The 57671-nt window shown below is 69.4% G+C and carries 50 protein-coding genes, 1 other RNA gene and 1 pseudogene (1 of these 52 running past the window's edge); 32 read left to right on the plus strand and 20 right to left on the minus strand.

Annotated elements, in window-relative coordinates:
• On the plus strand, positions 1-258 hold a 258-nt coding region (locus tag CM1CMNOD_RS13800), incomplete at its 5' end, for a nuclear transport factor 2 family protein (RefSeq protein ID WP_165490476.1).
• A 506-nt stretch (positions 259-764) separates the two neighbouring features.
• Complete coding sequence (locus CM1CMNOD_RS13805) at positions 765-1397, plus strand: TetR/AcrR family transcriptional regulator (protein WP_013874216.1); 633 nt, start codon at positions 765-767, stop codon at positions 1395-1397.
• Positions 1398-1409: 12 nt separating this feature from the next.
• On the opposite strand, the gene CM1CMNOD_RS13810 is transcribed toward CM1CMNOD_RS13805, so the two are convergent.
• Positions 1410-2972, minus strand: coding sequence for a class I adenylate-forming enzyme family protein (locus CM1CMNOD_RS13810; RefSeq protein WP_050803546.1), 1563 nt, complete (start codon positions 2970-2972; stop codon positions 1410-1412).
• 100 nt (positions 2973-3072) lie between these two features.
• On the opposite strand from CM1CMNOD_RS13810, the gene CM1CMNOD_RS13815 reads away from it, so the two are divergent.
• From CM1CMNOD_RS13815 to CM1CMNOD_RS13850, 8 genes are all read left to right on the plus strand, one after another.
• Complete coding sequence (locus CM1CMNOD_RS13815; RefSeq protein WP_013874218.1) at positions 3073-4233, plus strand: PucR family transcriptional regulator; 1161 nt, start codon at positions 3073-3075, stop codon at positions 4231-4233.
• Positions 4234-4318: 85 nt separating this feature from the next.
• A complete protein-coding gene (locus CM1CMNOD_RS13820; RefSeq protein WP_131774017.1) occupies positions 4319-5887 on the plus strand; it encodes an amidohydrolase family protein in 1569 nt (522 codons plus the stop codon).
• A gap of 190 nt (positions 5888-6077) precedes the next feature.
• Positions 6078-6812, plus strand: coding sequence for an enoyl-CoA hydratase/isomerase family protein (locus tag CM1CMNOD_RS13825; protein WP_013874220.1), 735 nt, complete (start codon positions 6078-6080; stop codon positions 6810-6812).
• Positions 6809-7306, plus strand: coding sequence for a MaoC/PaaZ C-terminal domain-containing protein (locus CM1CMNOD_RS13830; RefSeq protein WP_013874221.1), 498 nt, complete (start codon positions 6809-6811; stop codon positions 7304-7306). Before CM1CMNOD_RS13825 ends, CM1CMNOD_RS13830 begins: the two co-directional genes overlap by 4 nt.
• Positions 7299-8540, plus strand: coding sequence for a thiolase family protein (locus CM1CMNOD_RS13835; protein WP_013874222.1), 1242 nt, complete (start codon positions 7299-7301; stop codon positions 8538-8540). Before CM1CMNOD_RS13830 ends, CM1CMNOD_RS13835 begins: the two co-directional genes overlap by 8 nt.
• On the plus strand, positions 8537-8947 hold the full coding sequence (locus CM1CMNOD_RS13840; RefSeq protein WP_013874223.1) for a Zn-ribbon domain-containing OB-fold protein: 411 nt from the start codon (positions 8537-8539) through the stop codon (positions 8945-8947). The genes CM1CMNOD_RS13835 and CM1CMNOD_RS13840 overlap by 4 nt, the downstream gene beginning before the upstream one ends.
• A gap of 151 nt (positions 8948-9098) precedes the next feature.
• Positions 9099-10271: a thiolase family protein gene (locus tag CM1CMNOD_RS13845; RefSeq protein WP_013874224.1), complete on the plus strand. Its 1173-nt coding sequence runs from the start codon at positions 9099-9101 to the stop codon at positions 10269-10271.
• 2 nt (positions 10272-10273) lie between these two features.
• Positions 10274-11092: an enoyl-CoA hydratase/isomerase family protein gene (locus CM1CMNOD_RS13850; RefSeq protein ID WP_013874225.1), complete on the plus strand. Its 819-nt coding sequence runs from the start codon at positions 10274-10276 to the stop codon at positions 11090-11092.
• Between the two features lie 67 nt (positions 11093-11159).
• Here CM1CMNOD_RS13850 and CM1CMNOD_RS13855 read toward each other — a convergent pair whose 3' ends face one another.
• Positions 11160-13829: a sensor histidine kinase gene (locus tag CM1CMNOD_RS13855; protein WP_013874226.1), complete on the minus strand. Its 2670-nt coding sequence runs from the start codon at positions 13827-13829 to the stop codon at positions 11160-11162.
• Between the two features lie 332 nt (positions 13830-14161).
• Between CM1CMNOD_RS13855 and CM1CMNOD_RS13860 the strand changes: the two genes are divergently transcribed.
• From CM1CMNOD_RS13860 to CM1CMNOD_RS13865, 3 genes are all read left to right on the plus strand, one after another.
• Positions 14162-14800, plus strand: a complete 639-nt coding sequence (locus tag CM1CMNOD_RS13860) for a hypothetical protein (protein ID WP_013874227.1) — start codon at positions 14162-14164, stop codon at positions 14798-14800.
• Positions 14801-15351: 551 nt separating this feature from the next.
• Complete coding sequence (locus tag CM1CMNOD_RS23690; RefSeq protein ID WP_258165200.1) at positions 15352-15483, plus strand: hypothetical protein; 132 nt, start codon at positions 15352-15354, stop codon at positions 15481-15483.
• Between the two features lie 149 nt (positions 15484-15632).
• Positions 15633-19406, plus strand: a complete 3774-nt coding sequence (locus CM1CMNOD_RS13865) for a DUF2232 domain-containing protein (RefSeq protein ID WP_165162723.1) — start codon at positions 15633-15635, stop codon at positions 19404-19406.
• A gap of 96 nt (positions 19407-19502) precedes the next feature.
• Here the strand turns inward: CM1CMNOD_RS13865 and CM1CMNOD_RS13870 are convergent, their stop codons facing one another.
• The 3 genes from CM1CMNOD_RS13870 to CM1CMNOD_RS13880 form a co-directional block, all read right to left on the minus strand.
• On the minus strand, positions 19503-21632 hold the full coding sequence (locus tag CM1CMNOD_RS13870) for a putative bifunctional diguanylate cyclase/phosphodiesterase (RefSeq protein WP_165001716.1): 2130 nt from the start codon (positions 21630-21632) through the stop codon (positions 19503-19505).
• Positions 21633-22010: 378 nt separating this feature from the next.
• Positions 22011-22481 carry a bacterioferritin gene (bfr, locus tag CM1CMNOD_RS13875; protein WP_013874230.1) on the minus strand — a complete coding sequence of 157 codons (471 nt, stop codon included), beginning with the start codon at positions 22479-22481 and terminating at the stop codon, positions 22011-22013.
• Between the two features lie 18 nt (positions 22482-22499).
• Complete coding sequence (locus CM1CMNOD_RS13880; RefSeq protein WP_013874231.1) at positions 22500-22688, minus strand: (2Fe-2S)-binding protein; 189 nt, start codon at positions 22686-22688, stop codon at positions 22500-22502.
• A gap of 530 nt (positions 22689-23218) precedes the next feature.
• Between CM1CMNOD_RS13880 and CM1CMNOD_RS13885 the strand changes: the two genes are divergently transcribed.
• Positions 23219-24079 (plus strand): phosphatase PAP2 family protein, encoded by an 861-nt coding sequence (locus tag CM1CMNOD_RS13885; RefSeq protein WP_013874232.1) that lies wholly within the window; start codon positions 23219-23221, stop codon positions 24077-24079.
• Positions 24080-24314: 235 nt separating this feature from the next.
• Here the strand turns inward: CM1CMNOD_RS13885 and CM1CMNOD_RS13890 are convergent, their stop codons facing one another.
• Both CM1CMNOD_RS13890 and CM1CMNOD_RS13895 read right to left on the minus strand, forming a co-directional pair.
• Entirely contained in the window at positions 24315-25499 is a 1185-nt protein-coding gene (locus CM1CMNOD_RS13890) for an OmpA family protein (RefSeq protein ID WP_013874233.1), read from the minus strand.
• Positions 25500-25831: 332 nt separating this feature from the next.
• The gene (locus CM1CMNOD_RS13895; RefSeq protein WP_013874234.1) at positions 25832-26833 is read right to left on the minus strand and encodes a phosphatase PAP2 family protein; all 1002 of its coding nucleotides are present in this window, start codon (positions 26831-26833) and stop codon (positions 25832-25834) included.
• A 525-nt stretch (positions 26834-27358) separates the two neighbouring features.
• Between CM1CMNOD_RS13895 and CM1CMNOD_RS13900 the strand changes: the two genes are divergently transcribed.
• The 9 genes from CM1CMNOD_RS13900 to CM1CMNOD_RS13935 all read left to right on the plus strand — a co-directional run bounded on the left by CM1CMNOD_RS13900 (position 27359) and on the right by CM1CMNOD_RS13935 (position 35194).
• Entirely contained in the window at positions 27359-27679 is a 321-nt protein-coding gene (locus CM1CMNOD_RS13900) for an AlbA family DNA-binding domain-containing protein (RefSeq protein ID WP_085948561.1), read from the plus strand.
• Positions 27680-27787: 108 nt separating this feature from the next.
• Positions 27788-27949, plus strand: a complete 162-nt coding sequence (locus CM1CMNOD_RS21840; protein ID WP_165001433.1) for a hypothetical protein — start codon at positions 27788-27790, stop codon at positions 27947-27949.
• A 290-nt stretch (positions 27950-28239) separates the two neighbouring features.
• A complete protein-coding gene (locus tag CM1CMNOD_RS13905; RefSeq protein WP_013874235.1) occupies positions 28240-29244 on the plus strand; it encodes an acyl-CoA desaturase in 1005 nt (334 codons plus the stop codon).
• 12 nt (positions 29245-29256) lie between these two features.
• Complete coding sequence (locus CM1CMNOD_RS13910) at positions 29257-29514, plus strand: acyl carrier protein (protein WP_013874236.1); 258 nt, start codon at positions 29257-29259, stop codon at positions 29512-29514.
• 2 nt (positions 29515-29516) lie between these two features.
• Positions 29517-30428, plus strand: a complete 912-nt coding sequence (locus CM1CMNOD_RS13915) for an SAM-dependent methyltransferase (protein WP_013874237.1) — start codon at positions 29517-29519, stop codon at positions 30426-30428.
• Positions 30425-31699, plus strand: coding sequence for a cytochrome P450 (locus CM1CMNOD_RS13920; RefSeq protein WP_013874238.1), 1275 nt, complete (start codon positions 30425-30427; stop codon positions 31697-31699). Before CM1CMNOD_RS13915 ends, CM1CMNOD_RS13920 begins: the two co-directional genes overlap by 4 nt.
• 58 nt (positions 31700-31757) lie before the next feature.
• Positions 31758-33479, plus strand: a complete 1722-nt coding sequence (locus tag CM1CMNOD_RS13925) for a fatty acyl-AMP ligase (protein WP_013874239.1) — start codon at positions 31758-31760, stop codon at positions 33477-33479.
• 45 nt (positions 33480-33524) lie between these two features.
• Positions 33525-33971 (plus strand): PaaI family thioesterase, encoded by a 447-nt coding sequence (locus CM1CMNOD_RS13930; RefSeq protein WP_013874240.1) that lies wholly within the window; start codon positions 33525-33527, stop codon positions 33969-33971.
• Entirely contained in the window at positions 33968-35194 is a 1227-nt protein-coding gene (locus CM1CMNOD_RS13935) for a cytochrome P450 (RefSeq protein ID WP_013874241.1), read from the plus strand. The genes CM1CMNOD_RS13930 and CM1CMNOD_RS13935 overlap by 4 nt, the downstream gene beginning before the upstream one ends.
• 21 nt (positions 35195-35215) lie before the next feature.
• Here the strand turns inward: CM1CMNOD_RS13935 and CM1CMNOD_RS13940 are convergent, their stop codons facing one another.
• Positions 35216-36040, minus strand: a complete 825-nt coding sequence (locus CM1CMNOD_RS13940) for an alpha/beta fold hydrolase (RefSeq protein ID WP_013874242.1) — start codon at positions 36038-36040, stop codon at positions 35216-35218.
• 404 nt (positions 36041-36444) lie between these two features.
• On the opposite strand from CM1CMNOD_RS13940, the pseudogene CM1CMNOD_RS13945 reads away from it, so the two are divergent.
• The 3 genes and pseudogenes from CM1CMNOD_RS13945 to CM1CMNOD_RS13955 all read left to right on the plus strand — a co-directional run.
• Positions 36445-36636, plus strand: a pseudogene (locus CM1CMNOD_RS13945) (hypothetical protein); the annotation flags it as partial.
• Positions 36636-36881, plus strand: a complete 246-nt coding sequence (locus CM1CMNOD_RS13950) for a tetratricopeptide repeat protein (protein WP_013874243.1) — start codon at positions 36636-36638, stop codon at positions 36879-36881. The pseudogene CM1CMNOD_RS13945 and the gene CM1CMNOD_RS13950, both read left to right, overlap by 1 nt.
• A gap of 187 nt (positions 36882-37068) precedes the next feature.
• Entirely contained in the window at positions 37069-37512 is a 444-nt protein-coding gene (locus CM1CMNOD_RS13955) for a PadR family transcriptional regulator (protein WP_013874244.1), read from the plus strand.
• 232 nt (positions 37513-37744) lie between these two features.
• Here CM1CMNOD_RS13955 and rnpB read toward each other — a convergent pair.
• An RNA gene (gene rnpB, locus CM1CMNOD_RS13960) (RNase P RNA component class A) lies at positions 37745-38156 on the minus strand.
• A 244-nt stretch (positions 38157-38400) separates the two neighbouring features.
• On the opposite strand from rnpB, the gene CM1CMNOD_RS13965 reads away from it, so the two are divergent.
• The 4 genes from CM1CMNOD_RS13965 to CM1CMNOD_RS13980 all read left to right on the plus strand — a co-directional run bounded on the left by CM1CMNOD_RS13965 (position 38401) and on the right by CM1CMNOD_RS13980 (position 42870).
• Complete coding sequence (locus tag CM1CMNOD_RS13965; RefSeq protein ID WP_013874245.1) at positions 38401-38868, plus strand: lipopolysaccharide assembly protein LapA domain-containing protein; 468 nt, start codon at positions 38401-38403, stop codon at positions 38866-38868.
• Between the two features lie 309 nt (positions 38869-39177).
• On the plus strand, positions 39178-39840 hold the full coding sequence (locus CM1CMNOD_RS13970; protein WP_050803548.1) for a hypothetical protein: 663 nt from the start codon (positions 39178-39180) through the stop codon (positions 39838-39840).
• A 4-nt stretch (positions 39841-39844) separates the two neighbouring features.
• Positions 39845-42658, plus strand: coding sequence for a DEAD/DEAH box helicase (locus CM1CMNOD_RS13975; protein ID WP_131774019.1), 2814 nt, complete (start codon positions 39845-39847; stop codon positions 42656-42658).
• Positions 42659-42678: 20 nt separating this feature from the next.
• Positions 42679-42870: a hypothetical protein gene (locus tag CM1CMNOD_RS13980; RefSeq protein WP_131772648.1), complete on the plus strand. Its 192-nt coding sequence runs from the start codon at positions 42679-42681 to the stop codon at positions 42868-42870.
• A gap of 144 nt (positions 42871-43014) precedes the next feature.
• On the opposite strand, the gene CM1CMNOD_RS13985 is transcribed toward CM1CMNOD_RS13980, so the two are convergent.
• The 3 genes from CM1CMNOD_RS13985 to CM1CMNOD_RS13995 form a co-directional block, all read right to left on the minus strand.
• Positions 43015-44157, minus strand: a complete 1143-nt coding sequence (locus CM1CMNOD_RS13985; RefSeq protein ID WP_013874247.1) for a bifunctional RNase H/acid phosphatase — start codon at positions 44155-44157, stop codon at positions 43015-43017.
• A 115-nt stretch (positions 44158-44272) separates the two neighbouring features.
• Positions 44273-45016 (minus strand): zinc ribbon domain-containing protein, encoded by a 744-nt coding sequence (locus CM1CMNOD_RS13990; protein WP_013874248.1) that lies wholly within the window; start codon positions 45014-45016, stop codon positions 44273-44275.
• A gap of 70 nt (positions 45017-45086) precedes the next feature.
• Complete coding sequence (locus tag CM1CMNOD_RS13995; RefSeq protein ID WP_050803800.1) at positions 45087-46118, minus strand: Nif3-like dinuclear metal center hexameric protein; 1032 nt, start codon at positions 46116-46118, stop codon at positions 45087-45089.
• A gap of 404 nt (positions 46119-46522) precedes the next feature.
• Here CM1CMNOD_RS13995 and CM1CMNOD_RS14000 point away from each other — a divergent pair, with 404 nt between their 5' ends.
• Positions 46523-46783, plus strand: coding sequence for a hypothetical protein (locus CM1CMNOD_RS14000; RefSeq protein WP_338052688.1), 261 nt, complete (start codon positions 46523-46525; stop codon positions 46781-46783).
• A gap of 342 nt (positions 46784-47125) precedes the next feature.
• Entirely contained in the window at positions 47126-49252 is a 2127-nt protein-coding gene (locus CM1CMNOD_RS14005; RefSeq protein WP_013874252.1) for a hypothetical protein, read from the plus strand.
• 214 nt (positions 49253-49466) lie between these two features.
• Here CM1CMNOD_RS14005 and CM1CMNOD_RS14010 read toward each other — a convergent pair whose 3' ends face one another.
• The 8 genes from CM1CMNOD_RS14010 to CM1CMNOD_RS14045 form a co-directional block, all read right to left on the minus strand.
• Entirely contained in the window at positions 49467-49808 is a 342-nt protein-coding gene (locus CM1CMNOD_RS14010) for a hypothetical protein (RefSeq protein WP_131772650.1), read from the minus strand.
• Between the two features lie 381 nt (positions 49809-50189).
• The gene (locus CM1CMNOD_RS14015; protein WP_013874254.1) at positions 50190-50732 is read right to left on the minus strand and encodes a hypothetical protein; all 543 of its coding nucleotides are present in this window, start codon (positions 50730-50732) and stop codon (positions 50190-50192) included.
• A gap of 247 nt (positions 50733-50979) precedes the next feature.
• Entirely contained in the window at positions 50980-51909 is a 930-nt protein-coding gene (locus tag CM1CMNOD_RS14020) for an ABC transporter permease (protein WP_347176495.1), read from the minus strand.
• A gap of 13 nt (positions 51910-51922) precedes the next feature.
• Positions 51923-52885, minus strand: coding sequence for an ABC transporter ATP-binding protein (locus CM1CMNOD_RS14025; protein ID WP_013874256.1), 963 nt, complete (start codon positions 52883-52885; stop codon positions 51923-51925).
• Between the two features lie 346 nt (positions 52886-53231).
• On the minus strand, positions 53232-53942 hold the full coding sequence (locus CM1CMNOD_RS14030) for a glycosyltransferase family 2 protein (RefSeq protein WP_013874257.1): 711 nt from the start codon (positions 53940-53942) through the stop codon (positions 53232-53234).
• Positions 53942-55537, minus strand: coding sequence for an amidohydrolase family protein (locus tag CM1CMNOD_RS14035; RefSeq protein ID WP_013874258.1), 1596 nt, complete (start codon positions 55535-55537; stop codon positions 53942-53944). Before CM1CMNOD_RS14035 ends, CM1CMNOD_RS14030 begins: the two co-directional genes overlap by 1 nt.
• A gap of 72 nt (positions 55538-55609) precedes the next feature.
• The gene (locus CM1CMNOD_RS14040; protein ID WP_013874259.1) at positions 55610-56254 is read right to left on the minus strand and encodes a DUF6308 family protein; all 645 of its coding nucleotides are present in this window, start codon (positions 56252-56254) and stop codon (positions 55610-55612) included.
• A 508-nt stretch (positions 56255-56762) separates the two neighbouring features.
• Positions 56763-57671 carry the 3' end of an AfsR/SARP family transcriptional regulator gene (locus tag CM1CMNOD_RS14045; RefSeq protein ID WP_083828297.1) on the minus strand. Its footprint extends 1098 nt past the window's final position, so the window shows 909 of its 2007 coding nt (coding positions 1099-2007); the start codon falls outside the window, past its right edge; it ends in the stop codon at positions 56763-56765.

Consider the following 57671-nt stretch of genomic DNA (forward strand, 5'->3'; position numbering starts at 1 on the left):
GCGGCCCGGGGAGCGGGCAGTCGGCATCTCGTTTCCTCGGTGGTTGTGGAGCCTTCGGCCACCGGCGCCTCGGGCAGCGCGTACGTGCAGGTCATAAGCATCGACGCGGACACGGTACGGCTCGTCGTCATCGGCCGCTATCACGACGAGTTCGCTCGTTCCGAGGGCCGCTGGCGGTTCCGTTCGCGCCGCTTCACGTCGTTCACCAGCGCCGGGCTGACGGGCGCGACCATCGCGGCCGCGGCGGAAGCGGGCTGATCCGACGGGCCTGGCAACAGACCTGCCACCGTCTGCCGAACCAGCGGGACGGCGTGGAGGAAGCGCCGAGGCAGCTCAGTCGAGGAAGATCGACAGCCGGAGGCAGGTTCGGGCACGGTGCCTCCGGCGCGCAGATTGGGTACCCAGTGTGCCGCGCACTCCATGCGGCGGATGCGGGCTGAAGAGCCGGCGTTCACCCGTAGAAGACGGTCAGCCACGTATCGGAACCGGCCCGCTCGACATACAGTAACAGTTACGAAACCACGACGGTCGCCACGAGCGCAACCTGTCGGAGGGGGGATCCTGTCGTTCGCGATCGTCATCCCCCGTGGGGGACAGATCGACGAAACAATTGTTTGTTGAATAGGTCACATCATCGGTACCAAATGACCGTTTTGCCTGCTTACGAAACGGACAAGGCGGACAAATTTTCCAGTTCTCCGGCGATATCGGACCGGCGCGACCGTACGATCGGATCTGGATCAGGACTTCGGGGAGGCACACGGGTGGCTAAGCAGCGGGAACTACGGGTGACCAGACAGCGAGAACGCGGCACTCGAGCGGCCTCGGGGCCTGTGTCGGCCGAGCTCATCGAGCGGGAGGCCATCCGCCTGTTCGGCGAGAGGACGTATCCGGTCGTCGGGATGCGGGACATCAGCGACGCGGTCGGAATCCTGCCCGGCAGCCTGTACGTCCACATAAACAGCAAGGAAGACCTGCTGATCAAAATTGTCGAACGGGGCATCCGAAGCTATCTGGACGCCATCGCGCCGATAGCGGAGTCAGAACAGTCCGCAACGATTCGACTGCGAGAAGCGATCAAAGCGCACATGCTGGTCCTCGCGACCGCCCTCGAGCAGACGCGGGTGAGCTTCCACCAGTGGACCTACCTGAGCTCCGAGCACAAAGAACGCGTCATCCTGATGCGGCAGCGCTACGAGGAGCTCTTCAGCAGAATCCTGAACGATGGCATCAGCTCCGGAGAGTTCCGGGACCTCAGCAATCCCCGCATCGCCGTACTCGCCCTGATAGGCATGCTGAACTCGGCGACGGAGTGGTACTCCCCTACCGGCCCGCTCAGCCCCGAGGCGCTCAGCGAGGTCCTCGCCGACAACGCTCTGATCGGACTACAGAAATGACCGCCCGCCGCATCACCCCGATCCGGAGAACTGTTCGCGCAGCTGCCGCTTGAGGACCTTGCCGTAGGCGTTGCGCGGGAGCGACTCCACCCACACCACCCGCTTCGGCACCCGGTAGCCGGCCAGCCTCGTCCGGCATGCGGCCAGCACCGCGTCGCTGTCACGGCTGTCGTTCGCCGACACCAGTACGGCGGTCACCGCCTCGCCCCAGATCCGGTGTGGCAGCCCGATCACGGCCGCGTCCTTCACCCCCGGAAGATCGACAAGAACGTCCTCCACCTCACGGGCATAGACATTCGACCCACCGGTTACGATCATGTCCTTCTTCCGGTCGACGATGTACAGATAGCCGTCGCCGTCGAGGTAGCCGATGTCGCCGGTGTGCAGCCAGCCGCCGGCCATCGTCCGCGCGGTGTCCGCGGGCCGGCCCCAGTACCCGTTCATGGTCTGGGGAGCGCGCGCCACGATCTCCCCGGCCGCGCCGTCGGGCAGGGTCGCTCCCGCGTCGTCGACGATGCGCAGCTCGACCCCGGGAAGCACCCGCCCAGCCGAACGGACCAGCGGCGAATCAAGATTCCCCAGCGCGTGCAGATGGTCCTTCTGGTCGAGAACCGTGAAGAACATCGGTGATTCCATCTGGGCAAACGACTGGATCAGACGCCCGGCGAAGACCTCCGTCGCCTCCCGCATGGTCTCCGGGTCGATCGGGGAGCCCGCGTAGTAGAGCCGGCGCAACGAGGCCGGAACCGTCCAGTCCGGTGGCCGCGCGTCCAGCAACATTCTGATCATCGACGGCACCATGAACATCCCGGTGACGCCGTGCTCGGTGAGCAGGCGCAGGGCACGCCCGGCGTCGTAGGAGTGGCACAGCAGACTGTGGCCGCCGAGCAGCAGCGTGGGCAGGAGCAGGAAGCCCGCCCCGTGTGTCAGGGGAGCAACGTGCAGCGTGACCTCGTCGTCGCCGAGCCCGAGCACCCGCACCGCGGTCTCGGCAATCCTGAGCCAGGAACGGTGACTGAGGACGACCGCTTTCGGTGAGCCGGTCGTGCCGCTGGTGTACATCAGGCTCGCGGGGTCACCATCGGCCCGCGCGACCGGCCGCGCAAGCGGTTCGGCGCGGGCGGCCAGCGCCGTCAGCCCGCAGTCCGCGTCGTCCCGCGCGTCGGCGTACACGATCGTCAGCCCGGGCAGCCGCGACGGATCCGGGAGCCGGTCGCTGAACTCGCTGGTGGTCACCAGCACCCGGCTTCCCGAGTCGGTCAGCATGTGCAGGTAGTCCGCGGGTGTCAGCCGGACGTTGAGGGGGACGGCGACCAGCCCGCCCGCCGTGGCACCGAGATACGCCTGGACGTACGCGTGGCTGTTGTGGAGCAGCAGCGCGACCCGGTCGCCGGGCTCAAGACCGAGCCCGAGCAGTCCGCCGGCCACCGCGGCGACGCGTTCGACCAGCTGCGCGTAGGTCGACGTGGTGGCACCGACGGCATCGTCGAGATCGGTCAGGCAGGGCCGGTCGGGATGCCGCCGGGCGGCATCCCAGAGAACCTGGGCCGCCGTGATCTGATCGCCGTCAGCCATAGCGATGAGACTAGGAAACACGGCACGTCCGAAGATATGGAGAATCCATGGAAAACGGGGACCAGTATTAGGAGCCTTCTCCAAGATCGAGGTGGTGCCGATGCCTGATGCCAGTGGCAGCCTGCTGGTCACGACCGCGCAGCGGCTCCGCCAACGCACCGACGATCTGGTCGAACGACAGCTGAGCGCGCTTCGGACGCTGCGTTCCTACGACCGGGTGCCCGACGACGACCTTCGCCGGTCGTGCCGGCGCAACGTCGCCCGGGTCGTCGCGGTCCTCGAGCGGCGCGACCAGCTACCTTCGGAGATCGAGGAGGACGAGCGGGCCTCCGGCCAGCGCAGGGCGTTACAGGGCATCCCTTCCGAGGACGTCGTCGAGGCATACCGCAGGGTGCTCAGCGTGCTGCGCGACGCGTTCATCGAGGAGGCGGTGGCGGCCGGGGCCGACCCGTGGGCCGTGCTCACCGGGGCCCGGCAGCTGTGGGACCTCACGGACCGCTTCAGCAGCGTCCTGGTTTCCGCGCGCCAGCAGGTGGAGATCGACGCCGCCCGTCGCGACGAGCGCCACCGGATGGCGTTTCTGCACCGTATCCTCACCGGCGGAGTCGACCCCGCCGAGCTTGTCGAGGGCGGCGCGATACACGGCATCCTGCCCGACCGGGAGTACTGGGTGCTGCGCTGCCGGCAGCGCCCGGACGGGGTGCAGCGACTGATCCGGCAACTGGAGTCGGCCGGCATCGGCGTGGGTTTCCGGCCACTGATCACCATGTTCGACGACGACGTGGTGGGGATCAGCGCGATCCGTCCCGTTCCACACGACGATGCCGTGATCGCGGTTGCCGGGCCGGTGACGCTCACCGGTGTCCCGCAGGCGTTCGCCGAGGCCACCCGGGTGCTCAATGTCGCCGTGCGCTACCGCCGTACCGGTGTCGTGGACAGCTCGTCGCTGTCGGTACGGGCCGCGGTCGAGCAGCAGGGCGAACTCGGCGAACAGCTGTTCCGCCGTTACATCACCCGCCTGAGCGGCCGGAGCGGAAGCGCGTCGGCCGAGATACTCGAGACCGTGCAGACCTACCTGCGCGAACGCCGGTCGGTGGCAGCGGTCGCACGGGCGCTGTCGATCCACGAAAACACGGTGCGTTACCGACTGGAGCGGTATCAGACGATCACCGGCGCCGACCTCGCCGACACAGACGCCCTCGTCGAGGTCTGGTGGGCGCTGGAGTACGCCAGCATCCGGCCGACGGGCCCCGGCGCGTAGACCGCGTCCGAGGGTCGCTTGGTTGACGGGCGGGCACCACCATGGAAACTTTGCAACAAACAGTTGTTTGTATCGGAGGGCGACAATGATCGACGGAGCCGTCGTGGTGGATGCCGTGGTGCATCCCTACAACCTCGCCCCGGCGAACCAGAACCCCAAGGCCCGCGATCAGCTCGAGGCGGTCTATGGCGCGCACGTCCTCGCGACCGACCAGAACCGTCCCGAGTACCTGCTCACCCACGACGAGTTCTTCTCCGACTTCCCCTTCGAGGCGATCGCCGACTCGCTGTTCGTCGAGAGCCCGGTCGACCTCGCGGTCATCCACGCGCTGCCCAACCTCGGATTCGCCCGCGGCCACGTGACCGCGCCCGAACGCGCCGCGGCGTTCCGGGACCGCTACCCCGACCGGTTCCGGCTGTTCGCCACGGTCGACACCCCGATCACCCAGCTGGAACAGCAGGTCACCCAGTTCGGCGTCGACGGGCTGAAGCTGTATCCCGCCTTCTTCTACGACGATGTCGGCAGGGGCTGGCGGCTCGACGACGCCGACTACGCCACCCCGCTGCTGGAAGCCGCCCGCGACCTCGGCATCCGCAACGTCGCGGTGCACAAGGCACTGTGGCTGCCACCCGCCCCGCGCAGCGCCTTCAGCCTCGACGACCTGGATCTCCCGCTGGAACGGTTCCCCGACATCAACTTCCACGTGGTACACGCGGGCGCGGCCTTCCTCGAGGAGACCGCGACACTGCTGCGCCGGCACCGCAACCTCTACGCAACCCTCGAGTCCGTATTCGCCTACGTGGTGGTCAGGCCGCTCGTGTTCGCCAAGATCCTCGGCACCCTGCTGCGGGCCTGCGGCGCCGACCAGCTGATGTTCGGCAGCGGCTCCAACCTCTCCCACCCGGCTCCGCTGCTGGCCGCGTTCGACGGTTATGAGCTGCCGGACGACCTGGTGGCCGAGCACGGCTATCCCCAGCTGACCGCCGAGGACCGCCGAGGACCGCCGAGGACCGCCGAGGACCGCCGAGGACCGCCGAGGACCGCCGAGGACCGCCGAGGACCGCCGAGGACCGCCGCAGGATCCTCGGCGGGAACGCGCTGCGCCTGCTCGGCCTCGACGCAGCCACCGTTACCAGCCGCGTCGCGGACGACGAGTTCGCCCGCGAGCGCCTGCGCGGTGTGGCCCGGCCCTGGGGACAGCTACGCACGGGCGCGACAGCGGTACGGGGATGAGCCGCCGGGCAGGGCGTGCGCACAGTCGTCCTCCGAGGAACGGGGACGACGGCGCGGCGCGGAACCGACGGAGCGGATCGGGGGCCCTGTGAACCGCACGGAGACGGCGGCACCCACCGAGGAGCGGATCCGCGAGGCGCTGCGCTCGGTCCCCGAGCCGTGCGGCCTGCTCATGCGTACGCCGATCGACATCTGCGAGATGGGGCTGGTCGACGAGATCGAGTGCCACGCGGGGAACGTGCGGGTGGTGCTCGTCCTCACCGACACCTCCTGTGTGCACTTCTCCGGCCTGAAGCGTTACATCACCGATGTCCTGACCGCGCTGCCCGGCGTCGAGTCCGTCGAGGTCACGGTGTCGACGACCCAACTGTGGACGCCGGACCGCCGGCAACCGGCACCGGGCTCGCCGCACCCGCCCTGAAAACGGACCGCCCGACGACGCACCGCGCACCGCCGGCCGGCGCGGCCGCAGCAGGGAGGCCCCGTGCTCCGCTCCGTGCGGGATCCGGGTTCACGGAACACCTCGCTTGTGGGCACGCGACACCCCTGCTAATGTTGAACAAACAATTGTTTCGGAAAGGGTAAAAATTATAGCATATATCACCCCGCTATTGGACGACTACGCGAAGAAATACCAGAACATCCGCCTCGAACGCAAAGACGGAATCTTAGAACTGACCGTCCACAGCGAGGGAAAGAGCCTGGTGTGGACGTCCAATGCCCACGACGAGCTGGCCTACTGCTTCGCCGACGTCGCCTGCGATCCCGAGAACAAGGTTGTCATCATCACCGGCGCCGGCGACTCGTTCTGCTCGGAGATCGACTTCTCGAGTTTCGGCCTCTCGACCGCGATCGACTGGTCGCAGATAATCTTCGAGGGCCAGCGGCTGCTGAACAACCTGCTCGACATCGAGGTTCCGGTGATCGCCGCTATCAACGGCCCGGCCACCATCCATCCGGAGATACCGGTCCTGTCCAACATCACGATCGCCGCGGACACCACCACGTTCCGGGACTCCCCGCATTTCCCGTCAGGCATCGTCCCCGGTGACGGGGCGCACGTGACATGGACGCACGTGCTCGGGCCGCAGCGCGGCCGCTACTTCCTGCTCACCGGCCAGGAGCTCGACGCCCACCAGGCGCTGGACTACGGCGTGGTCAACGAGGTGCTCCCGGCCGAGCAGGTCCTCCCCCGCGCGCGCGAGATCGCCGAGAACATCGCGGCCAAGCCACCGCTGGCCCGCCGCTACACCCGGGTGGCGCTGACCCGCGAGCTCAAGCGGCTCATGCACGAACAACTCAGCCTGGGCCTCGTCCACGAGGCGCTCGCCGCGCTGTCGCTATGAGCAGCACGACGCTCTCCGGTTTCAACCGTCTCAGGCGGTACTTCGAGGACTTCGCCGTCGGGGATGCCGTGCGCACCCCCGGCCGCACCGTCGACATCGGAGACATCACCACCTTCGCCGGTCTGACCGGGGACCACTACCCGTTGCACGTCGACGAGGAGTACGGCCGTACCACCCGCTTCGGCGGCCGTATCGCGCACGGCCCGCTCACCTTCGGCTTCGCGGTGGGGCTCGTCGCGCTCTCGGGCTTCCTCGGCGAAGCGATCGTGGCCTTCCTGGAGTGCCAGCACCTGCGTGCGCTGGCGCCCGTGCATCCGGGCGACACGCTCCAGGTGCACGCGAAGGTCGTCGAGAGCGAGACCGGCAACAACGCCAGATACGGGACGCTGCGCCTCGACTACAGCGTCATCAACCAGAAGGACGAGGAGGTCATGCAGTTCCGCATGGTCCTGCTCGCCCGCCGCCGGCCACCCGTGGAGAACAACGGTGCCTGACAGTGATCCCGCTTCCGATGCCGCGCCGAGCGCCCTTCCCGACCGCGGCTCGCCGGAGGAGGCCGTTTTCGTCGGTCTCGGTGAGCTGCCGTCCGGGCGCTACCCGGACCGCCCGTTCATGGGGCAGCTCGTGCATGCCGCGGTCGCCGCGGTCCGCGACGCCGGGCTCACCGTGCCCGACATCGACACCATCCTGCTGATCCCGTGCCTGCACTCCTTCGCGGACCAGGCTGATCTGATCTTCTCACGGCTCGTCGAGGAACTGGGGCTGCACGGGCGGGCCAAGAGCAGCTTCATGCTGCACTCCGGCGGATCCACCAGCGACAACACGATCCGTTCCGCCGCGGGGCTGATCGCCAGCGGGCACGCGCGCAACATCCTGATCGTGCAGTCCGAGAAGTGGGGTTCCGCGCCGGTCGGCGAGATGATCGACATGCTCACCGCCAACGGCATCCCCCGCGAGTGGGAGAAGCTCTCCGGGCTGACGTTCAACGCCGTGGGAGCACTCATCACATGTCGTTACATGGCCGCGAGCGGCTCCACCGCGGCGGACATGGCGTCGGTCTGCGTGGCGCTGCGCGAGTGGTCCCGGCTGAACCCCAACGCGATGTACAGGGACAGGACGCTCACCGTCGACCAGGTACTGAACTCGAAGATGGTGACCGACCCGCTGCACGCACTCGAGTGCCCCATGCTCGCCGACGGGGCCGTCGCGTTCGTCATGACCAGTGCCGAGAACGCCCGCCGCGCCGGTAGGGACGCATGGGTGCGCATCGCCGGATCCGGCGGCTGCGTCTCCCACTACAGCATCGGCCAGGAGGCCGACCTCGCCGTGCTCGGCTGGGCGAAGGCCGGGGTGGACGCGTACGAGCAGGCCGGCTGGGGCCCGTCGGACGCGGATCTCGCCGAGGTCTACGACTCCTACGCCGCGGTGCTCACCAGCGGCCTCGAAGGGCTCGGGCTCGCGCCGAAGCACGCGGCGGCCCGGATGTTCGCCAGCGGCGAGTTCTCACCTGGCGGACGGCTGCCGGTCAACACCAACGGCGGGCTGCTGTCCGCCGGCCACACCGGGGTCGGCGGCGGCAGCGCGCTGCTGGCGGAAGGGGTGCGCCAACTGCTCGGCAGGGCAGGCCCCGAACGCCAGGTAGCCGGCGCCACCCGGGCGGTCTGCGGCGGCACCGGCGGGACCTACATGGACAGCCAGGTACTGCTGCTGGAGGGGGTGGCCCGGTGACCGAGACCGGCATGGAAGCGCTCACGGAGCCGTACTACGAGGCCCTGAAACGCGGTGAACTCGTCGTCCAGCACTGTAAGGCGTGCAATCACAACATCATGTACCCTCGCCATCTCTGCCCGTTCTGTTACGAAACAGATCTGAGCTGGGTCCCGTCGTCCGGCAGGGGTGTACTGCACAGCTTCGCGGTACAGCGGTTGGGGCCGCCCAGCGGATTCGAGAACGACCTTCCCTACGCGGTCGGGGTCGTCAAACTCGACGACGGTGTTCAGCTGCTCGGCCGGCTGTGGCCCGACCCCGACGGCGAGTGGAGCGGCTATTCCTGTGACGGCCGGGTCGAGTTCCACGGCGCGGACGCCGCCGAAATCGCGCACCGGCCCGTTCCCTGGTTCCGCCGGGCCGACTGAGAATCCGGGATTTCCGCCCGCCCCGTGCCGGTCCGCGGCGGTCCGGAAACCGCGGGCCGGTATTTCGCCGGCGCGGACGTTGGACAGAACCGGCGACGCTGACGGCGAGGCTGACCGGCCAGCCTGACCGGCGAGAAAGGGTGCGCTCATCATGGGCAAGGTACGGATCATCGGTGTCGGTATGATCCGCTTCGGACGGGATGTGCACCGCGGTGAGCGGGCCATGGTCGAGGAGGTCGTCGATCTCGCGCTGAAGGACGCGGGGATCACCGCGTCCGACGTGCGGCGCGTCTTCTCCGGCAACGCGGCCGCGGGCCTGGTGTCCGGGCAGGAGATGATCCGCGGGCAGGTGGCGCTGCAGGGCACCGACCTGGCCGGGGTTCCTCTGGTCAACGTCGAGAACGCCTGCGCGTCCAGCAGTTCGGCCGCCAACCTGGCGTTCGAGGCCATCCTGTCCGGTCGCTGCGACGTGGCGCTGGTCATCGGTGTCGAGAAGCTCTCGCACACCGAGAGGTCCCGGGCCTTCGACGCCCTGCAGGGAGCCACCGACGTGTCGGCCGTCTCCCCCGCGACGGACGGGCCGGCCACGAACTCCGTGTTCGTCGACGTCTACGCCCAGGAGGCCAGGAAGTACCTGGCCGAGTACGGCGCTACGGTCGCCGATCTCGCCGCGGTCGCGGTCAAGAACCGTCGACACGCCTCGCTCAACCCGCTGGCCCAGTTCCAGAAGCCGCAGACGGTCGAGGAGGTGCTGGCCGGGCGCGTGATCGTCGACCCGCTGACCCTGCCGATGTGCTCTCCGACGACGGACGGAGCCGCCGCCGTCGTGCTGTGCTCGGACAGCTACGCCCAGCGGCTGGATCGGGCCGGGTGCGAGATACGCGCGACCCGCCTCGCCGCCGGTGCCGGGCCCGGCTCGCAGCCGGTGGCCGTCGCCGCGGGCGCGGCGTTCGACGACGCCGGCCTCGGGCCCGACGACCTCGACGTGCTCGAGCTGCACGACGCCGCCGCGCCCGCGGAGATCCTTCAGTACGCCGACATCGGCCTGTGCGCGCCCGGCGAGGGGCACCTGCTCGTGCGCTCCGGCGCCACCGCCCTCGGGGGGCGGCTGCCGGTGAACGTCAGCGGCGGGCTGCTCAGCCGCGGGCACCCGATCGGGGCGACGGGCTGCGCGCAGCTTGTCGAGATCTACGACCAGCTCACCGGACGGGCCGGCGGCCGGCAGGTCGAGGGGGCCCGGGTGGGCATGGCTGTGAACGCCGGCGGCTGGCTGGCGGGTACCTACGCGGCCGTGGTCGCGACCATCCTTGAGAAGGCGGCCTGACAATGGGCAAGCGAGTCGATCTGGAGACCCTTTTCCACGAACGGGTGGCCGACGGGGTCGTGGTGGTGACGCTCAATCGTCCGGAGCGCGGCAACGGCGTCGTGCCGGAGCTCGTCCGCGACCTGCTGGCGGCGCTGACGACGCTCGAGGCCGACCGCACGGTGCGCTGCCTGGTCCTCACCGGTGCCGGCCGGCAGTTCTCCGCCGGCGCCGACCTGAAGGCGATGCGGGAGTACATCGACCACCGGCTCGCCGTCGAGCAGGAGCCCTACAACGCCCGGGTGCTGTTCCCGGTCACCCAGCGGATCGTCGCCTCGCGGCTGCCGACGATAGCGGCGATCAACGGCGGCGCCACCGCGGGCGGGCTCGATCTCGCCCTGGCCTGCGACCTGCGGATCGCCTCGACAGCGGCCAGGCTGGGCGAGACCTACATCAACATCGGGCTGCCGCCCGGCAACGGCGGGACGTGGTTCCTGCCCAGGCTCCTCGGCTCCGGCCTCGCGGCCGAACTGGCCCTGACCGGCGAGCTGCTCGACGCCGCCCGCGCGCTCGAGATCGGACTGGTCAACCGGGTGGTCGAGCCCGACAAGCTGATCCCGGCCGCCGTCGAGCTGGCCTCGAAGATCGCGGCGAAGTCCTGGCGGGCCGTCGAGGCGACCAAGCAGGCGCTGCGCTCGACCTGGCAGGTCGATCTCGCCACCGCGATGACAACCAGCTACTGGAGTGTGGCGGCGCTGCACCACGGCCCCGACCTGTCCGAGGGCATCGACGCCTTCCTGCAGCGCCGTCCGCCCGTCTTCAACCGCCCGGCCAGCCCCTGACGGAAACACCCGCGCCAACTGCCCACGCACACGGCGAGGCGGTTTGGAACCGACCTGAAATCCCAGATCACCCGCTGGGAGGAGCGGCGGGGACCGGATGCTGGACGGACCAGGCGGCGGGCAGAGTCAGAACCATCGTGAGCCCGCCGCCGGGGGTGTCGTCGGTGACGAGGGAGCCGCCCATGGCCTCGGCCAGGCCGCGGGAGAGAGCGAGGCCGAGCCCGACGCCGGTGGTGTTGTCCCGGTCGCCGAGGCGCTGGAACGGCTGGAAGACCCGGTCCCGGTTCTCCACCGGGATACCGGGCCCACGGTCGATGACCCGCAGCTCGACCCTGTCCTCCAACGCGCTCGCAGTGATGACGGGATGGGTCCCCGCCGGGGAGTGGCGCAGGGCGTTGGCTGCGAGGTTGACCACGATCCGCTCCAGCAGCGCGGGGTCGGCGTAGATGTCGGGCAGGCCGTCCGGCACCTGGATCTCCACCGTCCGCCCGGGCAGCCCGAGCTCGTCCAAGGCGTGCGGAACGACGTCGTCGAGACCGGTCTGGCGGGGGAAGACGCTGAGCACGCCGGCCTGCAGCCGGCTCATGTCCAACAGGTTGTCGACGAGCCGGGTGAGCCGGTCCATGGACTCGTCGGCCGTGGCCAGCAGCTCCGCCTGTTCGTCCGGCGTCCAGGTGACGTCCCGGCTGCGCAGGCTCGTGACGGCCGCCCGGGCCGAGGCCAGCGGTGAGCGCAGGTCGTGGCTGACCGCGGCCAGCAGAGCGGTGCGCACCCGGTCCGCCTCGGCCAGCGGCCCGGCTTCGGCTGCGGCCTCGGCAAGCCGGCGCTGCTCAAGGGCGAGCGCGGCCTGCACGGCGAACGCGGCGAGTATCCGGCGGTCCGCGGCCGGCAGCGGGCGTCCGCGTAACACCAGGGCGAGGTTGTCGCCGACCGGCACGTCCACGTCGCCCTCCTCGGGGCGCGTACACGGGTCGAGGCCCACACTGTGGACGGCACGCCAGCCACGGCCGCCCGGGAGCAGCGGCCTGTCAGCGTCCGCGGCGGTGGCTGTCCGCGCCACACCCACTCCCCCGCCGCTCCGCGCGTTCTGCCCGTTCCGCTCGTTCCGCGTGCCGGGCCCGCTCTGCCTGCTGTCGTCCGTGCGCTCGAGGAGGGTCGCGGCCGTCATCCCGAACGTCTCCCGGACCCGTTCGAGCAGGGCCGGCAGCGCGTCCTCACCACGCAGGACGCTGCCGGCGAGCACCGACAGGGTGGCGGCCTCGGCGGAGGCCCGCACCGCCTGGGTGTACCGGCGGGCGGCAAGGTCGACCACCCTGCTGACCATGATCCCAACGAGGACGAAGGCGACCAGCGCAAAGACGTTGTTACGTTCCGCTATCGTCCAGCGGTGGTGGGCGGCGAAGAAATAGTAGTTCAGCAGCAGAGAGCTGGCGACCGCGGCGAGCAGCGCCGGCCAGAACCCGCCCACCAGCGCGGTGATCACCACCGCCAGCAGGTAGACAAGGACGTCAGTGGTCACGTTGAGCGAGCCCCGGGAGTTCGCGAGCCCGATCGTCAGCAACGGCAGGACGATCGCGGCCATCGCGGTCGCGATCAGCCGGCGCCGGGGCCGCAGCCCGTGGGCACGGCGCGGCAGGCGCCATCCCCGGCCGGCCTCCTCGTGGGTGACCATGTGGACGTCGATCGACCCGGACAGTTTCGTGGTGGTAACGCCGATCCCGGGGCTGAGCACCTGGGCGAAGCGTCCCCGCCGACTGGCCCCGAGCACCAGCTGGGTGGCGTTCTCCGCGCGGGCGAAGTCCAGCAGTGCGGCCGGGACGTCGTCGCCGATGACGTGGTGGTAGGTGCCGCCGAGGTCTTCCACCAGCGCCCGCTGGCGGGCCAGCGCCCGGGGGTTCGCCCCGGTCAGCCCGTCGGAGCGGGCGACGTGCACCGCGAGCAGGTCGGCGCCCTTGCCGCGGTCGGCGATCCGGACCGCCCGGCGGATCAGCGTGTCGCCCTCGGGCCCGCCGGTGAGGGCGACGACGACCCGCTCCCGGGTCTCCCAGGTGCCGGATATCCCGTGTTCGGCCCGGTACCGGTCGAGCTGTTCGTCAACCTTGTCCGCTACCCACAGTAACGCGATCTCCCGCAGTGCGGTGAGGTTTCCCACCCGGAAGTAGTTCGACAGCGCCGCGTCGATCTTCTCAGGGGCGTAGATGTTGCCGTGGGCCATCCGCCGGCGCAGCGCCTCCGGCGCCATGTCGACCAGTTCCACCTGATCTGCCTGGCGGACGACCTCGTCGGGCACCGTCTCCCGCTGCGCCACCCCGGTGATCGTCTCGACCACGTCGTTGAGCGACTCCATGTGCTGGATGTTGACGTTGGAGATGACGTCGATGCCCGCGTCGAGGAGCTCCTGGACATCCTGCCAGCGCTTCGCGTTACGGCTGCCGGGGACGTTGGTGTGCGCGAGTTCGTCGACGACCGCGACCGCGGGCCGGCGCGCGAGCACGGCGTCGACGTCCATCTCGGTGAACGTCGAGCCACGGTAGGAGATCTCCTGGCGCGGGACGACCTCCAGCCCGTCGAGCAGCGCGGCCGTCCTGGGACGGCCATGGGTCTCGACGAAGCCGACGACCACGTCGGTGCCCCGGTCCCGACGCCGGTGCGCCTCGTCAAGGGCGGCGAACGTCTTGCCCACGCCCGGCGCCGCACCGAGGTAGACCCGCAGAGTTCCCCGACTCACGACGTCCATCGTGCGCCGTCCCCGCCATCGTGGCCATACCCGCGCCAGACCCCGTACCGGCGGCGGGCGGGCACCGGTACGGAATCAGGCGGGCCGGCCGGGGTGTGGGGCGAGGCCGGCCGGGACACGTCCCGCGGCTCCGAACACAAAAATTATGATGTACCGCCCTTTGCTACTTTGACATTTCAAATTAATACGTTAGACGTTTCAATGACCTGGAACGGTTCATACGGTTACACCAGCAGCATTGGCGACCGGAAGCAGCCGAAGTAGTGAAGAAAGTTAGGTGAGCTGCGTTATAAACGGACTCAACGGACGAACGGGCGATTACCGTATCGGCCATGGCGCCAGCGGGACTTTCCTGGCAGACGCTGCACGATGTCGGTGCCCTCGCATTGGTCGACACCGATTCGCAACGAGCTGCCGCGGTCGTACGACCATGCACCCCTGAACTCGACATCACCGACATCGTGGAAGCCGAACGCCTGGTCCAGGCGTGGGTGAACGCGACCACCCGCCAGGAGGCGGAGGCGGCCCTGGCCACGCGCCTGCGGGTCGACGCCGTGCGCCTCCTGCAGTCGCTGGGCTGGTTGCTGGCGATGTGGGCGGTGACCCTGCATCTGCGAACCGGTGAACAGCCCCACATGGTCATCCGGTCGTTGACCTACCGCGGGGTGTGGCGCGGTGCGCAGGCACCCCTTTCCGAACATGTGTGGGAGTCGCTCAGTGAGCGGATCCGCGTCGGCGCGCTGGCCGCGCTGACCGGGGACGCCGAAATCGCCAGCGCGTTCCGGCAGGCGGTCCAGCGGCCCGCGGGCATCGCCGAGGTGCTGTTGCACCACGCCCTGGTGGTGATGGACGATCTCGCTCGCAGCATGCACGCCATCGGTGTCGACCCGACCAACCTCGCCCAGACCCTGGCCGTGTACACAGCGCAGCCGTCCGCCCTGCAACCCCCCTCCTTCCGTCCGTTGAAATGAGCACCTGAAATGGGAGCACCGCAGTTGACGTGAGCGGTGCGGTGGCCACGCGCCCGGACTGTCCGGCCCGGGCCCACCCGGAGATGGTCATCTCCTGACAGCAATGACCATCTCCGGGTGGAAGCGCCGCCCGGCAGAAGCGCCACGGCGGCACGGGCCAGCTTCGGCGCTGTCCGGTGTCCCGGGGCATCCCGACCGCCCCGGGGCATGTGGTGTCGAGGCCGATGGTGGGTATCGTGTCGCCAGGCCGCCTGCTGACGATGCCGTTGGCAGTGCTGATGTGGCAGTACCGATGGCAGTGCCGACCGGGCGTCCTCTGGTGGCGGTCAGCGGTCGACGGTTCGGCCCGTGGGCGGGTTACCCGCAGGCGTACGTTTCCCTACCATCCACGGCCGTCCGCGCGGACGACACAGAGCATCCATGATCTTTGTCGCAGGCGGCCCGGGCTTCAGGCCGGGCGGTTCGGACACCCCGCAGGTTCCATGCGACAGTTGGATGTCCGGTGCGGCACGCATGGGGGCGGGTGGATGAGTGGAGCGGCAAGTGGGCCCGTGGGAACCAGCCAGGGACCAGGCGGGGAGCGGGCGTGTTCCCCGCTCACCACGGTGACGCCGCAACTGTCCACCGGACGCACCTGCCCGGTCACGATCACCGACGAGAGCACCACCGGACCGGAGAGCTGACGGTGACCACCTTGTCCGACCCGCCCACGGCCGGCTCCCTACCCACCCGTTCCGCGCCCATCGGTTCAGCGTCCATCGGTTCAGCGTCCATTGATTCCTCGCCTGCCGGCTCCGTGCCTGCCGGCTCCGTGCCCGCCGCTGCCGCCGGAGTGACGCAGCCAACCGGGACACCGCGGGCCCGGCAACGGCTGCGCACGGTGGAGATCGTCGAAGCCGCGCTCCTGGTCGATCTGGTGATCGCGATCTGTCTGGTCACGCGCTTTCTTCCCTTCGGCTGGCTGCTCACGATCGTCGCGACGGTTCCCGCGGCGACGCTTGCCGCCCGATGGCGACTGCGGGCGGCCTGGACGGCGATGGCCGCGGCGCTGGCGGTGGCCGTCCTCATCGGCGGCACCGGCTTCGCGATCACGATCACGTCCTGCATGATGATCGGCACGCTGCTGGGCATCGCGCACCGCCGTCGCTGGGGTCTCGTGCGCACCACGGCGATCGGTCTCGTCACGCTGTGGGCGCCGGTGGCGCTCGGCATGAACGCGCTGTTCTGCGTGCTCACCGATCTACGGGCGCTGGTGCTCGCCGAAATCGTCAACAGCTGGGACGGGGCCCGCAGCAGCCTCGTCCGCGTCGGTGTCGACCCGGACAGTCTGGGTCTGGGTACCGCGGACGCGCTCGTCCGGTGGGGTGCGGTGCACTGGTGGGTGCTGCTGCCAATCGCACTGCTGGCCAACACCGCCGGCAATGTGCTCGCCGCGGCCGTGGTCACCCGCCCGGTGCTGCGCCGGCTCGCCGTCGGCGCTCCGGAAGCCCGGTCCGACCACCCGAACGCGCCCATATGGGCGCCGGCACCGGTGCCGGCAGCGGCGTCGACGCGCCGGAAGCCGGCAGGTCAGGGGCATCCGGAACCGCCGCCGGCAGAGCAGCCGCCACATCCGCTGCCCGTCCGCCTGGAATCCGTCACCTACCGCTACCCTCATGTGACGCGGGATGCGCTGCGGGACGTGTCGCTGACGATCCGGCCGGCCGAGTTCGTGGCGATCGTCGGCGGCAACGGTTCGGGGAAGTCGACGCTCGCCCGGATCATCAGCGGCTGGCATCCCACCGACGGGCAGGTACTGCGGCCCGGCGACTGCGCGCTGGGCCGCACCGGCGGCACCGCCATGATCTTCCAACGGCCGGAGTCACAGGTCCTGGGAGTCCGGGTCCGCGACGACGTCGTCTGGGGCCTGCCCGACGGCGGCGCCACGGTCGACGTGGAGACCCTGCTGAAGCGGGTCGGGCTCGCGAACGTCGCCGACCGCGAAACCGCCACACTCTCCGGTGGGCAGCTCCAACGGCTGGCGGTCGCGGCCGCGCTCGCGCGGGCGCCCCGGCTGCTCGTCTCCGACGAGTCCACCGCCATGGTGGACGCCGAAGGCCGTGACCAGCTCACCGACCTGCTGGCGCGGCTGCCCGACGAGGAGGGGGTCGCGGTCGTTCATGTGACCCACCACCCGGCGGAGGCACGGCGGGCGCACCGCCGAATCGTCCTCGACGCCGGCCGGCTGACCTCGGTGGGCGCTCCGACGGGCGATATCCCGTGCGTCTCTCCCTGGCGCCCGCCGCGGGCCCGGCCGCTGCGGTCCGTCTCGGCAGCCCTCCCGTCGCCCACCCCGCCGGCCGGCTCGGCGTCCGGCCCCGCTGGCAGACCGACCGCACCCGGCGCGCCTGCCACACCCGACACGCCAGGCGCGCCCGTCACATCCGATATGCCCGCCGCGTCCGCCATGGACGATGCGCCCAGCGCGGGCGGCACGTCCACCGTGGCCGACGCGCCCGGCAGGCCGGAGGACCGGGCTGCGGGCCAGGCTCTCCCGCTGGATCCGGCCACGGTCATCCCCGCCCCACCGGCTCCGCCGACCGCCGCTGTTCCGCCGCTGGCCGCCGCTGTTCCGCCGGCTGTCTCCACGCCGCAGGCTCCGCCGAGCACCCCGGCTTCACCGACCGGGCCGGACAGGCCAGCCGTGTCCGTCGCACCAGTGGCATCGGTCGCATCGGTGGCACCGGTCGTACCCGCCGGGCAGCAGCCCGCGCGGCCAGCCGCGCTGGTCCGCCTCGACGGGGTGGGACAGGTCTACTCGCCCCGGTCACCGTGGGCCCGCCGGGCGCTGCGCGACGTCTCCTTCTGCCTGGACAGCGGTGAGGCGGTGCTGGTCCGCGGCCGCAACGGCTCGGGCAAGTCGACGCTGGCCGCCGTCCTCGCCGGTCTGCTGACCCCCTCGGAGGGCGCGGCCTACCTCGCCGGCCGGCCGCTGACCGCCTGCCCCGGCGAGATCGGGTTTGCCGTGCAGCACTCCCGGCTGCAACTGTTGGCGCCCACCGTGGGCGCTGACGTGTGCGCGGCGGCCGGCGTGGACGCGGCCGCCGCCGACGAGGCCCTGGCCGCGGTCGGGCTCGACCCGGAGCTCTTCCGGGACCGGCGGGTGGAGGACCTCTCCGGCGGGCAGATGCGCCGGGCCGCGCTCGCCGGGCTGATCGCCTGCCGGCCTCGGCTGATGATCCTCGACGAGCCGCTGGCGGGCCTGGACGCCTCGTCCAGCCGGATTCTGATCGACGTCCTGGTGAATCTGCGAATCCGGACCGGCCTGACGCTGGTAGTGGTCTCCCACGACTTCGACGACATGGCCTGTCTCACCGAACGGATGCTCGTCCTGAACGGCGGACGACTGGTACATGACGGACCGTTCACCGACAGCATCACCGACGGCACGCTGTGCCGCCCGCTCGCGCCGCTGCCTCATCCGCGGCCGGCAGGGGCTGGCGCGGAGGCCTGCCTCCTCGACGACGACCTCAATCTCGACGACGACCTCAATGACGACACTTTTAGTAATCATGATGATGCTTTCCACATCCAGGATAGCACTGCCCAGGTCGGCGCCAGCGGTACCGGCAACAGCGGTACAGACAGTGGCGGTAGCGGCGACGGGCATGTAGACGATGCCGGGCGCCCGGGTCGCGTACCAGCACGGGGACCGGCGGCCGCGGCCCCGCAGCCGCCATCGGGCAGCTCGGGAAACAGGAGCGCGCGTGGCCTGGCCGACCGCTGCCGCGGCCGATTCTCCCAGCGGCGGCCGGCCAGACACGGACGCCGTACCGAGCCGAACCTGTTGCGCTACATCCCCGGTGACACCCCGGTGCACCGCCTGTGGGCCGGCACGAAACTGATCATCATGGCGCTGCTCGACGTGCTGGTCGCCGTGCGGCCGTCCTGGCCGGTGATCGGAATGATCGTGGGATTCGTCGGCCTCTCCATGATCATCGCCCGGATCCCGGTCGGTGCGGCCCCGCGCCTGCCCCGCTGGTTCTGGTACGGCCTGCTGATCGGCGTGCTGCTCACCGCCCAGTCGCACGCGGCACCGTTCGTCACCGTCGGTGGTGTACGGCTGTCCGTCGGCGGCATGCTGGACTGGCTGCGGCTGACGTCGGCGTCCATGACGATGTTCGCCGCGGCCGCGCTGCTGGGGTGGACCACACCGCTGTCGGAGCTGGCGCCCGCCCTGGGCCGGCTGCTGGAGCCGTTGCGCAGGCTGCGGCTGCCGATCGACGAGTGGGTCGCGACGGTGGCACTGTCCATCCGCTGCCTGCCGCTGCTCGTGGACGAGATCCGCATGCTGCTCGCGGTCCGGCGGTTGCGGGTCGGAGCGCGGCCACCCTGTCGCCGGCTGCCGGGCCGGCTCGCGGCGTTGCCGCTGCACGCGCGATCGATCACCGAGCTGTTGTGCACGGCGATCGTCACCTGCCTGCGCCGGGCCGCGGAGATGACAGAGGCGATCGCCGCCCGTGGCGGGTTCGGCGCGGTCGCGCACCAGCCGGCGCGCCCGCGGCGGGTGGACGCAGCGGCGCTCGCGGCCCTGGCCGGGCTGGCCGTGGCGGCCTTCCTGGTGTAACTCCGCCCCGCTGTGGCCCCACGCGCGTCCTGGCCAGCCGGATCCTTTCCCACCAGGCCGGGCCAGGCCTGCCGTCAGCCGGGGCAGGCCCTGCTGTCAGCCGAGAAAGCTGTTGAGACCGGCCTCGTGGGTCTGTGGATCCGCGTCGGACGTCCCGGCCAGCAGCTCCGTCAACGGGCGGGGCGGCCCGAGGTGGAAGCCCTGCGCGTAGTCCACCCCGAGGTCACGCAGGGCCGGCGCCAGCGACTCCCGGTCGATGCTCTCGGCGATGGTGTACATGCCCAGGCAGCGGGCGACGCGGACCACCGCGTCCACCAGCACCGCGTCGGCCGGGGAGGTGTCGACGTGCCGCAGGAAGTCGCCGTCTATCTTGACGTTGGTGAAGGGCAGGTTCCGCAGGTAGACGAACGATCCCAGCCCGACCCCGAAGTCGTCCAGGGTGAACCGGCAGCCCGCGCCGGTGAGGGTTTCGGCGAGCTGGCGCACCGCGTCCGCGGCGGCGACCGCCACGCTCTCGGCGATCTCGATACCGAGCTGGGACGGGTCGACCCGGGCCGCGCGCAGCTCGGACAGGACGAAGTCGGCGAAGCCTGCGTCCTCGACCGACCGGCCGGAGATGTTCACGTGCAGGCGCAGCCGCTCCCCCCGGGCGGCGACGGAGGCGAGCGCGGCCACCGTCTGCTGCACCACCCAGCGGTCCAGGCTCAGGACCAGGTCGCTGTGCGCGAGCACGCTCATGAACTCGGCCGGACCGATCTCGGGATGCTGGCCGTCGTGCAGCCGCAGCAGCACCTCGTATCCCTGCACCTCGTGCGAGGCCAGGTCCACGATGGGCTGCACCTGAAGGGTCAGCAGGCCGGCGTCGAGGGCGTCCCGGACCCGCTGCACCATCAGGGCACGGCGGGTGAGGTACTCGTGCCGTTCCGCGGTGAACAGCTTGGCGCAGTTGCGTCCGGCCTCCTTGGCCTCGGTCAGGGCGAGCCCGGCATGGGCGAGCGCGGTGTCGCAGTCGCCCACGGCCGACAGCGGCACGACGCCGACAGTGACCGTCACCCGTACCGCGAAACCGTCCACCATGATCGCATATCGGGCGACCTGCTCACGCAGGGTGTCCGCGACGGCCAGCGCCTCCAGCCCGTCGCCGCTGTGCAGGACCACCGCGAACTCGTCGTCACCGAGCCTGCCGATGGCGGCGGCCGGGAGCGTCTCCGCCAGACGCTGGGCGACCGAGCGCATCACCGTGTCGCCGACCGAGTGGCCGCGCAGGTCATTGACGATCTTGAAGTTGTCGATGTCGACCAGCAGCAGCGCGCCGGTGCGGTCGACCCCGGTGGCCAGCCGCTCGGTCAACAGGACTGTCACCGCCCGCCGGTTGAGCACCTCGGTGAGCGGCTCGTGCACGGACACGTGGGCGAGCTCGTGGCGTATCCGGACCAGCTCGGTGACATCGTGGGCCGTACCCATGATCCGGATCGGCGTGCCGGAGTCGCCGGTGAGGACGTCCCCCCGCCATTCCAGCACGCACTCGGTCACCCGGTCGGCCAGATACATACGAAGGGTGACCTCGACCGGGGTGACGGTGGTGATCGCCTGGTCGAACGCGTCCTCGACCGTCGCCCGGTCGTCGGGGTGCACCAACAGCCGGAAGGCGTCGTAGTCGATCCGGGTGTCCGTCGGATAGCCGAGCATGGCCAGCAGCTCGTCGGACCACTCCATCTCGTTGGTGACGAGGTCCCATTCCCAGATACCGGTACGGGCGATCGTCTCGACATGACGCAGCCACCGCTCGCGCAGCCGCAGCGTCTCCTCCTCGTGGCGCCGCTCCGTGACATCAGTGATCTCGTAGAGGACGAAACTGTCGGCAATCGTCTGCCCGAACCCGGCGGGACGGCCGCCGATCAGGGTCCGGGCCCGGACCTCCAACCAGTGGGTAGTGCCGTCCGGCGCCTGCCACTGGGCCTGCCGGGACCCGGTGTCGGGGACGACCCCGGTCAGCGGCAGCCCGGCCTCGGCAACCGCCACGCGGGCGGAGTACACCGGATCGGCGTCCGACTCACCCCACGGGTAGCCGCCGTCCGCCGTGCCCGCCGGCCCCACGCCACTGTGCTCGGTGGCGTCAGCGCTGTCGCGCCCGACGTGATCACGCACGGTACCGGCGACATCGTCGTACGCGGCACCACCGCCGGTGGCCACCAGATCGAGCAGGGCTCGGTTCGCCCAGACCACACGACTGTCGGACGTTACCACCAGTAGCCCAGTGGATACCACGTCAGCCACGGAGCCGGCCATGCTAGCGACCAACGGATCTCCTCGCGCCTGTCAGCCCGGTGCACATCTCGGCTGGTCACGCTATCTTCATGGATCGCATGGCCTTCCCGATCGCATGGCGAGTGTAGCGGCAGGCAGGTGCGTACAGAACGTCAGGCCGTGGTAGCGGGTGTGTCTTCCGACGCCCGGGAACTCCTGGCATCCAGCGGCACGAAAAACCATGATCGAATCATCCGCGCCCCATTCGGCCCATCGACAATCGCGGGCCGCCGACAGCGCGCAAAGTCATGATCGCGCCGCCTTCGGCCCGCGGTGGTGGTTGCGTCGGCAGCGGCGTCAGTCGTGGATCTGCTGGGCGAGATAGTGCGCCTCGCCGAGCTGGGAGACCAGTTCGAGCTGGGCATCCAGCCAGTCGATGTGCTCCTCCTCGGAGGTGAGAATGTCCTCCAGGAGGACAGCGGATCCGACGTCGTCACGCGAGCGGGTCAGGACAATCCCCTCCCGCAGCAGACCGCATGCCTCGATCTCGTGCGAACGGTCGGAATTGAGCTGCTCGACAGCGGTTTCACCGACACGAAGCGTATTCAGCCGCTGGAGGTTGGGCAGCCCACCCAGGTACAGCACGCGATGCACCAGCTTGTCGGCGTGGCGCATCTCGTCGATCGACTCGTCGTAGGTATGCTTGCCCAACCGTCGGTAACCCCAGTTGAGCTGCATCCGAGAGTGCAGGAAGTACTGATTGACGGCCGTCAGCTCATTCGTGAGGACGCGGTTGAGCAGTTCGACAATCTCCGGATCGCCCCTCACGTGAAAACCTCCGCTATGTCAGCCCGATGACACAACCGGACAGCCACGGCGGTAATCCGTCAACAGTTCCTCGATCTCGTCGAGGCATCCACCGCAGCCGGTGCCCGCGGCACAGACGTCACCCACCTCGCCTGTGTCGCACGCGCCCGACTCAATCACGCCGCGCAACGTCCGCTCGGAGACAGCAAAGCACGAACAGACCAGCACCGCACCTCACCACGCTCTGGAGAGAGCACCCCGTCCCATATTCCGGAACCGGCAGCTCGCGACTGCCGCATACGGTCGGATCAATGACAGCGAGTGCTCGTAGCTAAGTTAAACCTTCCCTAATAAAGACCTGACACAAGAATCCCACAGGGACAGATCGGAGGCAAGCAGGGACGAGTGAGCACCACGTCACCAGCCGACCACAACGGGCCGATCAGGGCCGTGGCGGAGCCGGCCTGACATACGGACCCGCCCGGCACCACCGAAAACAACGGCCACCCACCGCGGAACACGATTTTCCGAGAGACGCGGATCACACCCGACGGCAGACCCGACCAGGCATCCGGATACGGTATTGCAGTACGGTACGGTCTCGTTTCGTGAAGGGGGGCACAATGTGCTGTGGACCAACCAGATAGGCCCATATTGTCCGATATCGCCCGCCATTGTCCAATATAGGCCGAAGATTCGACGATCGGGTCAGTGACGAGCATAACCGCTTCTCTCCGCGCACGATCGGCCCGTTATCCGTGACGACGGCCGACGCCCAGCCCACGCTGCCCGCGACCAGCGCCACGGCCGACTCCCGGCCCACAGCCGGCGCACCGTCCGCGACCGGTGGGGCACGACGAGGGCGTCGCGCCCTCGGCACCGCCGGCTACGCGGCCACCCAGACCGTCCTGCTCGGCCTGTTATTCATGGTCTACCGTTTCGGCCGACACATCGTCGACGGCCATCAGGCCGAAGCCCTGTCGCACGGGATCGCGGTCTGGAACATGGAACGGTGTCTGCGCCTGCCTGACGAGGCAGCCGTCCAGCAACTGGTCCTGCACTCCCACTACGCGACGATCCTGATCAACGAGTTCTACTACGCGGTCCACTTCCCCGCGGCCATCGCGCTGCTCGTCTGGGTCTTCGTCCGACACCGCTTCATCTGGCCCAGGGTCCGCAATGTGATCATCATCGCGACAGGCATGGCCCTGGTGATCCACATCCTGTATCCGCTCGCCCCACCGCGCCTGCTGCCCATGGCGATGACGGGTCTGATCGACACCGGCGCGATATTCGGCCCGTCGCCCTACGCCCAGGGCGACGGTTTCGCGAACGAGTACGCGGCCATGCCGAGCCTGCACATCGGCTGGGCCATCATCGAGGCATGGGTCGTGGTCACCGTCCTGCACAGCCGATGGCGTTATCTCGCCATCGCCCAGCCCGTGGCCACCACCGCGGTCGTCGTGGCCACGGCCAACCACTACTGGGTGGACGGCGTCATCGGCGGCCTGCTCGTCCTGCTGGCGGTGCAGGTCACCAGGCTGGCCCTACAGGCCCGGATAGTCGCCGTGATGCGCCCGATGGTGACCCGCCGCTCGGACACCTGCGGATCGCAGTAACCGTCCTGACCGCTCCCGGCCGACCGTCCCGCCCTGCCCTGCCCTGTCCCTGCCCACGGGACAGCGGCGGCTGACGGGCAGGGCCCGGACAAGGTTCCAGGAGCCAGAGATCCAGAAGCCGGGGATCCCGGTCGGGCAAAGGCCAGAGCAGCCGGACAAAGGCCAGGTCGCCAGACAAAGGCCGGGCCAAAGGTCCAGGCCATTCGGCCGGTTCATCGGGGCGGGTCTGTGGGAGCTACGGAACGAGAGCGGAGATCTCCACCCGGCGGTTGGCGGCGCGCCCGGCCTCGGTGGCATTCGTCGCCACCGGATGCTCCGAGGCGAACCCGGCGGCCCGCAGATGGTCCGCGGACACGCCCTGGTCGGCCAGGTAGGCGGCGGCGGCCCGCGCCCGTGCCAGGGACAACGTCTCGTTGAGGACACCCGGCCCCCGTGCGTCGGCGTGCCCCGCCAGCAGCACGCTGAGCTCGCTCTCCCGTAGCACCGCCGCGATCCGGTCGAGGTGAACGCGGTCGGCCTCGGTCAGTTCCGAACTGTCCGTCGCGAAGGTGATCCGTCCCGTGGCGACGACGCTGGCGAGACGACCGGCCACCGATTGCGGCGTGGTCGCACCGGCCGCCGGTTGCGGTGCACTCGTGTCGGTCACCGACCGCGGCGTGGTCGCGCCGGCAGCCGGCGCTGTCGCGGCCCCGCCGGCCGCCGGGAGGGCCGGGGTGACCGACCGGACGGTGAGACGGTTGTCGACGGTGGCGGCCGGCAGTGTCCTACGAGCCTCGGCGAGGACGGTCACGCCAAGCCGGGTCGCCTCCCCGGCGTCCGCCACGCTCCCCTCCAGCACCACCGAGGAACCAGCGATCGTCGCCTTGTGCTCGCCGGCGACCGTCGTGAGCGTACGGGCCAGGTCCGCGAGAGCGGTGACCGGCGGCGCGGCCGCAGCGGGGTCGACCGTCACCTTCCCGGTCAGCGTGCCGGTGCTCGCCGCCGCGGCCGCGCCGAGCACCTGCTCACGGGCGACCCGGTCGGGCACGGTAGCGGTGACGGTGAGCGAGTCACCGTCGACCGCGATCACAAAGGGCCTGGCGGCGGCGAGGAGCAGCGCCGGCGCGATGTGGATGTCACTGCCCAACGAGGCCGTCCGCGCCCCGGACACCCCCGCCACCGCCTGACGGGCCGCCTCGGCGTCCGTGAGGCTGGGGAACGTGCCGTGCACGGTGGCGTCCCGGCCGTCGAAGCTCACCTGCGCACCGTCCTGGCCATGCGAACGCACCGCCAGGACGGCCCGGTCGGCAAGCTCGTCCTCGATGGGCTCACGCCGCAGCCCGAACGCCAGCAACGCCAACAACAGCCAGGCGACGACGAGGGACACGGAGAACACAACCGGACGGGGCCGCTTCAGCGCGACGATCTGGGCCAAGGACATCGACTGCTCTCCGCATGGACTCTGGCTGGACGGCTTTGCTGGCTGGGGACTGCTGACCGGGAACTGCCGGCCGGAACATCAGGGGACATCGTGGCCGGTGGCATCAGGGCCGTGGACATTGCATCACGGCCGGGGGCATCGTGATCAGAAACATCGTGGTGATTGGGAACATCATGGCCGGGGGCATCGTGACCGAAGCCGTCTTCGGGACGCGCCAACGCCAGCGCCAGCGGAGGAACGACCCAACTGCAGTCGACGGGAGCATGCGGAACAGCTCACCACTGGTCAACTCTCGCACACCGACACACCTGTGATCCGTACCGGGTCGCCGCCTATCCCCGGGGTGGCCACACCAGCGCCGGGCGTACGGGAACACCGGCACGGACGATCGCGGCCGGCTGGGGCAGGTGCGGCTGCTGCCGGGGACACCGGTCAGCCGCCCCGCCAGCCGGCTCGTCGGCCTGCTCCTCCTGCTGCTCCTGCTGTTCGGCCTGCGCCACCTGCGCCGCCTGCTCTTCCTGGCCGTCGCCCCGGTCGGCCGGACCGCCAGCGGGCTGATCGCCGTGGCCGGTCGGACGTCCGGAGGACCGCCGCTGCCCGTGCGCGAGCCGCATCACGACGGCAGCCGCCACGGCCCCGAGACCGAGCGCGAACCAGCCTCCCAGCACGTCCAGCACGTAGTGGTTGGCGGTGGCCATCACCACGAAGATGGTCGCGCCCGGGTAGAGGACACCGAGCACCCTGGTCACGCGGTGCCGGGCCAGCCGAGCGATGTTCCAGCCGCACCACAGCGCCCAGGCGCAGTGCAGGGACGGCATGGCGGCGAACTGGTTGGTGATGCCGGCGAGCCCCTTGGGCGCGGCGCTGGAGTCACCGGCCCACCAACCCCAGTTGTGGAACGACGCCATCGTGTCGATGAAACCGGCGCTGGGAAGCAGGCGCGGCGGCGCCGTGGGAACCAGGAAGAAGCCGGTAAGACTGATCACGGTGGTGCACACGATCGTCCACCGGGCCGCCAGGTAACTGCGGGCTCGTTTGCGGTAGAGCCAGACGAGGACGGCCGGCGTGACGATGAAGTGGAGCGTCGCGTAGTAGTAGCAGCACGCCACGGCAAGGGCGGGGACACCCTGCAGCCAGTGGTTGAGCCCGAGCTCGATGTCGAGGTGCAGGTCGGCCTGGATACGCATGATGTCCCAGCCGACGGCGAGCGCGTTGTGGACGGAACCGCCCGCCACGGACCGGGTTGCGGTGTAGGTGTAGTAGAAGACAACGATCATGGCCACTTCGACCCACACCACCGGCAGACCGTCCGACCTGCGGCGTATATGGACCATCCGTGCCCTCCGGTTCCGATCCGGCCCACCGAGTGGTCCGGCCGTCACGTCCGGGCGCATCTCGGGCGACCGCCCTCGACTTCAGCCATCCCCTCGACGTCGACCGTCACCGTGTGTGCCGGTCTCCGTCACCGACGCCGGTCGCCCGTGACGGCCGGCCAACGACCCGTACCGGACGGCCTACCAGGACGGCATCCGCCCCGACGCCCCACAGCCCCTCGGCCGACGACGTCGAACCCTTCCCCGTTACCCGCCCACCACCCGATCCGACTATCCGATCCGACTACCCGATCTCGGTTACCCGATCTCGGCCCGCCTCCTGACCGAGGCTACATCCTTCTGCCGACAAGAAGACTGCGTTACCCCACCCACCTGGCACAACCAGTGACCAGTCGCCAGACGAGCCGCGCGGGCGGCGCGCGAACCACGCGGCCGATCCGTGCGGGGAGACGGAGGTGTGACCTGTCACGTCCGTAGCCACCGCGGGTGACATTTTCCCGCGACGGGCAGGACAGGATCGACGCCATGGGAACAGATCTTGCGATGACCCTGGGCACCCGGGAGACCGCTAACCTGGAGTTCAAGCGGGAGGGCAGGGATCACAACGCCATCCGTGAGGCGATCTGCGCCCTGGCCAACGATCTTCCGGGGATGGGTGGCGGGCATCTGATCATTGGCGTCGACAAGTCCGGTAAACCGGTCAGGGAGATCGATACCTCGGATCAGGCGCTGCTCGGGCTCACCAGCATCCAGGACGAGGGAAGAATCCTCGACCGGCCTTTCTCGGATGTCATCATGCAGCCGACGATGCGCCTGGAGCGCCCTGTCAAGGCGTATCAGCGGTGACTTGACCGTATTCCTCAGGTCTTCGCGTCGGACGTGCTGGATGAACCGCCGGCAAACATAAATCTAAAATCATATGAAATTGCAACGCTACGCAACTACCAGAGCCTGATGCCGCTCTCGCATGACGCCCGCAAACCTATGTTCGATCTGCGGGCCGCGGACGGCGTGCTCGGCAGTACGCAGACGCTCGTCAGCCGATGCCACCGTGACTTCCGATCGCTCGCCGAAGAACTTCTGCAGCGGCTGGAGTCGGTGCCGCTGGAGGCCTGAGCCCGATACCCTGAGCCCGATACCTGGCGCACCTGGGGAGCAGCATGCTCCCACCGGTTTCCGCCGGCCCTCCCAGCATGCTCGACCTGTTTGGGACCCACCAGGGCGGACCACACTCCAAGCGGCCGGATCGTCTCACGGATTCGGCGCCGACGGTCCTCCGATAGCGAGTTCCAATCCTGCGATCGGCGGTTCCCGTACACCTTTCGTGTCCGGTCGCGGCAGCTTACGATTCGAGGAGGCCCGACTCAAGAAACCTCAGGTCCAGCACCCAGGAGGGGCGGTCGAGAATGGTCGGCGTACGGCCCGCGACCCATGTTCCCGAGTCCGATTTCGAGACCGTCGGATCCACTCCTCGCAAGAAGACGATCAGTAGTCCTTATCTGCACCGCCTGCAGCGCCGCCATTTTCTGCTGTTCGACGTCCTGCCGATTGCCGGTACCGCCGCCGCCCTCGCGTTTCTCACGGTGCACCCGATCGGTGTCACCGAACTCGCCCTGCTCTTTTCCATGTGGGTCGTGACCGGCTTGGGCGTCACCGTCGGTTATCACCGGCTGTTCACGCATCGCACCTTCAAGGCCGCGCCGTCCGTCGTGGCCGTGCTCGCGGTCCTCGGCTCGATGGCCGGCCAGGGCGGTGTGGTGTCCTGGGTCGCCCTGCACCGGCGACACCACGAGTGCAGTGACCGTGAGGGAGACCCGCACTCCCCGAATCTCGCCGGCGGTGGTCTGAAAGGCCGGCTACGCGGCCTGGCCCACTCCCATTTCCTGTGGATGCGTCGTCACGAGTACCCGAACGTCGTCCACTACGCGCCTGATCTGATCAGGAATCGTGCGCTGGTCCGGGTCGCCCGCCTCTACTACTACTGGGTCGCGCTCGGGCTCGCGCTCCCCGCGCTCGTCGGCGGCCTCGTCTACCAGAGCTGGGCCGGGGCGGTCAGCGGCCTCTTCTGGGGCGGCCTGGTGCGGATGTTCGTCCTGGAACACATCATCTGGGCGATCAACTCCTTCCTGCACATGTTCGGCACCCACCCGTACGAGTCCAGGGAGAACAGCAGGAACGGCGGGATCTTTGCCCTGCTGACCTTTGGCGAGTCGTGGCACAACAACCATCATGCCTTTCCCGACTCGTCTTCTTTCGGGCTGAGCTGGTACCGTCTCGACCCGGGCTACTGGCTCATAAAAATTCTTGCTCTCGGTGGTCTCGCATGGGACGTCAAGCGCCCGTCCGAAGAGCGGATGAAAGCAAGCCGTATATCCAGGAACGGCAAGCCCGCCCCCAGTACCACGGCATAAGGAGCGAGCACGTTGAAGCCGAGCAAGGAAGCGATTGCCGACTGGTGCCAGCAGTATGTCGCGCATCTCCTCGAGGTACCGGTGGACGCGGTGGACCCGGACGCGGACTTCGACCGACTGGGTGTCGACTCCGCCCTCGCTGTCTCCCTGCTGATCGAGGTCGAGGAACGCTACGGCGTCGATCTGGCTCCCGAGGCGCTGTTCGAGAACCCGAGCATCAACGCGGTCGCCGGGTATCTGTATGAGCAGAGCCAACAGCGCGTGGCGTAGTCATGACCATACCAGTCGAATCAGTCGACATCGGCCGGACGACCGGGGCGGCGGCTGCCATCCGCCACCACTACGACGTCGGAAACGCGTTCTACAGCCTCTGGCTGGACCACTCGCTGACCTATTCGTGCGCGCTTCGGGATGGCTCGGACGACACCCTCGAAAGCGCGCAGGAAAGGAAGCTGCGGTTTCACCTGGACGCGGTGCGGGCCGACCGGGCCCGCACCGCGCTGGACATCGGCTGCGGCTGGGGCACGGTCCTGCGGCGGCTGGCGGAGGAACACCGGGTTCAGCACTCCGTCGGTCTCACCCTCAGCGAGGAGCAGGCGTCCTTCGTCCGCTCCCAGGGATATCCGGGTGTGGAGGTACGTACGGAGAACTGGCTGCACTACGAGCCGGACGCCGCTTTCGACGGAATCGTATCCATCGGTGCGTTCGAGCACTTTGCCCGGCCCACCGACTCGCCAACCGAGAAGATCAGTCTGTACCGGGAGTTCTTCACCCGCTGCCACGGCTGGCTGAACCGGGACGGTGTGCTGTCGCTGCAGACGATCGCATACGCGAACATGTCCCGCGCGGACGCGAACAGGTTCATCCAGCAGGAGATATTTCCCGACGCTGATCTACCGACACTCGCGGAGATCACGGCCGCCGCCGAGGGAGTCTTCGAGATACGGTCGGTGAGCAACGGGCGGCTCGACTACGCCTGGACGTGCGAGGAGTGGGCCCGCCGGCTGCGCCTGCGCCGTGACGAAGCCGTCCGGCTCGTCGGGCCGGAGGTGGTCGCCCGGTACGAGCGCTATCTGAAGCTGTCCGCCCTCGGCTTCCGAATGGGCAAGATCTGCCTGTTCAGAATTGTTCTTCATCCCTTCCGGAGCGGATACTTCGACAGCCGTGGGGTGCGGGCGGAATGACGGTGGAGACCCCCTGCGCGGCGGTTGCCGCCACCATCGGTCCGACGCCGGCGGCAGTCCGGTTCAACCCCTTCAGCGCCGAGTTCCGGAGCTCCCCCTACCCGCTCTATCAGCAGCTTCGCGACACCCGGCCGGTCCACCGGGCGCTGGGCATGTGGGTGCTCACGCGGCACACCGACGTGCGCGGCGTCCTGCACGACCGTACCTTCAGCGCCGGGCTCATACCTGAACTGATCAGCCGGCAGGCGAGCCGGCTGTCGCAGGACAACGTGGCGCGAATCGAGCGGCTGGGCAGAAAGTCGCTCGTCTTCACCGACAACCCGGACCACGCCCGGCTGCGCGGACTGGTGAACCGAGTGTTCACGGCACCGGAAATAGCCAGACTCCGTCCCCGTGTCTCGCGGGCTGTCGAGCACCTGATACAGCGGGCCTGGGACGACGGTGGCATGGACGCCATCGCCGACTTCGCCGCGCCGCTGCCGGTCACGGTCATGTGCGACTGGATGCTGCTCCCGGACAGCCTGCGTGCACACGTCGGCCAGTGGACGCACGACATCCGCTTCCTGCTCGAGCCGGGGCTTATGAAGGCCACGGACTTCACCCGGGTGTGTGATGTCGTCGAAATGTTCGCGCAGGCCCTGGACGACGTTATTGCCGAACGCCGGTCCCGGCCGAGTGACGACCTGATAAGCCAGTTGCTCGCCGCGCGGACCGCCGGTGGCGACAGGCTCAGCGACGAAGAACTCGTCTTCGTGTGCATCATGTGCTTTGTCGCCGGCAACGAGACCACGAAATCCCTGATAGGGAACGGTCTGCTCGCGCTGCTCCAGCATCCGGCGCAGGACGCTCTCCTGCGCCGCCGGCCGGAGCTTGCGCCGGGAGCCGTCGAGGAGGCGTTGCGCTACGACAGCCCGCTGCAGATGACCAAACGTCTCGCGACGCGTGAGGTCGACATCGGCGGGAAACGGGTGCGGGAAGGCGATCAGATTCTCCTGTGTCTCGGCGCCGCGAACCGCGATCCCGCGGTGTTCGCCCGGCCGGACGAGTTCGACATCACCCGTGACGCGAAGGGGCATCTCGCCTTCGGCCACGGAATGCACGGCTGCCTGGGCGGGCTGCTGGCCCGGCTGCAGGCGGAGGTTGCCTTCGAACACCTGTACCGACGCACCGAACGCCTGGAACCGCTGGCAGAGCAGCTCCAGTGGCAGGAGCACAGTTTCATCGTCCGCGGCCTGACAAGTCTCCGGGTCGCGCCGAGAAGCATCGTCTGAATCGCCGGGACGCCGGGGTGAGCCCGATCGGGATCCGCTCGCGGACAGGGGAAGGAAAATGACGCGGCAGAAAATGTTGCTTCCGGATGTCCTGCGCGGCCGCGCCGCCCTCGAGCCGACCGGCAGAGCGTATGTCTTTCTGGACGAGTACGAGAAAGAAAAAGAAGTTCTGACGTATGGCGAGCTGCATGCGCGAGCGCTCGCCGTGGCCGGCTGGCTGAGCCGGCGCTGCGGTGCCGGCGACCGGGCACTGCTGGTTTTCCCACCAGGCCTGGATTTCATCGTCGCATATTTCGGGTGTCTCTATGCGCAGGTCGTCGCGGTACCCGTCAACCCGCCGCGCAAGCAGCAGGTGCAGGACACGACGCTGCGCATCGTGCGGGACTGCGAGCCTTCCGCGGTACTCACCGCCAACGCCATGATCGAGAGCACCCGATCCGCGCTGGAGCCGGTCCACACGGTCCCGCACTGGCTTCCGGTCGACCGGATCACCGACATGGCGGAGACGGGTTTCGACCCGTCGCCCTGCTCGGCGGACTCCATCGCCTTCCTGCAGTACACGTCGGGTTCCACATCCGACCCGAAGGGGGTCGTGGTCTCCCACGGAAACCTTGCCGCGAACCAGGAGATGATACGTCAGGCATTCGGCCATGACCGGAACTCGACGTTCGTCGGCTGGGCGCCGCTCTTCCACGACCAAGGGCTGATCGGAAACGTCCTGCAGCCCCTCTGGATCGGGGCGACCAGCATCCTCATGTCGCCGATGGCGTTCATCCGGTGGCCACTTCTGTGGCTGTCGGCTATTTCTCGGTACCGTGCCCACACCAGCGGCGGGCCGAACTTCGCGTTCGACGCCTGCGTCACGCGGGCCGCCAGGGGAGACATCCCGGAGCTTGACCTGAGCTGCTGGAAGGTCGCGTTCAACGGCGCCGAACCCATTCGGCCCGAAACACTGCGGCGGTTCGCCGAGACCTTCGCGTCCTACGGATTCAGCGAGAAGACGCTCTACCCGTGCTATGGGCTGGCCGAGGCGACCCTGCTGGTGACCGGCAGCCAGAAGGGCCGCGGCCCGCGCACCATCGAGGCGGACGCCGACGCGCTCGGTGACAGGCGCTATGCCGAGGCGTCCAACGGCCACGCCCGGACCCTCGCGGGCTCCGGGCTCATCCTCCCGGAAGAAACGCTCCGGATCGTGGACCCCGAAACGAAACGCCCGTGCCCGGCGGACCGGGTGGGAGAAATCTGGGTCGCCGGGGAGCATGTGGCGCAGGGCTACTGGCGGTGCCCGCAGGCGACCACCGACACGTTCCGGGCCACCTGTGACGGTGAGCCCGGCCGTACCTACCTGCGTACCGGCGATCTCGGCCTGGTGGTCGACGGCGAGTTGTACGTGGTGGGCAGGCTGAAGGACCTCGTGATCATTCGGGGGCGGAACTACTGCCCGCAGGACATCGAACACACCGTCCAGTCGTCACACGACGCGCTGAGATCCGGCGGATGTGCCGCGTTCTCGGTTCTCGGCCCCGACGGGGAGAAACTCGTCGTCGTGCAGGAAATCAGGGGCGACCAACGGCGGAAGGCGGACGTGCGGGACGTCACCGCGTCGATCCGGGCGGCGGTGGTACGGGAGCACGATCTTTCCCTGGGTGACCTGGTACTGACCCTGCCCGGCCGGCTGCAGAAGACCAGCAGCGGAAAGATCATGCGGGCCGCCGCCAGAAAACGCTATCTGGAGGCCGGCTTCGATACCTGGACGCCGGCGGCACCGTCAGCCGCCTGAAGGACTCGCTCGAAGAACTCGTCGACCAGGGGGAGAACTCCGGACATGGCAGTGCTGGAAGCGACGAACCCCGCCTTCGAACAGTTCGTGCGGGATACCGTCCTGAACATGCCGGCCGCGCGGCACCTGGGTTTCGAGTTCGGCCGGATAGCGCCGGGGGACGTCGAGATCATTCAGCCGTACCGGGAAGAGCTCACGCAGCACGACGGCTTCGTCCAGGGCGGTGTGCTCGGCTCGCTGGCGGACTTCGCCGCCGGCTGCGCCGCCGGCACGTTGCTGCCACCCGGATGGGTGAACATGACCATCGACTACACCGTCAAAATTCTGGCTCCGGCGAAGGGTGAGAAACTTGTCGCGCGTGGTCGGGTCGTCAAGGCAGGCCCTGTCATGACCGTCGCCGCAGCCGACGTCTATTCGGCCGACGGGGCCGAGGAGACACTGTGCGCCACCGCTTTCGTGACCATGCGTAATATCAGGGCGGCCAGATCATGATGACGCGAGAAAGCTCCGAGGAAGCGTTCGTCTTCAACCCGTTCACCGACGGTTTTACCAACGATCCCTATCCCTACTATGCGGAACTGCGTGACGCCGCGCCCGCCCACGAGCACCCGCTCGGGTTCTGGATCCTGTCCAGGTACGAGGACGTGTCGAAACTGCAGAGATCAGGGCACTCCGTCGACGAGCGGTATCTGACACGCCTGCCGCGGTGGAAGAGCGACTCCAGGACGCTCGGCAAGGAGAACCGGCTGATGCGCGGGCTGGCCGTTCTGGACCAGGACCCACCGAACCACACGAGACTGCGCGGCCTTGTCTCCAAAGCCTTCACCCGGCGTGCCGTCGACGCGCTGGAACCGCGGATCGCGACGCTCGTCGACAGGGCGCTGGACCGGATCGCCGAGGCGGGCCGCGCGGACCTTGTCGCCGAACTCGCCTTCCCGCTCCCCTTCACAGTGATCTCGGAGATGCTGGGTATTCCGGTGGTGGAGCACACCCGTATCCGCGCGCTCACCGGAACGCTGGTGCGCGCGCTCGAGCCGCTCGCCGACCCGGGCCTGCAGGCCGAGATCCGGGCGGCCAACCACGAGCTGATGGGAATCGTTCGCGAACTGACCGACTGGAAACGGGACAACCCCGGCGACGACCTGATCAGCGCGCTTCTCGCCGCCGAGCACGACGGCGACGTGCTCGGCGGGGACGAACTGGTCGCCCAGGTCATGTTTCTCTACATCGCGGGCCACGAAAGCACGGTGAACCTGCTCGCGGGCGGAATTCTCGCGCTCCTTCGCCACCCCGGCCAGTTACGGCTGCTGCGGGAGGATCCCGGGCTCGTAGCCAACGCCGTGGAGGAGATCCTCCGCTACGACACCCCGGTACACCTGATGCGGCGGATAACCATCGAGTCTCTTCCCGCGCACGGCGAGGAAATCCCGGCTGGAGCGTGGGTGGTGGCCTGCCTGGCCGCGGCCAACCGGGATCCGCGGTTCTGGGGGGCGGACGCCGACGAGCTCCGGCTGGACCGGCCGAACGCGCACCAGAACGTCTCGTTCGGCGCCGGTATACACCACTGCCTCGGCGCGGCGCTGGCCCGGCTGGAGGCCCGGGTCACCTTCACCCGGTTCGCCCGGCGTTTCCCCTCGCCTGCCGTCGAGGAGGTCCGGTGGAATGGTCGGATCAACGTCCGTGGCCCCGCGAAATTGTTGATATCCGTGCGGTAGCGAGTACCCCGACGTTCGCGGTCAGGGCCGGTCGGCCGTGGCGAGGAACTTCGCCAGCAGGCTGGTGATCGTCGCAGGCTGTTCCAGGCTGCTGCTGTGCCCGCAGTCCGCGACGATCCGCAACTGGGCCCCTGGAATACGAGCGGCGATACGCTCCGACTTCTCCACCGGGGTGGCCCTGTCGTCGGCGCCGACGGCAACAAGGGTGGGCACCGTGATTCCGGTGATCTCCCGCTCCACCGGCGCGCGGTCGACCACCCCCAGCACCGCCTTACGGATGGCGGCACCCTTGTTGCGGTTGAGCCGGCTGACCCACTCGTCAATCGTGGCCGCGCTGGCGGTGTCGGCGAGGAAGGCGGGGCCGAACATGTGCGAGCTGACCTTGCCCAGAATCGGTCTGATGCCGAACAGACGCAGCAACAACGCCAACTGTTTGTACTCGCGGACTTTGCTCTGCTCCTCAGCCCCGGCGCTGGTGTCCAGCAACGTCAGTGAACGCAGCAGCTCACCATGGCGGGCCGCGATGCGCTGCCCGACGAAACCACCCATGGACAGCCCCACCCAGTGCACCGGAGCGACGTCGAGCTCCCGGATCAGCGCGACCGCGTCGCCGGTGAGGGTGTCCATGTCATAGCCGCCGGCGGCCGCCGGAGTGTCACCCTGGCCGCGCCAGTCGACCGCCACACAACGGTAGCGCTCACGCAGGACCGTAATCTGTGAGCGAAACATCCAGCCACCGAACAACAGGCCATGCCCGAAAACAATGGTCGGCGCGTCCGGCAACCCCGCCGGCGCCCCGGTGCCACTGTAGGAAATCGTCACACCACTGACATCGATGGTAGGCACGCGCTTCCCTCGCCTCCGCCGGCGACCAACAGCAGCCGAACAGCAGCGTAATGGACACGCCCGCCATACAATGAAAGCAGGTGATGACCAACAGGCCAACCAGAGCCGAACATACGGCCTGGCACCTCACCGGCTCACAGCTTTCAGGACGGCCGAAAAGGATCCCGCGCCGCGGAAGAAGTACCCGAACTTCCGAACCGAATGCACTCCTCCGTATTCGCTCTTCCACAACCGCGACGTGTCGGAGGATCTCTTCTACGCGGCGGAGCCGGGGTGACGGCGGACATCGAGGTCGGCGTCGAGGGTGTCGGCGGCCGTCCCAGCCACAGCAGGGCCGGCACGGCCCCACCCGGTACGCCTCCCACGCGCCCCACTCTCCCATCCACCGGGAACCCCGGAGGATCTTGATAGCTGTTCGTGGCAGCGCCGGCGCGCGGTCCGGTGCCGTCGTCCGCTGCTCGCCGCTGCGCACCCGGCTGCTCGGCCGGGGGGTGACGGCGGCACTGCCGCAGGCGGTGCACGGCCTGGGCGGGGTCGGGAAGACCCAGTTGGCGGTGGAGTACGCCTACCGGCACGCCCGCGGCTACGACCCGGTGTGACAGATTCCGGCGGAGGTGTCGCCGAAGCACAGACCATGTTCGACGACGCGCTCACCCGACGCCGCCGCGTCCTCGGCGAGCGCCATCCATACACGATCAACATCCGCCAGGCGCTCACCGATCCAGACGCGCGCGACCCGGGCACCACGATCCGGACCGACACAGCCGAACCGACACAGCCGAACCGCAATGGCCAGCCCGCTCACGGCCCCGCTCAGGAGCATGAGGAAAGCGTGGCGTAGATCGGCGCCCGCCTCCGTTGCCGCCGGTCGGAGCCCGGCCGGACGGCTATCGGTGGACGAAAAGTCCAGTTTATTATCTTCATGGTGATCCGCCTGCATCCATCGCCCCAGGTCGGCGGACTTCCGTGGTTCATGGCCGTCCGCCGGCGTTCGTCCACGCCGCCGTCAGCGGTCGCAGCCAGAGCGGATGCCAGACGTCAAGATCGGCTTTACTCCAGTACTTGACTATGCCAGGTACTCGGCACAACCTAGAAGTGTGACGTTCGCCCACGATCCACAACTGCTCAAGGGAGTCCTCTCCCTGCTGCTGCTGCACCTGCTGGCCGAGCGGGAGTCCTACGGGTACGAGGTGGTGCAACGGCTGCAGGCGGTCGGCCTCACCGACGTCATGGAGGGCACCGTCTACCCGGCGCTGGCCCGGCTGGAACGCGAAGGACGGATCACTGCCCGGCTGGTCTCCTCCTCCAGCGGCCCCGCCCGCAAGTACTACCGGCCGACACCAGCCGGCTACGAGGCCCTGACCAGGGGGGCGGAGCTCTGGGCCCGGCACACGGCAATCGTCGACACCGTCCTCGCCCGCCCCCTACCCCCCACGCCGTCAGCGCCGTCAGCGCCGTCAGCGGCGAGATGAGGACATGACATGCCACGCTCCGTCACATGGATTGAGAAGCTGTCAGCCTGGCTTCTGCCACACAGATAGCACTTGCCATAAGCAACCCCTGTTTCGAGGTGTGGCTGCTGTGACATTTTCAGCTGGGCGCCGCAAGCGCCGGGCCATCGGCTCCGTGCTCGGCGCTCCCGCGGACCAGGTACGGGCCACGATCGCGGGGAACTGCTGTCCGCCCAGCTCAGGGGCGGTGGGGCGGATGAGTCGACCGGTACGCCGGGTTCTGTGGGCCGGGGCCGTGAGACGGCTCCGGCTGGCGGTCATCCATCTCGGGCTGCCGTTGCCGACAGCCTCCAGCGGTCCACCCGCAGGCTCGGGCGGGCAGCCCTCGAACGCCTGCGCAGCCCCGGAGCCCGAAAGCTCCGGAACCTTTTGACCTTGCTCCGGGTGGGGTTTACCTAGCCGCCCGGGTCACCCCGGGCGCTGGTGCGCTCTTACCGCACCGTTTCACCCTTACCGGCGTCCGAGGACGCCGGCGGTCTGTTTTCTGTGGCACTGTCCCGCGGGTCACCCCGGGTGGGTGTTACCCACCACCCTGCCCTGTGGAGCCCGGACGTTCCTCGGCGGCTCCGCGTGAGCGGAACCGACGCGACCGCCTGGTCGACTCATCCGTGACCGTCAGCATATGACACCACAGACGCCTCGGCTCACCCCGACGGTCCGCGGCGGGGATACTGCGTGCCAGGACAACATCAGATGCCAGGACGGGCACCGGCCGTCACCGCACCTCTGGCACAGTCAGCAACAGCACCAGTCAGCGGCAGGAGCGACACGGCCACCGGTTGGCAGAACGCACCATCATCCATCTGGAAGAGCACGACACCACCTGGAAGACGAAGGACGGGATCGGCCGTGACAACGCCCGGGGAACCCATCAAGAAGCTTGACGACACCCGTCCTGTTACGCCGTCCACTGGCGTAACAGGATCACCTGGCACAACCGCGCCCGCTCCGCCCGGCCCCGGATCCATTCAGCCGCCCGCCGGGCCCGTTCCCGCCGGGCCCACGCAGCCGCCTGACGGGCCCACGCCGGCCGGCGGGCGTCGCGGCGTCAGCTACGTCGTCTATGCCGTCACCGTCGTCGTCCTGCTGCTGGCGATCGCCGTGATCGTGTTCGTCGTGCGCAACGACCAGCGGGTGAACGTGTGGCTGTTCGGCTCCATCCACAACACCTCGCTCGCGGGCGCGCTCGCCGCGTCGGCGGCGGCCGGCCTGGTGATCGGGCTGCTGATCGGTCTGATCACCCAGGTCAAGGTCCGCAGGGAACTGCGCCAGTACCGCCGCGGCAGGCACCCGGCCCAGCAGTCCCGGACGCCCTGACCTGGCTCGCCCACACGGACACTTCTGGCAGGGCTGTCGGATGTCCGTGCCTGCCAGCAGATGTCCGTGCCTGCCAGCAGACCGCATCCCAGCGTAACCGCAACCTGACACATCGGAAATCAGCCCCGGTAACCAGCCAGAAAGACAGGCGCGGTTACCGCATCCAGCCGGGTTCAGTCGGCCATCTTCGCCGGGCGGAACTCCCCATGGATCTTCCCGCCGCCAGAACCGGTTCCCGATGTGGGCGACCAAACGGGTACGCTCCGCATAAAAGGCTGTTGCTTTCCGCGGAGAAATGAGGCTGTCGGGGTGGTCTCGGCGCGTGTGGAGCGGCGGCGCAGGGCACAGATCGTGCGGTACTGGCGTGCCGTCGAGATGTTCGGCCCCCAGCAGGTCGGCAAGGTCTCGCCCGGCAACCGGATGTACCCGGTCGACGGCGGTCGGCCGCTGCCGTGGGAGCGGAGGCATCCGCTGCGGGCAGTACCCCTGGCCGAGGGAACGGTGTGGCAGCACACGGTGTACTGCGGGATCTACCGCATCGCCGCGGTGCGGGATGTGCTGCTGGAGGTCTTCGGCGAGAACGAAGAGGACCACGATGCCCGCATCGACGGAGACAGTGCGCTACTCGCCTTCCAGGTCACCGACGAAGGGCGGATCATCCATGACTCGATCACCTTCTCCGCGTGTGCCTGGGCAGTCGGACGAGCGCGTAGTCCGGGGCCGAGAAAGGACGGATGGCTCGACGGCTTCGACGACGAGGCCAAAGCCTGTGAGCAGATCGTCCTCGACGTCGGAGATGGCAGGCTGGAGGTCATGGAACGCGCGGCCGGGCGGCTGAAGCCGTTCGCCGGGCTGTTCTGCGAGATCGCGCTCGGCGCGGCGGGCGGTGCGGTTGCGCCACTGGTCGCGCCGCTCGGCCGCGGGGGCGCTGGTCGGTGCCGCGGAGGCCGGGGCGCAGCATGCGCTGGATGATCATATGGACGGCGCCGCGGGAGACCGGCGTGCGGAAGGCGACGAGCCCCCGAGGCTCGGTGACAAGCCGTTGACGGTGCCGGACCTGTCCGCCGTCACCCGATGGCTGTCAGAACGCTTCGGTGTCACCGCCGATCTGGCGCCCATGGCCATCCGCGTCCAGAGCCGGCAGGTCTCCGTCAAACGTGCCGACAATGCGGCGGGCACGGACTTCCTCAACAGCTTCATCGCGGCCGACCTGGCGCTCGTGGCCGACAGACTGTCCGAATCCGAACCTGGGAAGGCACTGCGCGACTATCTGACGGCGGCCACCGCCATTCCCACCAACCACCGCGTCGACCTACGGCGTAACCCCGACGCCGTGCTCGCCGGTGTGCGACCGGAGCGATTCCCGCTGGGCCGCTGGCCCGCGAAGACGGAACATCCCCTGGTGCTCAGCCAGCAGTTCTCCGTCAACGCCATCCTGGCGTACCTTGCCGACAGCGAAGGCGTCTACGCCGTCAACGGGCCGCCGGGCACCGGCAAGACCACCCAGCTACGTGACCTCATCGCGGCCGTGCTCGTGCTGCGCGCCCAGCGTCTCGCCGAGCTTGCCCGGCCAGCGAATGCCTTCACCGGCCAGACTCATCGGTGGACCACGGCCGACCTGCACCGGTCGGTGTGCGCACCGATCAGCACGCTGACCGGCTTCGAGATCGTCGTCGCATCGGCGAACAACGGCGCCGTGGAGAACGTGTCCAAACAGCTCCCCGAGATGGATGCCGTCGACGAGGCCTGGCGTGGCGAGGCGTCGTACTTCCCCGAGCAGGGTCGACTCATCCTCGACGGCGCCGAGGCCTGGGGCGCGCTCGCCGCCTCGCTGGGCAGGAAAAGCAACCGCCAGGACTTCCGCAACACTTACTGGTTCGGGGCCCTGCGGGAAAGGCGCCAAGCCGTCATCGCCCCCGGCCGGACCCACACCGCCCCGGTGAGACAGCCCTCCGGCCAGGGCATGCGTGACCTGCTGAAGCACCTGACGGCAACCCAGCGGCCAGATGCCAGCGCCTGGCAGGCAGCCGTGAACCGCTTCCGCGAGGCGGAACGCACCGTCCTCGAGCTGCGCGACGAACGGCAGCGGGCCGCGCGGGCGCTGCGCGACCTGAGCGATGCGGAGCAGGCCGCCCGGACCGCTCACGACGCAGCCCGTGACGCTGAGCAACACCACCGTGCGACGCTCGCGCCGCTTGCCCAGGCATACCAGACGCTGGCCACACTGGAACGCGACGTACAACGCTGGGCCGAGCGGCGGACCGAACACCAACACAGCCGACCAGGCTTCGTCCAGGGCCTGTTCACCCTGGGTGGCGCGCAACGCGACTGGCGTGCGGAACACCAGGCCCTCACCGAGGCCCACCGTGCCGCCGAGGCCACCCATGACGAGCAGGCCAGAACGGTCACTGTCCACAAGCAGGCGCAGCTGGCTGCCGACGCCGAGGCAAGGGCCGCCCGGGAGGAAGCCTGGCTTGCGGAACGCCGCCGCGACGCGCTTCGGGAGACGGTGGACGCGGCCCGAGCGGTCTGGGGCCCGCATGTACCCGCCCACGCCCCGGAGGCGAACGGTGCCAGCGGTGAGGATGCTGCCGACCGCGAGCTCGGCTCGCCGTGGTCCGACCCTGAGTTCACCGCCGCCCGCACCCGGCTGTTCCTCGCCGCCATGGACCTGCACCGTGCCTTCATCGAAGGCGCCGCCGACCGGATACGCAAGAATCTCGACGCGGCTATGGACATCCTGTGCGGCAACGCGCCGAAGACCATCCCACCCGGCGCCGTACTCGCAGCCTGGCAGAACCTCTTCCTCGCCGTCCCCGTCGTCTCCACGACCTTCGCCTCCCTCGACCGGATGTTCGCCGATCTCGGGCAGGACGCGCTCGGCTGGCTTCTGGTCGACGAGGCGGGCCAGGCGACGGCGCAGATGCCGGTCGGCGCGCTCTGGCGGGCCAGACGCGCCGTCATCGTGGGCGATCCGCTGCAGTTGGAGCCAGTCGTCACCCTGCCCCACACCGCCCAGCAGGCACTGCGCCGCACCTACGGGGTCGACGAGGAATGGTCGTCGTCACAGGCCTCCGCACAGCGCGTCGCCGACAGGCTGAACCGCTACGGCACCTTCCTGCCCGCGCCGGACGGGTCGGACACCGAGCACGTCTGGGTCGGCTCGCCACTGCGCGTACACCGCCGCTGCGACCAGCCGATGTTCTCCATCAGCAACGACATCGCCTACGGCGGGCTGATGGTGCACGGCGTCAGACGAGGCGAGTACGGCATCGCACGCCGCAGCGTGTGGTGGGACGTACCCGCCGGGACGAGCGCCCAGGGCAAGTGGCACTCCGCCGAGGCGGACGCCGCCAACGTCATCGTCCACCGCCTCGTCGACCAGGGACTGGATCCGGCGGTGGACCTGTTCGTCGTCAGCCCGTTCCGTGACGTCGTCGCCGGGCTGCGGGGCAGCCTGTGCCGGGTGGTGAACCGGGACCATGTCGGTACGGTCCACACCGCGCAGGGCAAGGAAGCCGACGTCGTCCTGATCGTCCTCGGCGCGGGCGGCCCCCACCCGGGCCCGCGATCCTGGGCGGCCAGCAGCCCGAACCTGCTCAACGTCGCCGTCAGCCGAGCGAGAAGACGGCTGTTCGTCATAGGTGACCATGCTGCCTGGAGCACGCACCGCTACTTCGACGCGCTGGCACGTCACCTCGACCGCCTCACCGACGACGAGCAGGCTGCCATGCGCCGCACCGCGCCTGCATCCCTCCCAACACCCTGCCTGTGCGCACGGACACCGTGAACGACCGACGGAAGAGCATAGTGATCACGCGTGACGGCATGGCGGTCGGCCGGTTCGTGCCGGAACGGCATACGGTTGCCGACCGGCTCAAAGAGGCCCTGCGTGAGTACGCGGCAGACCCCGCCTTTGCGGACGATCTCGAAGCGGCGCACACCGACCTGCGAGCCGCCTTTACCGGTGAGGTCCGCACGTGGCCGGACACGTGCTCCTGACCACCGGTGCCGTGGCTGGGTTCGCTGGCCTGTCCGGTCCGCGGGCCGAAGTCGTCCTCGCGAACCGACGCCGGGCCGCGTGGCCAGTCGGGCTTTTCCTGTCGTCCGAGCCGTTCGCTGCCTCGCGGGTCGCCGGGAACACGGCTACTGGCCCGGCTCGACCAGGTGGGCGGCGTGGATGCCGTCGTTGAAGCTGCGCAGCACCGCAGGGCCGTCCGAGTACCAGTCGATCGTGGAGATCGACACCAGGTCGAGGTGGAGCCGGTAGAGGACCGCGGGTGAGGCGTCCAGCGCCAGCAGCGTGAGGGTCTTGATCGGGGTCACGTGCGAGACGATCAGGATCCGTTCGCCCGGGTGTGCGGCCAGGATCCGGTCCCGGACGGCGGTGACCCGCCGGATCGTGGCAAGGATGCTCTCCCCGCCGGGCGGGGCGACCGACGGGTCGGCCAGCCAGGCGTTCAGCTCGTCCGGGAAACGCTGGCGGACCTCGCCGAAGGTCAGGGTCTCCCAGGTCCCGAAGTCGGTCTCGCGCAGGTCGTCGTCGATCAGGTAGTCACGGCCGAGGGCGTCCGCGGTCTGCCGGGCCCGTTTCAGCTGCGAGCAGTACACCACGTCGAAGGGGACGTCGCGCAGCCGTCCCGCCACAGCGAGTGCCTGCGCCTGGCCGATGTCGGTCAGGGTGGCGTCCACCGTGCCGCTGAACCGCTTCTCCACCGACATCGGGGTCTGCCCGTGCCGCAGCAGCACGGTGGTGGTGGGTGGCGCGGGCGGGGCCATCCAGCCCGACAGCCGGTGGGTGGTCGGCGCCGTGTGCGGGACGGGCTCCGGCGACTGGGGTTCGGGCGGCTCCCAGGTGCGGCCCTGCGCGGCGGCGTCCATGGCCTCGTTCGCCAGCCGGTCGGCGTGGGCGTTGCGCTCCCGCGGGATCCAGGTGTAGCGGACCCGCGGGAACTCCCGCGCGACGTCGGCGGCCTGCGTCGCCAGCGGCCGCATGGCCGGATGTTTGATCTTCCAGCGCCCGCTCATCTGCTCGACGACGAGCTTGGAGTCCATCCGGACCTCGACGTCGGCGTCCGGGGCGAGGTCGGCCGCGGCACGCAGCCCGGCGATCAGGCCCTGGTACTCGGCGACGTTGTTGGTCGCCCGGCCGATCGCGCCCGCCCGCTCGGCCAGGACCGCACCGGTGTCGGCGTCGCGGACGAGCGCCCCGTACCCCGCCGGGCCCGGATTGCCCCGTGACCCGCCGTCGGCCTCGACGACGAGCCGGCGTGCCGGACGGTCACTCATGGTCGACTCCTATCCGCTCGCCGACGCGCGGGCCCGGTCCCGTCCACCGGGCCGGGCCCGTCCACGGGGCTGGTTCCCTCCGCTGGCCCGGCCAGGCCCACCGGGACGACTCGGCTCACAGGCCTGATTCCGTGGTCCGGACGAGGATGCGCCGGCATTCCTCACAACGCACGACGGCGTCCACGGGAGCCGCCGCGACCTCACGCAGGTCACCGCCGGAGAGTTCCAGGTGGCATCCTTCGCAGCGGCGCCGGACGAGCCTGGCCGCCCCCACCCCGGCGGATGAGGCTCGCAGCCGCTCGTACAGGGCCACCAGGTCGGCGGGCAGGGTCGGGACGATGGCCTCCCGCTCGGCACGGCGGGCCGCCACTTCGTTGTCGATCTCGGCCAACGCCGCGTCCCGGCTGGCCACGGACGTCGCCCGCTCGGCGTCGACCCGCTCCTGATCCGCTCTGATCACCCCGGCCCGGGCCTCCAGCCCCTCGGCGGTCTCCATGAGCTCGAGCAGTTCGTCTTCGAGGACGCCCTGTCGGCGGGCCAGTGAGGCGATCTCCGCCTGCAGGTTCTCCAGCTCACGGGCGTTGGTGATCTGCCCGGAGTCCAGACGTCCGCGGTCCCGGGCGGCCCGGGAGCGCACCAGGTCGACCTCGGTTTCCAGTTTCTGCTGCGACCGGCCCAGATCCCGCACCTGGGTGGAGACCCGGACCAGATCGTCGTTGAGGGCGGCAAGCTGCGCGTCCAGCTTGTCGATCTCGGCATGCTTGGGCAGGTTGCGCCGGCGTGCGGCGAGCCGGTCAAGGCTGGAGTCGATCGCCTGTACGTCCAACAGACGAAGCTGGGTCGCTGGATCGGCCTTCATGTGCTCCTCACTGTGCTCCGCGGCTGTGCTCCGTGGGTGTTGTTCCCGGCAGCGTTCCCGGCAGCATCCGTCACCGCTGGTCCCGGCCCTGGTCACGATCGTCAACCTGGCCCTGGCCCTGGCGCTGGCCGTAGCCCTGGCCCGCCGCTCGGTCGGGATCCGGCCCGGCCGGCCACGGCGAGGCCGCGTGCCAGCGCCACGGGTCCGTCACCAGGGCGGAGACCGTGGTGTTCACCGTACGGCCTCGGGCGGCCAGACCGGCACGCAACCGGGCGGAGGCGATGTGCAGCCACGGCCATTCGCTGGCCCAGTGCGCCACGTCCACGAGCGCCACATCGTGGGCGGCCACGGCGTCGAGGACGTGGTGGTGACGTCCGTCGGCGGTCACCAGCGCGTCGGCGCCGGCACGCGCGGCCGCACCGATCAGTTCGCCGCCGGAGCCACCGCAGACCGCGATCCGGCGCACCGGGCGGTCCGGGTCGCCGGTGGCACGCACCCCGCCGGCGGTGGCGGGCAGCGCGGCGGCCACCCGCGCGCAGAAGACATGTAGCGGCTCGGCCCGGGGCAGCTCACCGACCCGGCCGAGGCCACCGTTGCCGGACCGGACCGGGCCTGGCGGCGGCTCTTCTCCCAGCGCTCCCAGCTCTCCCGGCCGCGCTGGCGGCCCGGCCGGCTTCTCCGGCCGCTCCGGTGGCCCGTCGAGCGGTTCGACGGCGGTGAGCCCGAGCGCGTCCGCGAGCGCGTCGCTCACCCCCGGGCAGGCCACATCGGCATTCGTGTGGGCGGTGAACAGCGCCACGCCACCACGGATGGCGGTGGCCACGACCCGACCGCCCGCGCTCGTCTCGGCCACCCCGTGCACCCCCCGCAGGAACAGTGGATGGTGGGTGACCAGCAGTTGCGCACCCCGTTCGACGGCCTCCCGGACGACCTCGACGACGGGGTCGACGGCGAACAGAACATGCTGAACCGGCATGTTCGGGTCACCGACGGCGAGCCCCACCGTGTCCCACGACTGCGCCCAGGACGGCGGATAGCACCGCTCCAGTTCGGCGACGCACTCGGCCACGCTGGGCTGCTGCCGGCGGGCGTCGGCCGGCAGCCCCGACGGTCCGGGCTGTGATCCGGGCGCCCCCAACACCCCCGACACCACCGATACCCACGAGGATCCGGGCAGCGGTCCAAGCGATGATCCGACCGGCGTTCCGGGCTGCCTTTCGCGATGGTCGCCCAGGTCCGGACGCGCAGGAGGATGTGATGCTGCCACCGTCCGGACACTACCGGGCCGTGATCGGCGCGGCCGCGCCGGCAGGTCCACCGCGAGGCAGCGGGCGCTGGCCGGCCGCCGCGCCGTACCGTGAGGCCCCTGCGGCAGACGGATCCAAACCGCACATGCACGTTTGTTCAGGCAGACTCAGGTTGAAGGAGGCGCAATCGTGACATACGCGCCTGCGGAGGCACCCAGCGCCCACCCAAGGACGTGATTCCGACATGGCGGATGTATCCGTGACGTTCACGATTGCCGGCGACGCCGAGGTCGTACTGAACCTTCCGACCACGCAGGCCGTACGGCTGATCGAGATGCTCATGCACAACGCGGCGGAGGCCCTGGCCGCACAGGCCCGCGGCGGCCAGTCGGGCCAGCCGGGGCAGCAGACCGGAGCGGGACAGCATCTCCAGCCCAGCATGCCGGGCTCCGTGGGCTGGGGCGACCCGCAGCACCGGGGCGAGCCACCACCCTCGACTCCACTGCGTCGCCCGCTGTAACCGGCCATCCCGGGTGACTGGTCACTTTTTGTAACTATTTCCGACCGCCGCCCGGCACCCGGTCACCCCCGGAACAGCCCCGGCCCCGGCCCGACGATCTCGGGTCCGGGGCCGGGGCTGTTCCGGATCCGGCATCCATCCGATTTCCGGCCCATTCCGAATCCATCCGGTACGCGGATCTCGGCGCTCGAACCCCCGACGCGGATCTTTGCTGCGCGGATACGACATCGGACTGGACATCCACACACTTTTCCCAAACGCGACACAATTCTAGATCAACAAGGTACAACTCCGCACAGTTCATCCGCACCGCTCATCCACCAGAAGGGATACGGATCATCCATGGCGGGGGACATACCAGCCGAACAGATCATCGTGGCACATGCGTACGTGCAGGCGAGCACGGCACGTGACGACGGCTCGGACCCAGTCGACCAGCCGCCACCGACCAACGAGTCCGCGCGGCTGCTCCACTGCTACGGCCGGGTCAGCATCGTCAGCCCCGCCACGGCCGCCCCGGACTCCTCTCCCGGGCCGGACGCCTCCGGCGCCACCGCCGTCGACCCCGCCCATCTCGACGGGCTCGAACGTCTGGGCCTGGCCGCCTTCCAGTTACGCGCCAGTACCGACTACCAGCGGGCCAAACAGGACCGCGCGAGATCCGACGAGCTGTGGGACTGGGACCGGCCGTGCACCGACGTCCCACCGCCGCGAGGCTCCTTCGGGCAGGCCCCGGACGGCGGTGGCGGCGTCCCGCGACAGCCTCGCTCCCCCACCGACTCGCCATCCCCCACCAGCCTGGGCACGAGCGGCGCCCCCGTGCTCACCGCCGCCGCCGTCTCCGCCGACGGACAGCTCGGCCAGCCAGGCGGCGCAGGCGGCACCGGCGGGCCCACCAGCGCCTTCATGGAGGGCAGCATCGCGATCGGCGTGATCATCGTGGAAGGGCCGAGCGCCGATCTGCAGTTCACCGCCGCGGAACGCACCAAGACCGTCGCCGAGATCCAGAACGGCCTGTCCTGGTACGCCACCGTCAACCCGGCGGCAGAGCTCACCTTCAGCTACGACATCAAGGTCGTCCGGATCTCCACTCCCCCGGATCCCGCCGCGGCCGACCTGGAAGCACGCTGGCGGGACCCGGCCATGAGCCAGCTCGGCTACCAGCCGAACTTCGACGGGGTCTACGACTACGTCGACGACCTGCGCGCCAGGCACGTCACACGATGGTCCTACTGTGCGTTCGTCACCAAATACCCGCTGCAGTACTTCGCCTACAGCTCCATCGGCGGGCCCCGGCTCGTCCTGTCCTACGACAACGACGGATGGGGTCCGGACAACCTCGACCGGGTCTTCGCCCACGAGACAGGCCACATCTTCGGCTGTCCCGACGAGTACGCCGCCAGCGGATGCAACTGCGGCGGGACATGGGGCCGGTTCGCCACCCCGAACGGCAACTGCGACGGCTGCGCACCGGACAGCGTCAACTGCCTGATGCGGTCGAACAGCTTCGAACTGTGCCGCTACACCCCCAGCCACGTCGGCTGGGGCCGCGGGGTCGGTGGCAATCCCGTCCTGGTGCAGAGCGGCTTCGGGCACACCGGCAACTTCGAACTGGTGGTGCCGTCGGCGTTCGCCGGGATGACACACCTGTGGCGGGACAACGACGCTCCCGGTTTCCCCTGGCGGGAACCGACACAGGTGGCACAGGGCAACGGTCGGATCGACGCGCTCACAATGATCCAGAGCAGGCTGGCGACACCGGGGGCGTTGGAAGCGCTCGCCCGGGTCGGGAAGTCACTGCTGTTCCTCTGGCGTGACAGCGGGCCCGCCCTGCGCTGGCAGTCCCCCACCCGGATAACCGACGGTGTCGCCGGGACACCGTCACTGATCCACAGCCGGTTGGGCCGGCGCGGCACGTTCGAGGTGCTGGCGCCCGCAGCCGACGTCGGCCTGCTCTACCTCTCGCGCAACAACGACGCCGCCGGTTTCCCCTGGAGCCAGCCCGTCGTCGTGGCGGCGAACCTCGGCCATGTCGACGCGGTCAGCCTCATCCAGGGAAACTTCGACAACAGCAACCTGGAAGCCGTCGCGCTGGCAGGCGGTCGACTGGCCCACATTTACCGTACCCAGGACGGCGTGTGGCGGACCTCGACGGTGTTCGCCGAAGGCGTCACCGGAAATCCGGTGCTGATCCAGAGCGGGTTCGGCCGGATCGGCAACTTCGAGGTGGTCGTGCCGTCGGCCAGCGGCGGTCTGGTCCACCTGTGGCGGAACAACGATGCGGCCGGCTTTCCCTGGAGCGGTCCGACCCGCTTCGCCACCGAACTCGGACGGGTGGACGCGGTCACCATGATCCAGAGCTCGTTCGGCCGGCATCTGGAGGTGGTGGCGAGAGTCGGCGACCGGCTGTACGCGATGGCCCGCACGTCGGACACCTTCCAGTGGCTGCCCCCTTGGAAGATCTTCTAGCCGAACAGATCCGAACTCTGGACCAGCGGTGGCCGGACATGGAGGGTGTTCAGGATCGTTTTGCCACACAGGATCCGAACACCCTCTCATGGCGCGGTCCTCGGAACGACGCGGCCGCGGTGCTCATCTTCGGCGACAGACGGTGCGCTTCTCGTCGACAGAGCCAGGCCAGCGGCCCACACGGAGGCCGCATGTTCACCGGGTCTCGCACCGGTCATGTGGGTGGCCCGGGAGGCAGGCGGCCGGTGTCGGTGGCGTCCCAGGGCAGTCCCTCCGCGGAACGTTGCTTACCAGCCAGGCGCGCGAGCCATCCATCCACGAAGAGATGCTCACTCGCGGTGAGCGTCTCACGCAGGCCCGCCGGAACCGCTTCGAGGAACACTCCGGCAACACCGGGAAGCCGGACCAACGCGTCCGCCTGGGTCTTCGACGCGGCGACCAGGGCCAGACGAGGTGGTAGGACCGCCGTGACCTGCGCGATCTCTCGCAGAGCGGTGAGGACCGTCTGGTAGCGATCGCTCCCGTCGGGTCCCTTCTCCTCCGCGGGGCCGGCCACATCACCGTGCTTGCCAGGGCCGACTGGACCGTTAAGATCACCAGAACCGTGGGCTGCCGGATCCGGCCTGACTGCCCGTGACGCGATGACGACCAGCAACTCCGGTGTGGGTTCGACCACGGCCTCGACCTCCTGACCCAAGCGAACAGGGCGTCGTCCAGCTTTGCCAGCCCACCGTCACCGCATGAGCATTCTGACCGAGCGGACAGAGCATCATCGTTGTCCATACCAACCGGACACAAGGCCACCAGGTGCGTCCGGAGCGACGGACAGCGCTGTGCACCGGCCCCAGCCCGCTCGCGAGCGCCTCTGGCGAAACCGGGATCGCGCCTCCCGTAGCAACCCTGTAGGAACCGTGGCATGGCGTCCAGCGGGGACTGTTCACGTCTGTTCGCTGCGTGGCATCTCGCGGCGTGGCATCACGAAGAGCGACAACCAGCTCAGCACCGACAGCACCAACAGCGACACGATGGGCAGGACGAGCAGGAAGCCAGGCGAACGCAACCGGAATTCGACAAGTTGGATGACCAAGCTGCTGGCGCCCTCGGGCAACTGCGAGACGGCTCGCGCCGACCGCAGCGCATGCCCGATCCAACTCGCCAGCAGGGAGCCGCCGATCCCGCCCAGAGCCAGTCCCACGGGGACCGGCCAGCCGCTGTCACGGCCCCGCCAGAAGCCGAGGAGCCCCCCGATCAGACCGGCGACAACGCAGATCACGGCGAAGTACACGTCGACACCGGCCTGAGCATCGAAAACGATCTCGCTGCCAGCCAGTACCGCCCGAACATTCAGGCGCGGGGCCGTCAGCGCCCACAACAACCCGACAGGCAGGCCGAAGGCAGCCATGACGAGCGCGCACAGCAGACCGGTGAAAAGCCCGGACCTGCCGACAGCCCAGAAACGACGCCGAGGCTCCTCGAGCATCGGCCAACCGTCCGCCACGACGCCATCGGGCTGGTCATGCTGGCCTGGCCGCGGTGAGCGGGGATGCCCGGCACCGGGCTGCTGCGCCTCAGGGTGCTGCGCCTCAGGGAGGCCCCGCAGCTGCGCGTTGTGATGCGCGCCGTCAACGGTCCTGTCAGCGTTCGCGTAACTGTCATGCCAGGCTGTTGCTGATGGATAGCGACCGGATGGGCGTCGGCCCGCGCGGCTGAGAATCCACCGCAACGGCCTAACGCGGGGCGTTACCGGCACGTCGCAGCGCGATACTGGCCGCCAGCAGCGTGACGAACGCCACCAGCGTGCACACCAGCAGGTCGACGGTGACCATGCCCCAGTTGACCGACGGCTGGAAGGCGCCGGCCAGCACATCCACCGCGTATGTGCTGGGTAGCAGGTCACGCAGCACGTCGATCCCGAGCGGCAACCGGTCCGCCGGGATGATCCCGAGGAACAGCACGACGCTCATACCGACCTGTCCGGCGACCGTCGCGAGTTCCTGGCGGGGAGCGAGCAGCCCGATGACCGCGCCGATTCCAGCGAGGGACGCACCGGCCATGACGGCCACCGGCAGCAGCAGCCACAGGCCCGACAGAGGCAGACCGTACAGCAGCGAGCCCACCACAGCCGTAATAATCATCCCTGGTACCGCGAACGACGCGTAGGAAGCGGCCGTGCCGAGCACCACGGCGCTGCCCGGGACAGGCAGGGTCAGGTAGTAGTCCAGCGCCCCGGCCGCGCGCAGTGCCCCGAAGCGCTGCGCGAGAAGGTTCAGCGCGACGAAGGCCACCACCAGCACGGTCGAGCCCGCCACCACCTGCTCGCTGGTCGTCTCGTTGCCAACATCGACCACTCCGCGTAGCAGCAGCATGATCCCGAGCGACTGGAACGCGGCGACGAACAGCAGAGGCACTCGGGCCACCCGGGCCCGGGCGAGCTGGCCGACGTAGACGGCGCCGAGCGCGGCCCGGAAGGGGGTGCTCGGCGGCAGCGGCACGGGCGTGTCAGCCACCGCCACAGCCTGGGAAAAGCCGCCGACGGACCGGTCGAGGGTATCGGCCGTCCGTTCGACGATCGAGACGGTCTCGGTGGGCGGGCCGGCCACCTCGACGGCCCGGCCGGCGATCTGCCCGGCCGCGTCGTAAGCTGCGGCGGCGGTCACAGGATAACCGTGCTCATGTGCGCTCCAGGGTGCGGGATGCTCCGCCAAGGGCAAGATAGACGTCCTCCAGGGACGGCGTGGCCAGCGTGAAGTCGTCAAGGGCGGCGAAGGCGGGGCCGCTGGTCAGCCGCGCGAGCGCGTCTCGGGCGGCGGCCGCGTCCATGCGCGTGGTCCAGCGACGGCCACTGATCTCGGCCTGCCGGGCGAGACGGGCGATCGTCGGGTCGTGGGCGGGCGGATCGCAGCGCCAGACAAGGTCCAGCCGAACGTCGTTGCTCACCGACGCCTTGAGCCGTCCGGGGGTGTCACAGGCGATCACCCGACCAGCGTCGAGGACCGCGACCCGGTCGAGCACCGTCTCCGCCTCCAGGACGTTGTGGGTGACCAGCACCACGGTGACGCCCGCGGCGGCCCGGCGGCGTTCGAGCGCCGACCACACCGCGCGTCGGGCCGTCGGGTCCAGGCCGGTGGTCGGCTCGTCCAGGACGAGCACCATACGGTCGCCGACCAGGGTGCAGGCGACGGAGGCGAGCCTGCGCTGGCCGCCGGAGAGCTGCCGCATCGGCCGGGCCACGACCGGGGCGAGGCCGAGCTCGTCGACGACGGCGTCACGAGCCGCCCGCGCCGCGCCACGACCGAGGCCACGCAGTCGCGCGGTGGTCTCCACCGCGCGACCCACCGGCAGATCCTCCAGGGCCATGTCGTGCTGGCCGAGATAGGCCGCCAGCCGCGGCGGGATGTCGGGACGGGCGACGACGTCCCACCCGAACATCGTGATGGACCCGGCATCCGGCCGGATCAGCCCCATGAGCTGACGCAGCAGCGTGGTCTTACCAGCGCCGTTCGGCCCGAGGACGCCGAAGACCTCGCCGCGTCCGACATCAAGATCGATGTCGGAGGTGGCGAGTACGGCATGCTCACCCGCGCCGTGTCGGCGGGTGAGCCCACGCACGACGTAGCTCAGCACGCGGCCCATTGTCGCAGCCCGCGGGCGTGGAGTCGGCCTGAGGGCGGGTGAGGGCCGCCTCCTCGGCCGGATATTCACCAGCCGGCCGTCACCCGGGTCACCACTTCGGTACCCGGGCCGCTGCCCGCGGCCAGCGCCTGGTTCGCTGCGCGTATCAGTCCCTGGGTTCACTTCAGGACCACTACCCGGGTCGCTTCAGGGCTGGTTTCCGGATCGTTTCAGATCCGTGACCGGCCAGGGTGAGGGGAACGCGCCGCGCGGTCTGCCGGCCGGGCCCACTGCAGGTCAGTGACCGGACCCACCCAGCAGCCATGCCCGCTTCAGCGACCGGACCTGCTTCAGTGACCAGGCCTGCTCAGTGACCGGACCTGCGGTGACGAGCCCGCACCGAGCCGAGTATCCACAGCGCCTCGACCCCGTCCCGCCAGGTCAGCTTCTTGCCCTGCGCCCGAGTGCGGGCCTTGTAGCTGATCGGGACCTCGAACGGCCGGATGCCGCGGGAAAGCAGCTTCGCGGTCACCTCGGCCTCCATGCCGAAGCCGGCGGAGCGGACGTCCAGCTCGCGGTACAGGCTGACCGGCAGCAGCTTGAAGCAGGTCTCCAGATCGCTGATGTAGCTGTTGAAAAGAACGTTCGCGGCCAGCGTCACCAGCTTGTTGCCCACCACGTACCAGAACGAGAACGCGGTGTTGCCGCTGAACGTCCGTGAGCCGAAGACGACGTCGGCCTCGCCGGCGAGGACCGGTTCCAGCAGCGCCGGGATCTCCTCGGGGGCGTATTCCAGGTCGGCGTCGCAGATGACGAGATAGTCACCGCTGGCACGATCGCTCGCGGTCCGCACGGCGGCACCCTTGCCCCGGTTCACCGACTGGTGCACGACGACCAGCCGGGGGTCGTCGAGGGAGTCGAGGATGGAACGGGTTCCGTCCACGCTGCCGTCGTTGACCACGACGAGTTCGATCTCACAGCGGTAGCCGACCTCGAGCACCCGCTTGACGGCAGCCGCAAGCGTGGCCTCTTCGTTGAAAACCGGCATCAGGATGGAAAGCTTCACATCGACGCACATTACGAGATGATCACCCGCTGGCCGTTGACGACCACCGTCGGATGGCGCCAGGCAGCGGGTTCGACGAGCGGATCCATGGGCAGCCCCACGACGGCGGCGTGCCCGCCCACCTCGACACGTCCGGACGGCCGGCGGCCGTCGAGCCCGGCCGCCCGGGCCGCCACGGATGTTGCGGCGCGCAGCGCGCCGAGGCGGCCGAGCCCGGCATAGGCGAGCCGGTCGAGCTCCCGCGGGTCGACCCCGGGCGGCCGGCTGCCCGTGCCCCCCGCGTCGGTGCCGTAGACCAGGGTGACCCCGGCCCGGTGGAGCAACGCCGCGTTACGCCCGGGCGCCGGGCCGAACCCGGCATGGCACTGCAACGTCGAGACCACCGGCACGCCCGCGGCGGCGATCCGCTCGATCGTCCGTGGCGGCAGGGGCTCCACCGGGACGTGGGCGAGTTCGTCCACGCCCGCCCGCAGCGCCATCTCGACGGCGTCGACGCTCAGCGCGTGCGCTGTTACCGGAAGACCTGCCGCATGGGCGGCCTCGACCATGACCGCGAGCTCGGCCGGAGGCAACGGCGGCCAGTTCGGACGCTTCCCACGCCCGGTATCCGCGCTGGTCGCGGCGTCCCCGACATATACCTTGATCAGATCGACGCCGTCCGCGACGAGCCCGCGGGCCGCGGCCGGGCTTTCGACGACGACCACCGCGTCGCCGCGGCGGGCGTGCCAGCTCTGCGCCTTTCGCCCCGCTCCCTGCCGGCCCGCCTCCTGCTGGCCCGCTCCCTGCCAGTTCAACCCGCGCCAGTTCAGCCCGTTCAGCCCGTGCCAGCCCAGTCCGTGCTGGCCCAAACCGTGCCAATCTGGTCCGTGACGGCGCGGCCCGTAATAATCCGAGACGTGTCGGCCCGGCGGATACTGGTCTGACAGGTGCTGATCTGACAGGTGCTGATCTGTCGCGTCGCGGTTCCATCCGTGACGGCCCGGCAGGTGGCGGCCCAGCGTGTGGCGGCTCGTCGCGATCCGGCCAGCGGTGCCGCGACGAGCGGATCGCGACGAGTTGGGGGACCGGGCCTCCAGCCGGTCGGCCGCGGCACCCTGGGCAGGGCCGACGGGCTCCCCGAAGCGGTCCGCACGATCCGGACGCGGCCTTTGCCGCGGCGTGCCCACCACCCGGGGGCCTGCGCCGGCAACCATGATCGGCACGGCGAACCGCCAGTGGGTGAGCCGCTCGATCGGCGAACCGAGGTCACGCACGGCCACGACGCCGGAACGCAGTTCGTCGTACCCGGGCGTGGCGGTGGCCGGCAGGTGCACGTGGGCGTCGACGACACCCGGTCCGATCCAGGCACAGTCGATCATGCGTAGGCCGTCCGGCAGCGCAACCTGGTCACGCGGCCCGACAGCAGCCACCCGGCCGTCCACACCGACCACCACGACACCGTCGAAGGTGGTGTCGGCAATGCCGTTCCAGATCAGGCCCCGCAGGCCCACGCCCCGCCCGACCTCGTAACGGACTGGCGCTCGTCCCACCGCCAGGGCACGCGCCGCCCGCAACGGCACCACGGCCAGTACGGACAGGCACCCCGACGGCGTGTCGCCGCGCCTCACCGTGCCCTCGGCGGCGGCACCCGCAGCGACGACCGGCGGAGATCAGACCGGCGGAGACCCGACTGTCGGAGATCAGACCGCACTGCTCATCCACACCACGATGTCGAGGATGCGCAGCGGTGTCAGCGGCGGCCCGTTACGGGGGACGAGCGCGGACAGCCGGTGGAACTCGTCGGCGTTCTCCTTCAGGTCGTACTGCATGGCGCGAACCAGCAGCTGCATGTACTCACGCCAGGAACGCCCGTCCCGGGGAGACGGCGGGATGCAGCGCTCGTGCTGATAGAAGATCCTGACCTTGGAGTCGAACAGCGGCACCAGCGCCGGTCGCTTGCGGTGCAGCACCTTTGCGATCAACGAACCCTTGACGTCGCGGTCGGAGACATCCGGATCGTCCAGGGGGTCGTACAGGGCCGCGACAAGATCAAGGGTGATCTCGTCGGCCTCGATCAGTTCGATGCCGGGTGGGAGCTTGTCGAGCCCGCGCTGCAGCAACGGCGTCAGCGCCGTCAACGTGTGCATCCGGTCGACGTCCACCTGGACGCCGAGCAGGCAGGGCGCGAGCAGATCGCCGGTGCACAGCAGGTCGGAGTCACCGTTGGTGGTGAGCCCGTCATAGTACGGATAGGCGTAACGCAGGCCACGCTTACGCGGCCCGAGGTACTCCTCAAGCAGGCTCTCCGCGTCGAAGACCTCCCGGGTGCCCATCGCCAGCCTCACCGCAGGGGCTCCTCACAGTTGTCTCGGAGTTTCACAGTGTCTCGAAGACTCACGGCCGTCCCGAAATCGTCGTCGCGTCCCGAAATCGCCGTCGACGGTCACGCCATCTCATCACGTGACGACGAGCAGCGGCGATCACGAGCTGTGACGACTTTCACATCACCGGCCACCAGCCCCGTCGCCTGCGCCCATCATCCTCCGCAGTCACCGCGATTCGGAAGCGACCCACCCGCACGGACCACCAGGACATACATTCGTTACCGTGAGGACCACACCCCAGGGCTGATCGCAGGCGGCGGTGCGGTCGCCGACACACGCCCGTTACAGTGCCGACCAGATCCCAGACGGTTGGATCCCGCGCTGTCCGCGCACATAGCCATGGGAGGACGAGAGCGGCACCGCCGTCGACACCCGTGCCCAGCTCTGACCGGATGCTCCGAAAACCGGGAGGCTCCGGAAGCACCGACGGACAGCCTGCATCGATCATGCCGGGGGTGGCCCGTCCCGGTCAGTGGCTGCCGACGCTGGCTTCCGCCTCCCATTTCTTCCACGCGGTGTCCCAGTGCTCGGCCGCACCCGCCTGGGCGGGGACGTTCACGGCCGGCCGGTCACCGGGCTGCTGTTCGGACTGTTGTCCGGACTGTTGTCCGGACTGCTGTCCGAGCGCGGTGATCCGGCGGACCTCCTGACCGCTCTCCTCGTGCTCCGCCCGGTCGCGCGCGTGGATCCTGACCAGCTCGTGCAGCCGGAACCACACGTCACCGGCTGGCCCGGTGCCGGCGACGTCGAGCATCTGGGCGTCGATCAGACGGTCGAGGATTCCTTCGGCCGTCTGCCGATCGGTCCCCAGCACCTGTTCGACGACCCGGCTGGAGAAGACCGAGCAGCCGAGCAGCCCCAGTCGGCGCAGCAACTGCCGCGCCTGCGGATCGATCCGCTGGTAGGACAGGCCGAAGCTGCCGCGGACCTCCAGGGCGCCGTGGCGCAGCTCGGCTATCCGGCGCCGCTCGTCGACCAGCCTGGACACCAGGCCGGACATCTTCCAGTGGGGATGCGCCACCAGCCTGGCCGCGGCAACGCGAACAGCCAGCGGCAGGTAGCCGCACAGGCGTACCAGCTCACGGGCGGCCACGGGGTCGGCCAGCGCCCGGTCGTCGCCGACGATGCGGGCCAGCATCCGGATCGCGCTCCCGACCTCGAGCACGTTCAGGTGCAGTCGGGTGCAGGGAAGCGCGGCCAGCCGCGCCCGACTGGTGATCAGTACCCCACAGCTGCCCGACCCCGGCAGCAGCGGCTCGATCTGGCTCTCGTCGGCGGCACCGTCGAGTACCACCAGGACCCGTCGGTCGGCAAGCAGGCTGCGGTACAGCTCCGCGCGTGCGTCGAGGCCAAGCGGAATCTCGCTGTCCGCGACGCC

The organism is Protofrankia symbiont of Coriaria myrtifolia (genome assembly GCF_900634755.1).
GTDB classification, from domain to species: Bacteria; Actinomycetota; Actinomycetes; order Frankiales; family Frankiaceae; genus Protofrankia; species Protofrankia coriariae.

Coding starts and splice junctions, on each gene's coding strand:
- CM1CMNOD_RS13810 (WP_050803546.1), bottom strand. CDS start 2,972: ATGGCTGACGGCGATCAGATCACGGCGGCCCAGGTTCTCTGGGATGCC.
- CM1CMNOD_RS13815 (WP_013874218.1), top strand. CDS start 3,073: ATGCCTGATGCCAGTGGCAGCCTGCTGGTCACGACCGCGCAGCGGCTC.
- CM1CMNOD_RS13820 (WP_131774017.1), top strand. CDS start 4,319: ATGATCGACGGAGCCGTCGTGGTGGATGCCGTGGTGCATCCCTACAAC.
- CM1CMNOD_RS13830 (WP_013874221.1), top strand. CDS start 6,809: ATGAGCAGCACGACGCTCTCCGGTTTCAACCGTCTCAGGCGGTACTTC.
- CM1CMNOD_RS13845 (WP_013874224.1), top strand. CDS start 9,099: ATGGGCAAGGTACGGATCATCGGTGTCGGTATGATCCGCTTCGGACGG.
- CM1CMNOD_RS13850 (WP_013874225.1), top strand. CDS start 10,274: ATGGGCAAGCGAGTCGATCTGGAGACCCTTTTCCACGAACGGGTGGCC.
- CM1CMNOD_RS13855 (WP_013874226.1), bottom strand. CDS start 13,829: ATGGACGTCGTGAGTCGGGGAACTCTGCGGGTCTACCTCGGTGCGGCG.
- CM1CMNOD_RS13860 (WP_013874227.1), top strand. CDS start 14,162: ATGGCGCCAGCGGGACTTTCCTGGCAGACGCTGCACGATGTCGGTGCC.
- CM1CMNOD_RS13890 (WP_013874233.1), bottom strand. CDS start 25,499: ATGTCCTTGGCCCAGATCGTCGCGCTGAAGCGGCCCCGTCCGGTTGTG.
- CM1CMNOD_RS13895 (WP_013874234.1), bottom strand. CDS start 26,833: ATGGTCCATATACGCCGCAGGTCGGACGGTCTGCCGGTGGTGTGGGTC.
- CM1CMNOD_RS13900 (WP_085948561.1), top strand. CDS start 27,359: ATGGGAACAGATCTTGCGATGACCCTGGGCACCCGGGAGACCGCTAAC.
- CM1CMNOD_RS21840 (WP_165001433.1), top strand. CDS start 27,788: ATGCCGCTCTCGCATGACGCCCGCAAACCTATGTTCGATCTGCGGGCC.
- CM1CMNOD_RS13905 (WP_013874235.1), top strand. CDS start 28,240: ATGGTCGGCGTACGGCCCGCGACCCATGTTCCCGAGTCCGATTTCGAG.
- CM1CMNOD_RS13915 (WP_013874237.1), top strand. CDS start 29,517: ATGACCATACCAGTCGAATCAGTCGACATCGGCCGGACGACCGGGGCG.
- CM1CMNOD_RS13920 (WP_013874238.1), top strand. CDS start 30,425: ATGACGGTGGAGACCCCCTGCGCGGCGGTTGCCGCCACCATCGGTCCG.
- CM1CMNOD_RS13925 (WP_013874239.1), top strand. CDS start 31,758: ATGACGCGGCAGAAAATGTTGCTTCCGGATGTCCTGCGCGGCCGCGCC.
- CM1CMNOD_RS13930 (WP_013874240.1), top strand. CDS start 33,525: ATGGCAGTGCTGGAAGCGACGAACCCCGCCTTCGAACAGTTCGTGCGG.
- CM1CMNOD_RS13935 (WP_013874241.1), top strand. CDS start 33,968: ATGATGACGCGAGAAAGCTCCGAGGAAGCGTTCGTCTTCAACCCGTTC.
- CM1CMNOD_RS13955 (WP_013874244.1), top strand. CDS start 37,069: ATGCCAGACGTCAAGATCGGCTTTACTCCAGTACTTGACTATGCCAGG.
- CM1CMNOD_RS13975 (WP_131774019.1), top strand. CDS start 39,845: ATGGACGGCGCCGCGGGAGACCGGCGTGCGGAAGGCGACGAGCCCCCG.
- CM1CMNOD_RS13985 (WP_013874247.1), bottom strand. CDS start 44,157: ATGAGTGACCGTCCGGCACGCCGGCTCGTCGTCGAGGCCGACGGCGGG.
- CM1CMNOD_RS13990 (WP_013874248.1), bottom strand. CDS start 45,016: ATGAAGGCCGATCCAGCGACCCAGCTTCGTCTGTTGGACGTACAGGCG.
- CM1CMNOD_RS14005 (WP_013874252.1), top strand. CDS start 47,126: ATGGCGGGGGACATACCAGCCGAACAGATCATCGTGGCACATGCGTAC.
- CM1CMNOD_RS14015 (WP_013874254.1), bottom strand. CDS start 50,732: ATGCTCGAGGAGCCTCGGCGTCGTTTCTGGGCTGTCGGCAGGTCCGGG.
- CM1CMNOD_RS14025 (WP_013874256.1), bottom strand. CDS start 52,885: ATGGGCCGCGTGCTGAGCTACGTCGTGCGTGGGCTCACCCGCCGACAC.
- CM1CMNOD_RS14030 (WP_013874257.1), bottom strand. CDS start 53,942: ATGTGCGTCGATGTGAAGCTTTCCATCCTGATGCCGGTTTTCAACGAA.